The 56,673-nt window shown below is 64.4% G+C and carries 52 protein-coding genes and 3 tRNA genes (1 of these 55 only partly in view); 34 read left to right on the top strand and 21 right to left on the bottom strand.

The window, feature by feature from the left end:
* The first annotated feature begins 73 nt into the window (after positions 1-73).
* From HMPREF2791_RS02515 to msrB, 6 genes are all read left to right on the top strand, one after another.
* Positions 74-147: transfer RNA gene (locus HMPREF2791_RS02515), tRNA-Cys, on the top strand.
* A 15-nt stretch (positions 148-162) separates the two neighbouring features.
* Positions 163-234, top strand: a tRNA-Val gene (locus tag HMPREF2791_RS02520).
* 35 nt (positions 235-269) lie between these two features.
* A tRNA-Gly gene (locus HMPREF2791_RS02525) sits at positions 270-345 on the top strand.
* A gap of 40 nt (positions 346-385) precedes the next feature.
* A complete protein-coding gene (locus HMPREF2791_RS02530) occupies positions 386-1,072 on the top strand; it encodes a dihydrofolate reductase family protein (protein WP_070844225.1) in 687 nt (228 codons plus the stop codon).
* 28 nt (positions 1,073-1,100) lie between these two features.
* Positions 1,101-2,345, top strand: coding sequence for a glycosyltransferase family 87 protein (locus HMPREF2791_RS02535; RefSeq protein ID WP_246825346.1), 1,245 nt, complete (start codon positions 1,101-1,103; stop codon positions 2,343-2,345).
* Positions 2,342-2,743: a peptide-methionine (R)-S-oxide reductase MsrB gene (gene msrB, locus HMPREF2791_RS02540; RefSeq protein WP_070844228.1), complete on the top strand. Its 402-nt coding sequence runs from the start codon at positions 2,342-2,344 to the stop codon at positions 2,741-2,743. Before HMPREF2791_RS02535 ends, msrB begins: the two co-directional genes overlap by 4 nt.
* Before the next feature lie 55 nt (positions 2,744-2,798).
* Here msrB and hemQ read toward each other — a convergent pair whose 3' ends face one another.
* Positions 2,799-3,500 (bottom strand): hydrogen peroxide-dependent heme synthase, encoded by a 702-nt coding sequence (hemQ, locus tag HMPREF2791_RS02545; protein WP_070474326.1) that lies wholly within the window; start codon positions 3,498-3,500, stop codon positions 2,799-2,801.
* 152 nt (positions 3,501-3,652) lie between these two features.
* Between hemQ and HMPREF2791_RS02550 the strand changes: the two genes are divergently transcribed.
* The gene (locus tag HMPREF2791_RS02550) at positions 3,653-4,267 is read left to right on the top strand and encodes a DUF3000 domain-containing protein (RefSeq protein WP_070844343.1); all 615 of its coding nucleotides are present in this window, start codon (positions 3,653-3,655) and stop codon (positions 4,265-4,267) included.
* 11 nt (positions 4,268-4,278) lie between these two features.
* A complete protein-coding gene (locus HMPREF2791_RS02555; RefSeq protein WP_070474323.1) occupies positions 4,279-5,484 on the top strand; it encodes an HRDC domain-containing protein in 1,206 nt (401 codons plus the stop codon).
* Here HMPREF2791_RS02555 and dxs read toward each other — a convergent pair.
* From dxs to dut, 4 genes are all read right to left on the bottom strand, one after another.
* Positions 5,481-7,406, bottom strand: coding sequence for a 1-deoxy-D-xylulose-5-phosphate synthase (dxs, locus tag HMPREF2791_RS02560; protein ID WP_070844230.1), 1,926 nt, complete (start codon positions 7,404-7,406; stop codon positions 5,481-5,483). The two genes, HMPREF2791_RS02555 and dxs, sit on opposite strands and share 4 nt — an antisense overlap.
* A 106-nt stretch (positions 7,407-7,512) precedes the next feature.
* Complete coding sequence (locus tag HMPREF2791_RS02565; RefSeq protein WP_070844346.1) at positions 7,513-8,763, bottom strand: class I SAM-dependent RNA methyltransferase; 1,251 nt, start codon at positions 8,761-8,763, stop codon at positions 7,513-7,515.
* 9 nt (positions 8,764-8,772) lie between these two features.
* A complete protein-coding gene (locus tag HMPREF2791_RS11510) occupies positions 8,773-9,750 on the bottom strand; it encodes a DUF3710 domain-containing protein (protein ID WP_083290205.1) in 978 nt (325 codons plus the stop codon).
* A gap of 84 nt (positions 9,751-9,834) precedes the next feature.
* Positions 9,835-10,317 carry a dUTP diphosphatase gene (dut, locus tag HMPREF2791_RS02575; RefSeq protein WP_256380996.1) on the bottom strand — a complete coding sequence of 161 codons (483 nt, stop codon included), beginning with the start codon at positions 10,315-10,317 and terminating at the stop codon, positions 9,835-9,837.
* Between the two features lie 164 nt (positions 10,318-10,481).
* On the opposite strand from dut, the gene HMPREF2791_RS02580 reads away from it, so the two are divergent.
* A complete protein-coding gene (locus HMPREF2791_RS02580; protein ID WP_070474526.1) occupies positions 10,482-11,024 on the top strand; it encodes a DUF3093 domain-containing protein in 543 nt (180 codons plus the stop codon).
* Between the two features lie 97 nt (positions 11,025-11,121).
* Here HMPREF2791_RS02580 and HMPREF2791_RS02585 read toward each other — a convergent pair whose 3' ends face one another.
* Entirely contained in the window at positions 11,122-11,415 is a 294-nt protein-coding gene (locus HMPREF2791_RS02585) for a DUF4193 domain-containing protein (protein ID WP_063936811.1), read from the bottom strand.
* A 167-nt stretch (positions 11,416-11,582) separates the two neighbouring features.
* Here HMPREF2791_RS02585 and ppgK point away from each other — a divergent pair, with 167 nt between their 5' ends.
* Entirely contained in the window at positions 11,583-12,341 is a 759-nt protein-coding gene (gene ppgK / locus HMPREF2791_RS02590; protein ID WP_070474318.1) for a polyphosphate--glucose phosphotransferase, read from the top strand.
* A 204-nt stretch (positions 12,342-12,545) separates the two neighbouring features.
* Positions 12,546-13,976: an RNA polymerase sigma factor gene (locus tag HMPREF2791_RS02595; protein WP_210400150.1), complete on the top strand. Its 1,431-nt coding sequence runs from the start codon at positions 12,546-12,548 to the stop codon at positions 13,974-13,976.
* Positions 13,977-14,058: 82 nt separating this feature from the next.
* On the opposite strand, the gene HMPREF2791_RS02600 is transcribed toward HMPREF2791_RS02595, so the two are convergent.
* Genes HMPREF2791_RS02600 through HMPREF2791_RS02610 form a run of 3 tightly spaced genes read right to left on the bottom strand, consistent with a single transcriptional unit; the run spans position 14,059 to position 16,736 of the window.
* Positions 14,059-14,673, bottom strand: a complete 615-nt coding sequence (locus HMPREF2791_RS02600) for a DUF4190 domain-containing protein (protein ID WP_070474312.1) — start codon at positions 14,671-14,673, stop codon at positions 14,059-14,061.
* Positions 14,674-14,721: 48 nt separating this feature from the next.
* Positions 14,722-16,485: a DEAD/DEAH box helicase gene (locus tag HMPREF2791_RS02605; RefSeq protein ID WP_070844235.1), complete on the bottom strand. Its 1,764-nt coding sequence runs from the start codon at positions 16,483-16,485 to the stop codon at positions 14,722-14,724.
* A complete protein-coding gene (locus HMPREF2791_RS02610; protein ID WP_070474523.1) occupies positions 16,482-16,736 on the bottom strand; it encodes a DUF3039 domain-containing protein in 255 nt (84 codons plus the stop codon). The genes HMPREF2791_RS02605 and HMPREF2791_RS02610 overlap by 4 nt, the downstream gene beginning before the upstream one ends.
* A gap of 51 nt (positions 16,737-16,787) precedes the next feature.
* On the opposite strand from HMPREF2791_RS02610, the gene HMPREF2791_RS02615 reads away from it, so the two are divergent.
* From HMPREF2791_RS02615 to galE, 6 genes are all read left to right on the top strand, one after another.
* Entirely contained in the window at positions 16,788-17,213 is a 426-nt protein-coding gene (locus HMPREF2791_RS02615) for a DUF3099 domain-containing protein (RefSeq protein ID WP_070474307.1), read from the top strand.
* 25 nt (positions 17,214-17,238) lie between these two features.
* Entirely contained in the window at positions 17,239-18,798 is a 1,560-nt protein-coding gene (locus HMPREF2791_RS02620; protein ID WP_070844237.1) for a DUF7782 domain-containing protein, read from the top strand.
* Positions 18,799-18,814: 16 nt separating this feature from the next.
* Entirely contained in the window at positions 18,815-19,249 is a 435-nt protein-coding gene (gene dtd / locus HMPREF2791_RS02625; protein WP_070844239.1) for a D-aminoacyl-tRNA deacylase, read from the top strand.
* 113 nt (positions 19,250-19,362) lie between these two features.
* Positions 19,363-20,364 (top strand): sigma-70 family RNA polymerase sigma factor, encoded by a 1,002-nt coding sequence (locus HMPREF2791_RS02630; RefSeq protein WP_070844242.1) that lies wholly within the window; start codon positions 19,363-19,365, stop codon positions 20,362-20,364.
* A gap of 137 nt (positions 20,365-20,501) precedes the next feature.
* Positions 20,502-21,179 carry a metal-dependent transcriptional regulator gene (locus tag HMPREF2791_RS02635; protein WP_070474296.1) on the top strand — a complete coding sequence of 226 codons (678 nt, stop codon included), beginning with the start codon at positions 20,502-20,504 and terminating at the stop codon, positions 21,177-21,179.
* A 20-nt stretch (positions 21,180-21,199) separates the two neighbouring features.
* Positions 21,200-22,189 (top strand): UDP-glucose 4-epimerase GalE, encoded by a 990-nt coding sequence (gene galE, locus HMPREF2791_RS02640; protein WP_070844244.1) that lies wholly within the window; start codon positions 21,200-21,202, stop codon positions 22,187-22,189.
* Positions 22,190-22,222: 33 nt separating this feature from the next.
* Here the strand turns inward: galE and HMPREF2791_RS02645 are convergent, their stop codons facing one another.
* Positions 22,223-23,410: a DUF4192 domain-containing protein gene (locus HMPREF2791_RS02645; RefSeq protein WP_083327862.1), complete on the bottom strand. Its 1,188-nt coding sequence runs from the start codon at positions 23,408-23,410 to the stop codon at positions 22,223-22,225.
* Positions 23,411-23,574: 164 nt separating this feature from the next.
* Here HMPREF2791_RS02645 and HMPREF2791_RS02650 point away from each other — a divergent pair, with 164 nt between their 5' ends.
* From HMPREF2791_RS02650 to HMPREF2791_RS02675, 6 genes are all read left to right on the top strand, one after another.
* Positions 23,575-24,660 carry a PAC2 family protein gene (locus HMPREF2791_RS02650; RefSeq protein ID WP_083327863.1) on the top strand — a complete coding sequence of 362 codons (1,086 nt, stop codon included), beginning with the start codon at positions 23,575-23,577 and terminating at the stop codon, positions 24,658-24,660.
* Between the two features lie 33 nt (positions 24,661-24,693).
* Positions 24,694-27,234, top strand: a complete 2,541-nt coding sequence (locus HMPREF2791_RS02655; RefSeq protein ID WP_083327864.1) for a DEAD/DEAH box helicase — start codon at positions 24,694-24,696, stop codon at positions 27,232-27,234.
* A 98-nt stretch (positions 27,235-27,332) separates the two neighbouring features.
* Positions 27,333-28,580, top strand: coding sequence for an NAD(P)/FAD-dependent oxidoreductase (locus HMPREF2791_RS02660; protein WP_070844250.1), 1,248 nt, complete (start codon positions 27,333-27,335; stop codon positions 28,578-28,580).
* A gap of 148 nt (positions 28,581-28,728) precedes the next feature.
* Positions 28,729-32,160, top strand: coding sequence for a bifunctional proline dehydrogenase/L-glutamate gamma-semialdehyde dehydrogenase (locus HMPREF2791_RS02665; protein WP_070844252.1), 3,432 nt, complete (start codon positions 28,729-28,731; stop codon positions 32,158-32,160).
* Between the two features lie 35 nt (positions 32,161-32,195).
* Positions 32,196-33,710, top strand: a complete 1,515-nt coding sequence (locus HMPREF2791_RS02670) for an amino acid permease (protein ID WP_083327865.1) — start codon at positions 32,196-32,198, stop codon at positions 33,708-33,710.
* A gap of 56 nt (positions 33,711-33,766) precedes the next feature.
* The gene (locus tag HMPREF2791_RS02675; RefSeq protein WP_070844254.1) at positions 33,767-34,795 is read left to right on the top strand and encodes an ornithine cyclodeaminase; all 1,029 of its coding nucleotides are present in this window, start codon (positions 33,767-33,769) and stop codon (positions 34,793-34,795) included.
* Between the two features lie 86 nt (positions 34,796-34,881).
* Here the strand turns inward: HMPREF2791_RS02675 and HMPREF2791_RS02680 are convergent, their stop codons facing one another.
* Positions 34,882-35,406, bottom strand: a complete 525-nt coding sequence (locus tag HMPREF2791_RS02680; protein ID WP_070844256.1) for an alkylhydroperoxidase, AhpD family — start codon at positions 35,404-35,406, stop codon at positions 34,882-34,884.
* 43 nt (positions 35,407-35,449) lie between these two features.
* Positions 35,450-36,046, bottom strand: coding sequence for a peroxiredoxin (locus HMPREF2791_RS02685; protein ID WP_070844258.1), 597 nt, complete (start codon positions 36,044-36,046; stop codon positions 35,450-35,452).
* 117 nt (positions 36,047-36,163) lie between these two features.
* On the opposite strand from HMPREF2791_RS02685, the gene HMPREF2791_RS02690 reads away from it, so the two are divergent.
* Entirely contained in the window at positions 36,164-37,120 is a 957-nt protein-coding gene (locus HMPREF2791_RS02690; RefSeq protein WP_070474270.1) for a hydrogen peroxide-inducible genes activator, read from the top strand.
* Positions 37,121-37,135: 15 nt separating this feature from the next.
* Positions 37,136-41,110, top strand: coding sequence for an ATP-dependent RNA helicase HrpA (gene hrpA / locus HMPREF2791_RS02695; RefSeq protein ID WP_070474268.1), 3,975 nt, complete (start codon positions 37,136-37,138; stop codon positions 41,108-41,110).
* A 15-nt stretch (positions 41,111-41,125) separates the two neighbouring features.
* Here hrpA and nrdR read toward each other — a convergent pair whose 3' ends face one another.
* Together nrdR and HMPREF2791_RS12315 are read right to left on the bottom strand one after the other, a co-directional pair.
* Complete coding sequence (gene nrdR / locus HMPREF2791_RS02700) at positions 41,126-41,584, bottom strand: transcriptional regulator NrdR (protein WP_070474265.1); 459 nt, start codon at positions 41,582-41,584, stop codon at positions 41,126-41,128.
* Between the two features lie 56 nt (positions 41,585-41,640).
* Entirely contained in the window at positions 41,641-41,763 is a 123-nt protein-coding gene (locus HMPREF2791_RS12315) for a hypothetical protein (protein WP_256365526.1), read from the bottom strand.
* Between the two features lie 468 nt (positions 41,764-42,231).
* On the opposite strand from HMPREF2791_RS12315, the gene lexA reads away from it, so the two are divergent.
* The 3 genes from lexA (at position 42,232) to HMPREF2791_RS02715 (ending at position 44,168) form a co-directional block, all read left to right on the top strand.
* Entirely contained in the window at positions 42,232-42,912 is a 681-nt protein-coding gene (gene lexA / locus HMPREF2791_RS02705) for a transcriptional repressor LexA (RefSeq protein WP_070474259.1), read from the top strand.
* Between the two features lie 63 nt (positions 42,913-42,975).
* Positions 42,976-43,761, top strand: a complete 786-nt coding sequence (locus tag HMPREF2791_RS02710) for a DeoR/GlpR family DNA-binding transcription regulator (protein WP_070844260.1) — start codon at positions 42,976-42,978, stop codon at positions 43,759-43,761.
* Between the two features lie 137 nt (positions 43,762-43,898).
* Positions 43,899-44,168, top strand: a complete 270-nt coding sequence (locus tag HMPREF2791_RS02715; protein WP_070844261.1) for an HPr family phosphocarrier protein — start codon at positions 43,899-43,901, stop codon at positions 44,166-44,168.
* 78 nt (positions 44,169-44,246) lie between these two features.
* Here the strand turns inward: HMPREF2791_RS02715 and HMPREF2791_RS02720 are convergent, their stop codons facing one another.
* Positions 44,247-45,557 (bottom strand): uracil-xanthine permease family protein, encoded by a 1,311-nt coding sequence (locus HMPREF2791_RS02720; protein ID WP_070844263.1) that lies wholly within the window; start codon positions 45,555-45,557, stop codon positions 44,247-44,249.
* 100 nt (positions 45,558-45,657) lie between these two features.
* Here HMPREF2791_RS02720 and nagB point away from each other — a divergent pair, with 100 nt between their 5' ends.
* Positions 45,658-46,383 carry a glucosamine-6-phosphate deaminase gene (gene nagB / locus HMPREF2791_RS02725; RefSeq protein ID WP_070844349.1) on the top strand — a complete coding sequence of 242 codons (726 nt, stop codon included), beginning with the start codon at positions 45,658-45,660 and terminating at the stop codon, positions 46,381-46,383.
* Here the strand turns inward: nagB and hflX are convergent, their stop codons facing one another.
* Positions 46,384-47,919, bottom strand: a complete 1,536-nt coding sequence (gene hflX / locus HMPREF2791_RS02730) for a GTPase HflX (protein WP_083327866.1) — start codon at positions 47,917-47,919, stop codon at positions 46,384-46,386.
* Positions 47,920-47,989: 70 nt separating this feature from the next.
* Between hflX and HMPREF2791_RS02735 the strand changes: the two genes are divergently transcribed.
* Both HMPREF2791_RS02735 and HMPREF2791_RS02740 read left to right on the top strand, forming a co-directional pair.
* Positions 47,990-48,742, top strand: coding sequence for a hypothetical protein (locus tag HMPREF2791_RS02735; RefSeq protein WP_141764893.1), 753 nt, complete (start codon positions 47,990-47,992; stop codon positions 48,740-48,742).
* A 19-nt stretch (positions 48,743-48,761) separates the two neighbouring features.
* A complete protein-coding gene (locus tag HMPREF2791_RS02740) occupies positions 48,762-49,277 on the top strand; it encodes a hypothetical protein (RefSeq protein WP_070844267.1) in 516 nt (171 codons plus the stop codon).
* A gap of 8 nt (positions 49,278-49,285) precedes the next feature.
* On the opposite strand, the gene dapF is transcribed toward HMPREF2791_RS02740, so the two are convergent.
* The 3 genes from dapF to HMPREF2791_RS02755 are packed head-to-tail and all read right to left on the bottom strand — an operon-like array spanning position 49,286 to position 51,554.
* Entirely contained in the window at positions 49,286-50,095 is an 810-nt protein-coding gene (gene dapF, locus HMPREF2791_RS02745; protein WP_070844268.1) for a diaminopimelate epimerase, read from the bottom strand.
* A complete protein-coding gene (miaA, locus tag HMPREF2791_RS02750; RefSeq protein ID WP_070844270.1) occupies positions 50,092-50,991 on the bottom strand; it encodes a tRNA (adenosine(37)-N6)-dimethylallyltransferase MiaA in 900 nt (299 codons plus the stop codon). Before miaA ends, dapF begins: the two co-directional genes overlap by 4 nt.
* Positions 50,988-51,554, bottom strand: a complete 567-nt coding sequence (locus tag HMPREF2791_RS02755) for a hypothetical protein (protein ID WP_070844272.1) — start codon at positions 51,552-51,554, stop codon at positions 50,988-50,990. The genes miaA and HMPREF2791_RS02755 overlap by 4 nt, the downstream gene beginning before the upstream one ends.
* Positions 51,555-51,681: 127 nt before the next feature.
* On the opposite strand from HMPREF2791_RS02755, the gene HMPREF2791_RS02760 reads away from it, so the two are divergent.
* Both HMPREF2791_RS02760 and HMPREF2791_RS02765 read left to right on the top strand, forming a co-directional pair.
* Complete coding sequence (locus tag HMPREF2791_RS02760; RefSeq protein ID WP_083327867.1) at positions 51,682-53,043, top strand: DUF349 domain-containing protein; 1,362 nt, start codon at positions 51,682-51,684, stop codon at positions 53,041-53,043.
* A gap of 69 nt (positions 53,044-53,112) precedes the next feature.
* Positions 53,113-54,144: a GNAT family N-acetyltransferase gene (locus HMPREF2791_RS02765; protein ID WP_070844276.1), complete on the top strand. Its 1,032-nt coding sequence runs from the start codon at positions 53,113-53,115 to the stop codon at positions 54,142-54,144.
* A gap of 132 nt (positions 54,145-54,276) precedes the next feature.
* On the opposite strand, the gene HMPREF2791_RS02770 is transcribed toward HMPREF2791_RS02765, so the two are convergent.
* Both HMPREF2791_RS02770 and miaB read right to left on the bottom strand, forming a co-directional pair.
* Positions 54,277-54,891, bottom strand: a complete 615-nt coding sequence (locus HMPREF2791_RS02770; RefSeq protein ID WP_070844278.1) for an Rv2732c family membrane protein — start codon at positions 54,889-54,891, stop codon at positions 54,277-54,279.
* A 17-nt stretch (positions 54,892-54,908) separates the two neighbouring features.
* On the bottom strand, positions 54,909-56,435 hold the full coding sequence (gene miaB, locus HMPREF2791_RS02775) for a tRNA (N6-isopentenyl adenosine(37)-C2)-methylthiotransferase MiaB (protein WP_070844280.1): 1,527 nt from the start codon (positions 56,433-56,435) through the stop codon (positions 54,909-54,911).
* Positions 56,436-56,609: 174 nt separating this feature from the next.
* Between miaB and gluA the strand changes: the two genes are divergently transcribed.
* Positions 56,610-56,673: the 5' portion of a glutamate ABC transporter ATP-binding protein GluA gene (gene gluA, locus HMPREF2791_RS02780; RefSeq protein WP_070844282.1), read on the top strand. The gene runs 665 nt beyond the window's last position; only the first 64 of its 729 coding nucleotides appear in the window; it begins with the start codon at positions 56,610-56,612; its stop codon lies beyond the right edge, outside the window.

Raw genomic sequence — 56,673 nt, forward strand, 5'->3', positions numbered from 1 at the left:
TCGCGAGTTCGAGTCTCGTCATCCGCTCCAAGTACTTCGGGGTTGAAGCCGAATACTTCGGAGGTAACTCCACGGTGGATTGGTCGAGTGGTTAGGCAACGGTCTGCAAAACCGTGTACACGGGTTCGATTCCCGTATCCACCTCCAAGCTGCAATAGCCTTGCGCGATTAGCTCAGCGGTAGAGCACTACCTCGACACGGTAGGGGTCACTGGTTCGATCCCAGTATCGCGCACAGAGGGTTTGTCCCCTCGGTAACTGAATAGCAATGCGGATGTAGCGCAGTTGGTAGCGCATCACCTTGCCAAGGTGAGGGTCGCGAGTTCGAGTCTCGTCATCCGCTCCACCTCAACCCCGGCCCGCGCGGCCGGGGTTATTCTTTTGCCATGGTCACTTCCGCGAACGACATCCTCGGACCGGTCCTCTCCCCTGAGAGGCGTGAAACACGTGCGGCAATGGTGATGACTCTCTTCGGCGCCTTCGGTCGCGACGGCGCTTCGGGCGATCTTGGCAACGAGCTCGATTCCGAGTTCCTGCAGGAGCTCCGCGCGTGGGCGGATGTCGTTCTCGTTTCCTCCGGCACAGTCGCTGCGGAGAGGTACGGTCCTTCGGACACCCCGATAGCCGTACTGTCGCGTTCTCTGGACATCGACCCCTCGCTCGGGGTGTTCTCCGGCCGGGACCCCATCATTGTGTGCCCGGAGCGATCGCTTAACGACGACACGCTGGCCCCTCAACGCACCGCCCTGGCAGAAGCAGGCGCGCGCTTCCTTTCCGCCGGCGATGGCTCACCTTCTGAAGTCATCGACGCCCTGCACCGCGATGGGTTCAATCGCATTGCCTGCGAAGGTGGCCCGAGCGTGTACGCCGATATGATCGGCAGCGGCCTACTTGACGTCGTGCACGTCACCTTGGATCCCTCCGTAAGCGCCGCGGACGGACCGTGGGGGTTGCAACGCATCAGCAAACAACGCCCATTCGAACGGCGATATGCGTTGGAAGCCGCCCACACGTCTGTAGACGCGGGCGATTCGATGCTCTTCCTGCGCTACCGGTGCGTGTGCGAAGGGTAGCTGCGCCCCGGCAGGTACGGTTAGGCGCGTGATTGATACTCCGCCGCCACGTAGCGTCCCCGAAGAACCCGCAGCGGGTTCAACCGCAGTGCAGGCCCAGCCGGCTGCCCAGAGCGCCGGTGTCTCGTCTGCGATCGCTGCTGCAGCCTGGCCTGTCGCGGCGCTTCTGGTCTTGCATCGGCTGTGTATTCTCGCGCGCGCGGGGTCGGTGACAGACGATTTCACCACAGTGTGGTCTGCGGCGCGCCGATTCGTGGAACGCGTCCCCGTGTACAACGAGGTCTACAGCCACGTCAATCCGCACTACCTTTACAACCCGGGCGCGACCCTGCTGCTGTCGCCGATGGGGCTGATCTCTGACATAGACCTGGCGCGCCCGCTGTTCATCGCGGTTAACGCCGCGTGCATCATCGCCGCTTTGGCGTGGCTGACCAAACTTTCAGGCCGTCCGCTTTCCGGGCCAACGTTTCCTGTCGCGATAGCACTGGCCTTTTGCACCGAGGCGGTGACAAACACGCTGGTGTTTTCCAACATCAACGGCATACTCCTGCTCGCCTTGGTTGCCTTTATCGCACTGCTTCTTTCCCGCCGGGACACCAGCGCGGGTGTGGTGCTGGGATTGGCCATTTTGGTCAAGCCGATGTTCGCCCCGCTGCTGGTGCTGCCGCTGCTGCAGTTTCGCTGGCGCCCCGCTCTCGGAGCGATTGGTGTTCCTGTGATGATGAACCTCATCGCGTGGCCGCTGACCCCGAGCGCCCGCGACTACCTCGATGTGGTTGTTCCGTATTTGAAGGTCACGCGCGACTACGCCAACTCTTCCCTGCCGGGTTTCGCCGTGTACTTCGGCATGCCCGGCTGGGCGAAAGCCGCACTGTTCGTGGTGCTGGCTGTCGCGGTCGCAGGGGCGGTGCTCGGGCTATTACGCGTGCGCCACAGCCAAGAGCTGCTCTACCTGGCTGTGGGCTCCGGAGTGCTGCTCGCCGGGGTCTGTCTGCTGTCCTCTCTGGGACAGGCCTATTACTCCATGCTGCTGTTTCCCGCGCTGTTTACGGTGTTCTCCCCGGATAGCCCCCTGCGCAGCTGGCCTGCTTGGCTCGGTGCGGCGCTGTGCCTTTCCCCTCTGAGCTGGTCCATCCCGCATCATCCGTTGACCGGCAGTTGGCTCAACACGTTTTTACCCACAGCCGGGTGGGCCGTGTTTATTGTCGCGTGCGCCGCGTGGGTATTGTCTAGGCCAACCTTGCTCGCTCCGAGGGAAAGGATTGGGCGATGACGAATTTCAAGGACTTCACCGACGCGCAGTGGCGTGAGAAGCTCAGCCCGGAGGAGTTCCACGTTCTGCGTGAGGCAGGCACGGAACCCCCAGGTGTCGGCGAATACACCAACACCACCACCGAGGGCGTATACCGCTGCCGTGCGTGCGGTGCCGAGCTGTTCCGTTCCACCGAGAAGTTTGACGCCCACTGCGGCTGGCCCTCGTTCTTCTCCCCGCTGGCGGGCGACGCCATCATCGAGCGCGAGGACACCTCCCTCGGCATGGTGCGCACCGAGGTGTTGTGCGCCAACTGCCACTCCCATCTGGGCCATGTGTTCGCCGGCGAGGGCTTCAACACCCCCACCGATCTGCGCTACTGCATCAACTCTATCTCGCTGACGCTCGACGAAGCGTAGAAAAGACGCCGTCAAGCAATTGCTTTTGACGGCGCCGCCTCCGGTGCGAGGCCGCTTAGGGCAGCACCGAGATTATCTCGCCGATGTCGCCCACGCGGCGGCCCGTCTGGAACGGGATCTCTTCGCGCACGTGCAGGCGGGCCTCGGTGTATCGCATGGTCTTCATCAACGCTTCGATACGCTCCAGCGTCGGCGCCTCGAATGCGAGCATCCACTCGTAGTCGCCGAGTGTGAACGCTTCCACGGTGTTGGCGCGCACATCCGCGAAATCGCGGGCCGCCATGCCGTGCTCCGCAAGGATGCGGCGGCGCTTTTCCGGCTCCATCACGTACCAGTCGTAGGAGCGCACGAACGGGTAGACCGTGATCCAGTCCCCCGGCTCCTCACCCATGATGAAGCTGGGCAGGTGGGACTTGTTGAACTCAGCCGGACGGTGCAGCCCGTTGCCAATCCAGCTCAGTTCCACCTTCTGACCGAAAGCGGTTTCCCGGCGGAAGTCCGCGAGGGCCTTCTGCAGATCCTCGAACTCCTCGGCGTGCCACCAGATCATGAAGTCGGCGTCGGCGCGGATCCCGGTGTTGTCGTAGATGCCGCGAACCGTGACCACGCCCTCCTGCTCAAGGTTGGTGAAGAAGGCGCGAGCTTCGTCGATAAGCTTGCTGCGCTCGGTGCCAAGCACCCCGGGGACTGCGCGGAACACCGCGAACTGCAAGAAGCGCTGCGTGGCGTTGAGTTTGTCAAAGTCGAGCTTGGCCATGGATTTTGCCCCTTTCCTGCCGCACGGCAGATCAAACAAAAGTCGTAGGACATTCTACGCCCTAGGTTGCGACACTCACGGCGCGCCTCCCCCAACGACGCGGGTTGCTGGATACGTTTGACCCTGTGATGAAACCGGACACCACCTCCCCCATGTCCGCCGGAGGCGCGGGCGCCAACAGGGACGACCACGGCAACAGCGATTCCTGGCCCGCAGAATTCAGCGCGGCCGTCGAATCCATGCACGCGGCGCGCCTGCGCCCCGAGATCACCCTGGGCACTATCCGCCCTCCGCAGCGCCCCGCACCGTTTAGTCACGCCGTCGGCCTAGAAGTCGCGCATGCGGACGAAGAGAACGTCCCGGTGAACTCTGAAGGCGATGCGTTCGGCCGCCTAATCTTGTTGCACTCCCCCGCCGCCGAAGAGGCATGGGAGGGCTCCATGCGCCTGGTCGCCTACATCCAGGCGGATATGGACGACGCTGTCGCTTCCGACCCACTGCTGCCGGACGTGGCCTGGCAGTGGCTCAACGAGTCCTTGGCCGAAACTGGCGCGCGCCACACCAACCTCGGCGGCACCGTCACGTCGACTGCCTCGGTGCGGTTCGGCGAGATTGGTGGGCCGCCTCGCGCGTACCAGCTGGAAATGCGCGCTTCCTGGACAGCTGAAGGCACCGACCTTCAGCACCACGTCGAGGCGTTTTCAAAGGTTCTGGCGCACGTCGCAGGTTTGCCTCCGGAAGGTGTGGCCCAGCTCGGTCCGCGCTAAAATCTCACCTGATGAGTGCACGGCTGGACTACCACCTTGTAAACACGCCCGCCGCCTTCCGTGAAGCGGCGGGCGCACTCGCGCACGGCCGCGGTCCGTTTGCTGTTGACACTGAGCGCGCCTCGTCGTTCCGCTACGGGGACCGGGCCTTCCTCGTGCAAGTGCGCCGTCGCGGCGCAGGCACGTTCCTGATCGCGCCCGAAGGTCACCGCGACGAGGTACGGGACATTCTCGGCCCTGTTCTCAACGGCGGAGAATGGATCATCCACGCGGCCAGCGAAGATCTGCGCAGTCTGGCGCTGCTCGGGTTGCACCCGGGCGTCCTTTTCGACACTGAGCTCGCCTCCCGCATTGTCGGCTACGACAGACCAAACCTCGCGGCGATGGTTGAGCGTTTCGTCGGTGTGGAACTGGAGAAGGGACACGGCCACGAAGACTGGTCCCGCACGCCTCTGCCCCGCGCTTGGCAGGACTACGCCGCACTCGACGTGGAATACCTCAACGAGCTGGCCGAAGCGCTCACGGAAGTCCTCGACGCTCAAGGCAAGCTGCGCTGGGCATTCGAAGAGTTCGCGCACCTCATCACCGTCTACTCGTTGGCCCCGCGCCCTGAGAAGTCCTGGCGCGATATCAAGGGACTTTCTACATTGCGGGACCAGTCCGGACTCCAAGTCGCCCGCGAGCTCTGGCACGCCCGCGAGCAATTGAGCGAGCAACGCGACATCGCCCCCGGGCGCCTGCTACCAAACCGGGCACTGGTTGATATTGCGCTCGCGGAGCCTGACTCACCTCGCGGGTTAACTCGTGCGGTTGGCGGTAAGGGATTACCGCCACGGGAGGTCCGGCGCTGGCTCGGCGTGGTCGAGCGCGCTTTGGCTACTGACCCTGGCACGTGGCCTCAGCGCCGAGACGCGCGGGCTAACGGCACCCCGTCAAAGTCCGGGTGGGAACGCCACTACCCGGAATCGTGGCAGATGCTCCAACTGTGCCGCAAAGACATCGCCGCGAGTGCCGAGGATTTGGACATTCGGCCGGACATTCTTCTCACCCCCGCGATCCTGCGGGAGACAGTGTGGCACGCCCCTGGCCGCGGCCCCGCCTGGGACACCCATCAAGCAGCGACGGCCCTGGAAAAAGCGGGTGCGCGGCCGTGGCAAGTGGAAATCACCGCGCCAATTTTGGCTGCGGCGCACGCCGAGATGACGCAAATGACCTAAGCGTCCTGATCCGCGAGGCTCGCCGCCCACTCACGGACCTGCTTGGCAGCCGATGCGGGGTCGAGGCCGTACTCCTCCAAGATCTCACCGCGCGATGCGTGCAGCGGGAAGATGTCCGGGAACGCGAGCTGGCGCACCGGGGTATCCACCTCCGCTGCGGCGAGAGCCTCTGCTACGGCGGAGCCAACGCCACCGCGGACCACGCCGTCTTCGTACACCACCACAAGGTCTGCTTCCGTGGCCAATTCCAGCACGTCGGAGGAGACGGGGACGACCCAGCGCGGGTCCACCACGGTTGCACGGATGCCGTCGGCTCGCACCGCTCCTGCGACTTCGAGGCCGTACTTCGCAAATGCGCCGACGGCAACGATCAGCACATCGATCTCGTCCCCGGCGCCCTCGCCTTCCGGACGTGCCAGCACGTCAGTGCCGCCGGCGAGTCGCTCCAAGGCATCAATATCGGAGCCGACCGCCCCCTTCGGGAAGCGGACGACAGTCGGCCCATCGTCCACCGCGATAGCCTCGGAGAACTCTTCGCGCAGACGCGCTGCATCGCGCGGCGCTGCGATCCGGATCCCCGGAACGATGGAAGCGATAGCCATGTCCCAGACACCGTTGTGGCTGGCACCATCCGACCCGGTCACGCCCGCCCGGTCCAGCACCAGGGTCACAGGTTGATCAATGAGCCCCACGTCCATGAGCAGCTGGTCGAAGGCGCGATTCAGGAACGTCGAGTAGACCGCAACAACCGGGTGCAAGCCGCCCAGCGCCATGCCCGACGCGGATGCGACAGCGTGCTGTTCTGCAATGCCTACATCGAAGAACCGGTCCGGGAACTGCTCCGAAAAAGGCTGCAGGCCGGTTGGTCCCGCCATCGCGGCGGTAATGGCCACGATGTCATCGCGCTCGTGGCCGACCCGCAACAGCTCCTCAGTAAACACAGAAGTCCAGCCCGGCTCAGATGTGGCTAGCGACTGTCCAGTCACCGGATCAATCACGCCCGTGGAGTGCATCTGATCAGCCACGTTGTTCACAGCCGGGGCGAACCCGTGGCCCTTCTCAGTGACCACGTGCACTATCAGCGGGCCTTCGTAGCGCTTCGCGTACTTGAAGGCGTTGAGCAGGCTCTTGATGTCGTGCCCTTCAACAGGGCCGACGTATTTCATGCCCAGCTCCGGGAACATTTCGGTGGGCAGCACCTGGTACTTCACGCCCTCTTTGAGCGCATGCAGCGCGTCGAAGGTGCGCTCGCCCACCCAGCCCATGGACTTCAGCGTCTTTTTGCCGGACTCCATCACTTCGTCGTACGCCGGCTGCATGCGAAGCGCCGCAAGCTGGTCGCGCAGCTTTGTCAGGTTGTTGGCAAACCCGCCGATGGTCGGTGAATAGGAACGGCCGTTGTCATTGACAACGATCACCACATTGCGGTTGGCCGCCGCGATGTTGTTCAGCGCCTCCCAGCACATGCCGCCGGTCAACGCCCCGTCACCGACGACGGCGACGACGTTGTCGCCGTCCCGGCCTTTCAGCGCCTTCGCCTTGGCAAGGCCGTCCGCATAGGACAGCGACGCGCTGGCGTGCGAGGACTCGGTCCAATCGTGCTCCGACTCCGCGCGCGCGGTGTAGCCCGAAAGACCACCCTTCTTACGCAGCGTGTCGAACTGCCCACCGCGCCCGGTGAGGATCTTGTGCACGTACGACTGGTGGGACGTGTCCCAAATAATCGGGTCGTTCGGCGAGTCGAAGATGTAGTGCAGCGCGATGGTCATCTCCACCACACCCAAGTTCGGGCCGAGGTGGCCGCCAGTTGCAGAGACCTTCTGGATCAACATCTCTCGGATCTCGCCGGCCAGATCGTCGAGCTGCGCAGGAGAGAGCTTGCGGACATCCGCTGGCGTCGCAATATGCTCAAGCAGTGCCACAGTCCCGTCGTACTCCTTCGCATTGTCAGGCGCGCCCGGATTGGGCGCAGCTGCCGTTTCGTTCACGCTAGTTTACACGCTGGCGCTCAGAGGAAGATTCGTCCCGCTACACCGGCTCAAGCACCGCGATTGCTTCGAAGTGGTGGGTGTTCGGAAACGCGTCGATAAGCTTCATCTGCTTAACGCAATAGCCGTGTTCGCCAAAACCCGCCAGGTCGCGCGCGAATGTTGCCGGGTCGCAGCCGACGTGGATGATGCGCTCCGGTGCTGCCTGAGCGATCGCACGAACCACGTCCGCACCCGCGCCCGCGCGCGGCGGGTCCAGCACAACCAGCCCCGGGCGCTCCAACTCGCCCACGACCGCCGCCGCATCGCCGTGGTGCACGCGCACATCACACGAAGCTGTGACCTGCTGGCGGCGGGAGGTTGCGGCGCTGGAGTAGTCCACAGACTCAATCCGGCCACCACCGAGCGCCTCGTTCATCGCTGGAACGAACGCCCCGACGCCACCGTAAAGGTCCCAACCCACGCGGCGCGTGTACTCACCCGCGCCCCACTGGGCAATCACGTCGGAATACGCCTCGGGTGCTTTCTGGTGCGCCTGCCAGAACGCAGTTGGCGGGAAGACGAAGTCGAACCCGCGCACCCGCTCTACCAGCTCACCTGGACCTTCAAGAACGCGCTCGACGCGCTCCACGCGGCGTCCGCGTTGCGCAGCCTGAGTCTCCACCACGTGCCGGCTACCGTCTGAATCGACTGCGGCAACGAGCTCTGCGCCGGGAGTGAAGCTGTCGGCTGCTTCCCCGACGATCCCGTCGAGTAAGCCCAGCACTGGCTGGGTGCACTGCACACCTGCCACGACCTCGGTGGAACGCGCCCGCCGCATTCCGGCGTTGCCCTGGCGGTCCACGCCCAGCCTGGCGCGGGTGCGCCACCCGGTCGCCGGCTGGAGCTGGACCGCCTCCACTGAGCCGAGATCGACGCTGTCAAGTACTCCGGAACGGGATGACAGCGCGCCCAGCTGACCAAGCAGCACCTCGCGCTTGAGCCGGAGTTGCGCGTCTGCGTCAATATGGGAAAAGTCGCAGCACCCCGCGCCCGCGGCAGCCGCGGGGCAAGTGGGATCGACGCGGTGCGGCGAAGGCTCGAGCACAGCGGTCGTCTCTGCGCGGGCCCAACGCTTCTTCACCTTCGTCAGCGTCGCCGCCACCGTGTCCCCGGGGATTGCGTCACGGACAAACACCACACGCCCGTCTGGCGCGTCGGCGATGCCTTCGCCGCCGTGCGCCATAGCCCGGACACGCAAGCGCACCGGCTCGCCGGCCTTGACAGCGGGCGCACCGGTGCTATGAGCCATCTCCGCCACTTACTCGGCAGCAGACGGGGCGTCGCCGCCTGCCTTCGTGCTGCCGCCTGCGGCGCGACGCTCGCGCAACTCCTGCAGCTGCTTCTGATTCTCAACGTTCTGGGCGATTATCTGCTTCAGCGCATCGCTCAGTGCGTTCGGGTTGCCCTCCGCCGGTGCCTGCGCGGACGCTTGGCCCTGACGCGCCTTCGCCTCAGCCGCAGCCTGCACCTGCTGCGCCAGCTGCGCGGGCAAAACAACCTGCAGGGAGTTGCCGGCCAGAATCGGGTCATCACCGCGGTAAACAAAGGAGCGGGCGACAGTTTCGCGGCCGATCTCGGCGAGTTGGTCTTCCGAGCCGGTCGGAGCTGCCAGGGTGACACGGTAGAGCCAGCGCGGGCCCTCCACGCCGATGATACGGATGACACCGTTCGTTCCGGTGCCCACGATCTCCTGGCCCCACGGGCCCTGCTGGATCTCCACCGGCATGCCTTCGGAGCGCATGCCCGCGATGATCTCCTCCGAAGACTCCTCCCAGAGGCCGCCGGTGCGCGGCGCGGCGAATGCGACCGGGGTGATACGGCCGTAGCGGGTAACCACGTGAACCATCTTCGGGCCTTGCTCGCCCATCTCCACCTGCACCTGGGATTCCTTCGGCAGCGGGACGCGGATCGAGCCAAGGTTCAAGGTGACGTTGGAAAAGTCGGAGAAGTCGAAGTCCTCGATGTCCACGTTGTCGCCGTCGAACGGGCCGGTGGAGCCTCCCACCGGGTCGTAGTCCGTCAGCGCTTCCACACCAGCCGCGGCCGAGGCGACAGGCGCGGCCGCGGGGGCAGCTTCCTGCGTTTCGACGGGCGAAGCCTCCTCAGCCGCCTCAACTGCAGACGCTGCCTCGGACTCAGCCGCGGGCTGGTCCTGCTTCGGTTCGAGCGGCGAGGACTCTACAGGATTCTCCTGCTTCTGCTTCTTCTTTTTCTTGCCAAACGGCCAAAATGCCATCGGTGGTCACTCCCTAAATCGGTGGTCGCAGATGAGTGTAATTCTTGTGTTTGCCGCTATTGACTGTAGTCGGGGCACGCGGCGCTAGTGCGTACCGGTCGAGCCGTACCCGCCGTCGCCGCGCTGTGTCTCGTCCAGCGCCTCAACCTCAGTGAACCCCACCAACTCGACGCGCTGGATCACGAGCTGTGCGATCCGCATCCCGCGGGTGATTTCGATCGGCTCGAAACGGTCGGTGTTGAGCAGGCAGACCTTCAGCTCTCCGCGGTAGCCCGCGTCGATGGTCCCGGGCGTGTTGACGATGCTCAACCCGTGCTTGGCAGCCATGCCGGAGCGTGGATGGATGAGGCCGACCGTGCCCACTGGTAGCGCGACGGCCACTCCGGTAGACACCAGCGCGCGCTCCCCCGGCTGCAAAACCAAGTTTTCTGCGGAATAGAGATCCGCGCCAGCATCTTCCGGGTGTGCCCGCATTGGCATGGGAAGCTCCGGATCAAGGCGCTTGACTGGGATCGGCGGCAGCGAATCGCCACCGTAGGTGCTGTACGTGCTGTTTTGGTTCTCCACCCGCCCCACACTACGTCAGTGCCGCTACCGCGGCGCCACTCCGCCAGAGGCGCCAAGCCACTCCGCCCGGGGCACCAGTGCACTGTGCCAGGGCATTGGGCCGCCCTCCCCCGCAGTTGGCGCGCAAGTATGCCCCTGCACAGGGCCCGCCTATTGTGGAGTACGTGAGTGAGACCGCATCGACCCCTTCAAACCCCCGCTCCGAGGATGCAGCACCAGCTGCGACGGCACCCAAGGCAAAGGTGTTGTACACGGAGCGCCAGTGGGTGCCTTGGTATTGGTGGGCTGCCCTCGCCGGGCTCGCCCTGTTGCTCGCCGGGCAGTTCGGCCTCAACCGCAACGTGTGGTGGTTCGCGGTTCCGCTAGTGCTATTCACGGCACTTTTCGCGTGGTTTTTGTTCTGGCTGTCGCGCACCACAGTAAGCGTCGAGCAAGACCCTGACGGGACGCGCTGGCTACTCGTGGAGGACGCGAATCTGCCAAACACAGTGGTGTCGCGCTCGATGGTGGTGCCGGGTTCCGCCCGCCAGAATGCGCTGGGACGCCAGTTGGACCCGGCGGCGTTTTTGGTCTCGCGCCCATGGGTCAGTGAGCATGTCCTCATCGTTCTGGACGACCCAGAGGACCCAACGCCGTACTGGCTGATCTCTTCGAAGAACCCCGAGGAGGTGTTGGCGGCTTTCGCACCCGGCACTGCTGCCGGGTAGCCGGACGATCCGGACAACCCGGACAACACCGCGAATGACGAAGGGCGGCCCCTCCTGACAAGGTGGGGCCGCCCTTTAGCCGTCGATAAGCGATTGCTTACTCGCAGTCGAGGCAGATCTTCGAGCCGTCGTCCTCGGTGTAGGCGAGGCGCTTGTTCTTCTGCACCAGGAAACAGGATGCGCAGGTGAACTCGTCGTCCTGTCGCGGCTTGACCTCGACGTTGAGCTCCTCGCCGGACAGGTCCTGGGTCGGAGGCTCCACCGGTTCCACGATCTCGCCGTCGTCATCCATGCTGCTGCCAGCTACTTCAGCAGCCTTGAGGCCTTCCAAGGAGTCGGTCTCAATTTCATCGTCCATGCGGCGGCGCGGCGCATCGTAATCGGTGGCCATGGTGGTGTGTCCTCCAGCTCAGCGTGGTCGCCCCTGGAAGGGGCCTGAATGTCGTTATTTGAGCGGAATACTAGGTCAAACACATAGCCCTGTCATCTTTCCTGCTCAGGCGTCGAAAACTTCGCTTGCAAGGCGGGGGTTGCTTTGCGTTTGTACACTTCCACTCCATGACGCAAAAGGCTCTGGGTTTCGGTGTTGATATCGGCGGTTCCGGCGTGAAGGGCGCCGTGGTGGATCTGCAAACCGGCGATTTTGTGGGCGAGCGGGTAAAGATTGCCACCCCTAAGCCCGCGACCCCGGAGGCGGTTGCCGAGGTTGTCAGGCAGATCGTCGGCGAATGCGAGTGGGAGGGCCCGGTCGGCATCACTCTCCCGTCAGTGGTGACCCAGCAGGTCGCGCGCACCGCAGCCAACATCGATGCGTCGTGGGTGGGCGCCAACGTGCACGGTCTCTTCACCGAAGCGCTGGGCCGCGAGGCCGTCTCTGTACTCAATGATGCGGACGCGGCGGGCATTGCCGAGGTCGCCTTCGGCGACGATGCCGCCCGCAGTGGCGCGGTTATCTTCCTCACCTTCGGCACCGGCATTGGTTCCGCGTTTCTGGTTGACGGCACCTTGTTCCCCAACACGGAACTCGGGCACATGCTTATCGACGGCACCGAGGCCGAGCATTTCGCCTCTTCCGCCGCGAAAGACCGGGATGAGCTCAGCTACAAAAAGTGGGCCAAGCGCGTAGATACAATCCTTCACGAATACGACCGGCTGTTTAACCCGACGGCGTTCGTTGTCGGTGGCGGCATTTCCCGGCACGCGGACAAGTGGGTGCCGCTTTTGACCGTGGACACCCCGGTGGTTCCGGCAGCGCTGCGCAACCGGGCCGGCATCGTGGGAGCCGCGATGGCCGCCCAGGACCATGTCGCACCGTAACCCCACCCGGGGGTTGATGTACGGTGGTTGCCGTTCAACGGTCGGTCCGCGGGGCACGGAATACTCCGCGTGGACGGCTGTTAATATTGGCGTTCTGAAAATTTTTGGACGCATACGTACCCTGGATTGCCAGTGGTAAGGTCCGATTGACTCGAAAGGGCGTACGTGGTAGCCAGCGAAGCTTCAAGCAACAATGCCGACGACGTGACTGCAGTTTCGTCCGACGGTGGCGCAGGCAGCGTTGCCAAGTCCAGCGCGAAGAAGACAGCCAAGAAGGCTGCGAAGAAAACCGCGAAGAAGACCGCCAAAAAGACGGTGAAGAAGGCAGCAAAGAAGACGGCGAAAAAGACTGCGAAGAAGGCCGTTAAGAAAACCGCAAAGAAGACGACTGCGAAGAAGGCCACAGCGAAGAAGGCAACTAAGGCGGTCAAGGACGCCGCGGATGCCGACGAGCTGGAGGACGAGGTCCAAAACGTTGACGGCGATGCGGATTACGACCCGGAGATCGGCGACGAGGACGAGGCCTTCGATGAGGACATCGACGACGCACTCGGCGACGACGGTGAGGATGAGGAAGGCCTGGGCGAAGATGACGCCGAGGACGACGAAGACGACGAGGAAGACAGCAGTTCTTCTGTCTGGGACATCGAGGAGTCCGCTGCCCTGCGCCAGGCACGCAAGGACGCGCAGCTGACGGCCTCCGCTGACTCGGTGCGCGCCTACCTCAAGCAGATCGGCAAGGTGGCCCTGCTCGACGCAGAGCAGGAGGTGTCGCTCGCAAAACGCATCGAGGCCGGACTGTACGCGCAGTACCGCCTCGACGAGATGGCGCGTGCGGCCGCCGAAGGTGACAAGGACGCGAAACTCACCCCAGCGGTGAAGCGCGACCTGCGTTCCGTTGCGCGCGATGGGCGGAAGGCGAAAAACCACCTGTTGGAGGCGAACCTTCGTCTGGTGGTCTCCCTGGCGAAGCGCTACACCGGCCGCGGCATGGCGTTTCTGGACCTGATCCAGGAGGGCAACCTCGGTCTCATCCGCGCGGTAGAGAAGTTCGACTACTCCAAGGGGTACAAGTTCTCCACCTACGCCACCTGGTGGATCCGCCAGGCCATTACCCGCGCGATGGCGGATCAAGCCCGCACCATCCGTATCCCGGTGCACATGGTCGAGGTCATTAATAAGCTCGGCCGCATCCAGCGCGAGCTGCTGCAGGATCTTGGCCGCGAGCCGACCCCGCTGGAGCTGGCGAAGGAAATGGACATCACTGAAGAAAAGGTGATGGAGATCCAGCAGTACGCCCGTGAGCCGATCTCGCTTGATCAGACCATCGGCGACGAGGGCGACAGCCAGCTCGGCGACTTCATCGAGGACTCCGAGGCTGTCGTGGCTGTGGACGCGGTGTCGTTCACGCTGCTGCAGGACCAGCTGCAGGACGTGCTGCACACGCTGTCCGAGCGCGAAGCTGGCGTTGTGCGCCTGCGCTTCGGGCTTACCGACGGCATGCCGCGCACCCTCGACGAGATCGGGCAGGTCTACGGCGTGACGCGCGAGCGCATCCGCCAGATCGAGTCCAAGACCATGTCGAAGCTGCGCCACCCGTCGCGCTCCCAGGTACTGCGCGACTACCTGGATTAACCCGCAGCGCGGGTTTGCCCTGCAACGCATAAACGCCCCGACCGATCGTGGTCGGGGCGTTAGCCGTCGAAAAGCAAAGCGCTTAGTTGTTCAGGCTCTTATCAACCTCGTCCTCGATGCAGGACTGGTACTTGGCGCTATCGCCCTGGAACTGCTCGCACGCCTCGAAGACGCCGTCGTCCAAGAGCTGCTTCGCCACAGAGAAACCGAAGATCAGCATCAGGGCGGACAGGATGGTGGCGATGGCACCCATGACGATGCCGGAGATCGCCATGCCCTTGCGGGAACCCGGGCCGACGATGGAGTTCGCCTTCTTCACACCGACGATGCCCAGGATCAGCGCAATCACGCCGAGAATAAGACCCGGGAAGAGAAACAGCAGCCCCAGCAGGGACAAAATGCCCAGGATCATCGCGGCAAGAGCCACACCGTTGTTCTGCTGCGGCGCGGCTGCCTCGTAGCCGTACGAGGTTGGTGCCTGGTTGTAGTTGTTCCCCGCCATGCCATAGCCGGCGTGGCCCGGCTCGCCACGGGTGTAGTCGGGTTGCAGCTGCTCGTGGCCGGTGTAGTCGCCGTAGTTGGAAACGCCCTCCGGGTGGCCGGCTGCCGGGTTGGTGCCGTACTGGTCGCCACCGTAGGGGTTTTCGCCGTTCGGATTCTGGCCGTTCGGGTTCTGGCCGTTGTAAGGGGTGCTCATCACAAATCCTTTCGTTTCATTGCGGTGCACGCCACCCTACCGCCGGGACTACCAGTCTCGCAGGAAGGCTATGCGCTCGCGCAGCTGTTCGGCGTTGCACAGTGCGGTCGGCGGTCCACCGCAGGCTTTGCGCACCTCGGTGTGGATCGCGCCGTGGGGCCGGCCGGTTTTGCCGGCGGCGATAGCCACGCGCGTGTTCAGCTCTTTGCGCAGCGCGGGGATTTCGTCCGCGGCGGTTGTGGCGCTGGGGGCGGCTGAATCTTGGACCGCATCGGGCTTCTTCACCGGCTCGCCGAGCACCTCCGCCCGTTCCCGCGCCTTGCGTTCTTCTGCCTTGCGCGCCCGCTCCTCTGCGTCGCGGGCATCCAATTGGTCGCTTTGCCGCTTGGCAAGAAGCGTGCGCACCTGCTCCGCGTCGAGCAGCCCTGGCAGGCCGAGGAAGTCCTGCTCTTCGGCGGATCCGGCTTGGGTGGGCGTGCCGTAGGTGGAGCCGTCGAAGATCAGCGAGTCCAGCTCGGCGGACGCGCCGATGGATTCGTAGGACGGCATGTCGTCCGGTTCTGTCTGCGTACGGTTGGCTTGGTCCAGCAGCTCGTCCGACCAGCCTGATTCCCTATGGGGTTTGCCCAGGACGTGGTCGCGCGAGACCTCCATCTCCTCCGCCAGGCGCAGCAGCACCGGCACGGAGGGCAGAAACACCGACGCGGACTCGCCCGGCATACGGGAGCGAACAAAGCGTCCGATCGCCTGCGCGAAAAACAGCGGGGTGGACGCTGATGTGGCGTAGACTCCCACGGACAGGCGCGGCACGTCCACCCCCTCGGAGACCATGCGCACCGCCACCATCCACTCGTCGCGCGAAGCGGAGAACTCGTCGATGCGGTCGGAGGCGCCGGGCTCGTCGGAAAGCACCACAGTCACCGGGGTGTTGGACAACTTCTCCAAGATCTTTGCGTAGGCGCGGGCGGTGGTCTTGTTCGTGGCGATGACCAATCCGCCTGCGTCCGGCATGTTGGCGCGGATCTTCATCAACCTGGTGTGCGCGGCGGTGAGCACCGCGGCGATCCAGTCGCCCTTCGGGTCGAGCGCGGTGCGCCAGGCGCGGGTGGTTTGCTCGGCGTTCAGCGGTTCACCAAGGCGCGCGGAGTACTCCTCACCCGCCGAGTCCTTCCACTGTGCCTCGCCGGAGTACGCGAGAAACACCACCGGGCGCACCACGCCGTCGGCGAGCGCATGCGAGTAGCCGTAGGTGTAGTCGGCTTCCGAAACCAGGTGGCCTTCGCCGTCCTCGACATAGCGCACGAACGGGATCTGCGAGTCGTCGGAGCGGAACGGCGTACCGGTCAGTGCCAGGCGGTGCTCGACGTCGTTGTAGGCCTCGTAAACGCCGTCGCCCCAGCTCTTAGAGTCGCCCGCGTGGTGGATCTCGTCCAGAATCACCAGCGTGCGGCGCGCCGACGCCACAGCGTGGTGCTTGAACGGGTGCATACCCACCTGCGCATACGTGACCACAATGCCGTCGTAGGAGGCGTTGACGGCTGAAGAGTTAGTGAAATTTGGGTCCAGGGATAGACCAAAACGCTTCGCGGCATCGGACCACTGGTGCTTCAGGTGCTCCGTGGGCACGACGACGATGATGCGCTGGACAGTCTTGTCCTCTTTCAGGCGCGATGCCAAGGTCAGCGCGAAGGTTGTTTTGCCCGCGCCCGGGGTTGCCACGGCCATGAAGTCGCGCGGCTTGTCACGGAGAAACGAATCAAGGGCCTCCTGCTGCCATTTGCGCAGCTGGGGCCCAGAAGTCGCGGCGGTCACTTGCGGCGCAGCCCCTTGTAGATCCGCTCGCAGTCGGGGCAGACCGGCGAGCCGGGCTTGGCCTGCTTTTTCACCGGGAAGGTCTCGCCGCACAGCGCCACCACCATTTTGCCGGAGATGGCGGAATCGACGATCTGGTCCTTCTTCACGTAGTGGAAGAACTTGGGGGTCCCGTCGTCCGTGGTCGACGAGGTGTCTTCCTTGAGATCCGGGCGCTCGAGCGTCTTCGTCGTCGTATTCACGGCAACCATCATGCCCCAATTTGGGCGAGAGGTTAAGCCGGAGGGCTAACCTCAGAGTTCATGAGCGCCAACGACCATGCATCCACTGGGCGCGCCTCCCGCCGCTTACGCCGGAGCAGGAAGTCCCGCGCGCTGATCACGGATGCTTCTTTCACTCCGGAGCAGAACCGGCAGTCGCGAGAGAAGCAGTACGCCGTCTTGCAAGGGTTGCGTCTGCCCTTCATCGTCGCGGCAGTGGCTGCGGCGTGGGCGAATTGGTGGGTGCTCGCCGGCATTTTGTTTGTGGTGTCTGTCCCGTTGCCGTGGATCGCCGTGGTGCGCGGGAACGCGCAGGGAGAGGTGCGGGATTCCCGCCAGAAGAACGTGTATAAGCCCGCCGTGGCCCGCCAGGAGCAGCAGATGCTGGCGCAGCAGCAGCGAGCGGCGCTGGATTCGGCGGAGAAAGACCGGGGCAGCTCCCCCGCTATCATCGAGCACGACGAATAACCCTCTCGTACTGCAGGAGCTATACGTGACTGACCCTGGACACCTCTCCCCTCATCTTCCCGCAGTTGCCCAGGTGCTCGCCGACGAGCTCAGCGCGGCTGGTTTCAGTGCGGACGGCATCGCGGCGCACCTGGGTCCGGAGGCCACCGAGGCGCTGTACCGCCGTGAGCCGGGAGTGGTTCTGGCCGCATGTTCCGACGACGCGCGCCTGTCGCGCCTGATCAGGTTCTTCTTGCTGCGCCGTCCGGCCACAGCGGAGGCGCTCGGCGACATGCTCACCCCGAAGCTCGCGCTATCGCTTATCGACGACCATTTGGTCCTGCCCGTCGCCGACTCGTCCACGTACCGCATCGCCGTTGACGTGCGTCCCCACGTGGTCGCCGGCAAGCCGAGGTTGATGCTGTCCGACCTCGACGCGTCCATGACCGATCACGTACCGGGCCGCGACCACGTCCTCGGCGTCGGGTCGGCGTCACTGTCGCTGCTGTCCGCCACGCCGTGCACCCCGGTGGATTCAGTGCTGGATTTGGGCACCGGCTCGGGCATCCAGGCGCTTGCGCAGGCAGACGCCGCCACGCGGGTGGTGGCAACCGACGTCCACGCCCGCGCACTGGAATTCGCCGAGGCCACCATGCGGGCGAACGGCGTGGATAACGTGGAGTTGCGAGAGGGTGAATGGTTCGAGCCGGTGCAAGGCGAGACATTCGACCGTATTGTGGCCAACCCGCCGTTTGTTGTGGGCTTGCCGGAGGTGGGCCATGTCTACCGCGACTCTGGTTTGGACCTCGACGGAGCGACTGAGCTGGTGCTCAACCAGGCACCGGACCACCTCGCCGAGGGCGGACGGGCGTTCATTCTCGGTTCGTGGGTGCATGTGCTGGATGAGTCCTGGCAGGCCCGCGTCGCATCCTGGTTGCCCTCCCACGGCGTGAGCGCCTGGGTGTTGCAGCGCGACGTGGTCGATCCCGGCATGTACGTCTCCACGTGGCTGCGCGACGAGTCCATCGATCCCCGCTCAGACGACGGTGTCGCGCGCACCGTGCAGTGGCTCGACCACTTTTCGGACAACGATGTCCATGCGGTGGGCTTTGGCTGGATCCTCCTGGAGGACATTGGCGATGCTCCCAGCGAGATCACCTGCGAGGAGCTTTCCCAGCCGTTTACAGACCCGCTCGGCCCGGAGGCGGAAGAGTATTTCACCCGCACCGCGTGGCTGCGCGACAAGGACCGCGACGGCGTCCTCGATGCGAACTACGTGGTCCGGCCCACCGTGGCACTGGAAGACATCAAGCTCGCGGACACCGACCTCGGCATGGGGTTCGCGGACGAAACGCTGCGCATCACCCGTACCGACGGGCCACGGTTCTCCCACACCATCGATGCGGGCATCCTCTCGCTGATCTCGGGGCTGCACCCGAACGGTCTGCCGTTGCGGGACGTAGTCGGCCTGTATGCGGCGTCGCGCGGGTTGGGGCAACCGGAGGACGTCGACAAGCTTGAAGCGGATGCGGCAGGCGCTGTGGTCGACCTCGTGCGCCACGGGCTGATCCTGCCCGCTGAAATCGCGCAACTGACTCACCTATAGACAGATCGGAGCATCAATGAAGGCTGTACTTACGCGTGTGACAAGTGCGTCGGTGACCGTGGACGGCGAAACCGTCGGAGCGATCGACTGCCCCGATACCGGCGGAATCCTCGCTCTCGTTGGCGTGGGGCGCAACGATGCGGATGATGCGTGGGAGACGGTGGCCCGCAAGATCGCGGAGCTTCGCATTCTCGAGGGCGAACGCTCGGTGGAAGACGCTGGCGCTCCGGTGTTGCTGGTCAGCCAGTTCACGCTGATGGGCCGCACGGCGAAAGGACGGCGCCCGTCTTGGAGTGACGCGGCACCGGGCGACGCCGCGGAACCGGTGATCGGCAAAATCGCCGAGACACTGCGCTCGCGCGGCATCCATGTCGAAGAGGGCCGCTTTGGCGCGCAGATGCAGGTGGCAAGCGTCAACGACGGCCCCTTTACCGTCATCGTGGAAGCGTGATCTGAATATATTTCTCACGGGTGGGAACACCAGGCGACAGCCGAGCGTTGCCCATCTAGACTGCCCAGCTGTCCCATCCAGCTTTTCCACCTAGTCCGAGGAGGCGTTGCCACATGACCCAACCGGATCACGCTGCACAGGGAACCCAAGAATCCGGGGAGACCGTCGACCGCGGTAGCCGGCGGAATCAGACCAACGACAACCCTTCTGCGGACCTCGTCCGCGTCTACCTCAACGGCATCGGCAAGACAGCCCTGCTCAACGCTGAGGAGGAGGTCGAGCTCGCCCAGCAGATTGAAGTTGGCCTGTACGCGCAGCGTCTATTGGACGACCCTGAGGTGAAGTTGACCCGCGCAAAGAAGCGCGACTTGAAGATTCTGGCGAAGGAAGGCCGTAAGGCCCGCGCCCACCTGCTTGAGGCCAACCTGCGTCTCGTGGTGTCCCTGGCGAAGCGTTACACCGGCCGCGGCATGCCGCTTTTGGATCTGATCCAGGAAGGCAACTTGGGCCTGATCCGCGCGATGGAGAAGTTCGACTACTCCAAGGGTTTCAAGTTCTCCACCTATGCCACTTGGTGGATCCGCCAGGCGATCACGCGCGGTATGGCGGATCAGTCGCGCACGATCCGTCTCCCAGTCCATCTGGTGGAGCAGGTGAACAAGCTCTCCCGCATCCGCCGCGAGATGTACCAGTCCTTGGGCCGCGAGCCCACGAACGAGGAGCTGGCGGAGGAATCCGGCATCGAGGAATCCAAGATTGAGATGCTGCTGCGCCAGTCGCGCGACCCGGTGAGCTTGGACATGCCGGTCGGCGCGGACGAGGAAGCGCCGTTGGGCGATTTCATTGAAGACGCCGAAGCCATCGACGCCGAAGACGCAGTAGTAACCACCCTGCGGCACGACGATATCGAGGACATTATCAACGGGCTCGAGCAGCGCGAGCAGGATGTCATCCGCATGCGCTACGGCCTGACCGACGGTGTGCCGCGCACGTTGGACCAGATCGGCCGCCGGTTCGGTCTCTCGCGCGAGCGCGTCCGCCAGATCGAGCGCGAGGTGATGGCGAAGCTGCGCGCCGGCGAACGCGCGGACCGTCTGCGCGACTACGCGCTGTAAGTGATACGGCCACCCGAATAGTCCAGCCCAGCAGCCCGTTCCAGGTTCACCGATACCGCCACGGGGGCTGGGCTAAAGTATTGCCCACATGGTTTTCGGACCTCTAACCAGCACCGCGATTGGAAGGGAGCATCACAGTGCGTGACCTTGTTGACACCACAGAGATGTATCTGCGCACCGTCTACGAACTGGAGGAGGAAGGTATTACGCCTCTGCGTGCGCGAATCGCGGAACGCCTCGAACAGTCCGGCCCCACCGTCTCGCAGACGGTCGCGCGCATGGAGCGCGACGGCCTGATCGTGGTCGAGCACGACCGTTCCCTGTCGTTGACCGAGGAAGGGCGTCGACGTGCCACCGCCGTCATGCGCAAACACCGTCTTGCGGAGCGGCTGCTTACCGACGTACTGAAGCTTGACCTCGCCCAGGTCCACGAAGAGGCGTGCCGGTGGGAGCACGTGATGAGCGAAGAGGTGGAGCGCCGAGTTGTCGCGGTGCTGGACAACGCCGACCGCTCCCCCTTCGGCAACCCGATCCCGGCGCTCGACGAGTTGGGCGCAACTGCTAGCACCGCCGATCAAGCGGGCACCCGTGCCAGCGATCTCCGCCTCAAAGAACCGGTGCGCGCAACGGTGGTGCAGATCAGCGAGATTCTGCAGGACGGCGCATTGCCTAAGGCCGCGGGGCAGCTTGTGGGCCAGACCGTCGATCTGCATCCTTTGGAGGGTGGCGCTTTAGAAGTCTCCACCGATGAGGGCGAGACGTTCGTGCTCACCGCGGATGTCTCGCACGCCCTGCGCGTGGAGCGTCAGGACTAGAAGGCACAGAAAGGATCTCCATGAAGCTTGTCGTCACCGGCGGTGCTGGCTACGTGGGTAGCGTGTGCGCTGCCACGCTGCTCGAGGCGGGCCACGAAGTGATCGTCGTGGACGATCTATCCACCGGCAACCGGTACGCCGTGCCGGAAGGCGCCACGTTTGTCGAGGGGGAGATACGCGACGTCATTGACGATGTGCTTGCTGCGGACGGCAGCGGGCCGGTGGACGGCGTGCTGCACTTCGCCGCGAAGTCGCTCGTCGGCGAGTCCATGGAGGATCCTGCCAAGTACTGGCACGGCAACCTCGATGTGTCCTTGGCGCTGCTTGATTCAATGCGTCGGCACGACGTGAATTCGCTGGTCTTTTCCTCCACCGCAGCCACGTACGGCGAGCCCGAAGTTGTGCCTATCACCGAGGATGCCCCCACCCGGCCGACCAACCCGTACGGTGCGACGAAGTTGTCCATTGATCACGCGATCACGTCGTACTGCAATGCCTACGGTCTGGGCGCGACCAGTCTGCGCTATTTCAACGTCGCCGGCGCATACAACGGTATCGGGGAGAATCACATAACGGAGACGCACCTGATCCCCATCGTGCTGCAGGTGGCGATGGGTTACCGCGACAAGATCATGATGTACGGCGACGACTGGCCGACGAAGGACGGCACGTGCGTGCGCGATTACATCCATATCCGGGATCTCGCAGATGCGCACGTGCTCGCGCTCGAGGCCAACTCCCCCGGCACGCACCAGATTTACAATCTGGGCTCCGGTGACGGATATTCAGTGCGCGAGGTTGTCGAGGTGTGCCGCGAGGTCACCGGCCACGCAATTCCGGCGGAGGTTGCTCCACGCCGAGCGGGGGATCCGGCGACGCTGATCGCGTCTTCGGAGAAGATCCGCGATGCCCTCGGTTGGAACCCGACACGAACGCAGCTGCGAACGATTGTCGAGGACGCCTGGGAGTTCACCCGGCAGCTCGGTGACCAGTCGCATGCAGCACGCTAGCGCAACAGCTGGCTGAACCTCGTGGAGTCGACATCACCCTTCGAGTTCACTCCAAGTGTCTAGACATCCTTGACGGCACAACTCGAGCAGCGATTGGCCTTGCCCAATGTCCATCACGCTGCTCAATAGTCCGGATAGCTTGTGTCCTGGCACTTCGTTTTCTGCGCACGCCAGCGCTGTAGTGGCCCAGCCGATGAGCCCTTGCGACAGGGCGATCATGCCCCATAGGCACAGTGCGTTCGCCCTGATTACACCACTAAAGTTTCGGGCGATAGTTAATAGCACTGCCCCTGCCGCCCGCGGCCGCTCGAGCGCATCGACGATGAGAAAATCGCGCAATCTGCTGCCAGAAAGCATGGCGGCAACTAACTCGACATCGTCCACGCTGGTGAACACGTCGTCGATAATGAGGCTGCCTTCGGTGTCGATGAGCCGGGCGTTTGGCGCGGCTATATAGGTATCGCATGCCTGTCTGATCTGCGCTCGGGCGGCCTGTGGAGCCGTTGTGAGAAGACCGAACAGCTGGGTGCCGCGCTCACAGGCGCTGGGAGCCAGCGTCTCCCCCATCTCCACATCAGGTTCGCATACTGGATCGAAGTGAGAAAACACTTCGCTTTTATGCAGCTCGGGCAGGACCCCGTGGTCGATTAGCGGGCGCATCGGTTCTGCCGCCGCGACCGATGTCACCGTGCCCTGTTCGTACTCTTCGCTCCATTCCCAGACTGCCTGGGCTGTGTCCGGGTCTGGGCCGAATACGAGTTGGTAATGCGTGCCGTCTGCGATTTCGGAGACAATCCAGCAGGCTTCGACGATCTCCCCGAAAGCGTCCGCCGCCATTCGCAATCCTTCCGCAGCGGCCGCAACCATCTGCGATTCCGGAACACGAGTCACGATCACTGCGAAGGTGGCCACATGTCGGATAAGCGGGATGCGCTGGAGCGCGCGTTGAATACTTTCGGTGTTTCCCACATCGGCATCGACGTAGGCTCCAATTTCCAACGCCGGAGAGGCTCCCGGCGGGCTGTATGCGTTGATGAGCACTACTGCCTCGTTTGGAAAGTAGCCCAGCGCTGCTGGGATCGACGCGATGAGTTGCGCAGGCGAGCGCAGAAGCTGCGCACTCGGGTATGGCGTGATCGGACTGGTCGGTCGGTTTGTTTCATGCGGTTGTGGCTGAATATCCATAACTGTTAGACGCTGACAACGGCGCGCCGGTTCCATGCGGCCGCGAAGTTTCCTCAACGCCTTTCCATACGGGACGCTCAGGCCGCGGTGCCGGTGTCCGGCCGCCCGTCGGGCACAATGGAATGATCCAGCGCCGCCAACCGTTGTGTGGGAGGAGCACTACAGCCGGTAAGGCGATTAAAACCAGGAGGCCGAAGACCATGACGCAGGAACGTCGCATGTACGAACTTGAGTACCCAGCTCCGCAGGTGAGCGGGGAGGCGCAAAACGGCCCTGCCCTTGTCGTCGCGATGCACGGTTACGCCGATGCGGGCCACGCCATTGAGTCTGCAGCAGACCACCTGAAGGCTGCATTGGAGTCGCGGACGGTGGCTACCTTCAGCAACGACGAGCTGATTGATTACCGTTCCCGCCGCCCAACGGTGACACTGGCGCATGCCGAGATCACTGATGTCGCGGACCTGCAGCTGGATATGCGCGTTGTCCGCGATGAGAAGGGTCAGTCCTTCCTATTGCTCTCCGGTCCGGAGCCGGATCTGCGTTGGGAGGCGTTCAGTAATGCTGTAGCGGATCTCGCAGAACGCTTTGGCGTGAGTAAGACCATCTGCCTCTACGCCGCACCGATGGGAGCACCCCACACCCGCCCGCTGGTGGTTTCCGCTCACGGCAACGACCGCGAATTGGTCGGCTCAATGTTCACTTTCGACGGCATGGTCAGCGTGCCGGGGTCTGCATCGGTCTTTCTCGAGCGGGAGCTGCACAAGCGCGGCCGCCCGGTCGCTGGCTACACCGCGCACGTGCCGCATTACGTGGCCGCATCGCCGTACCCGCACGCGACGTTCCAGCTGTTGCAGTCCGTCGAGGATTCCACGAAGCTGCAGTTCCCGCTGCGCTCTTTGGAAGCGGACATGCGCCGGGTGTCGCAGCAGCTCGCGGAGCAGACGCATAATTCGGATGAGATCACGAACGTCGTGCAGGCTCTCGAAGAACATTACGACCGTGAAATGCAGGAGTACCGGGACCGTCACCCGCAGGCGATGATGCCGGGTGAGGCGCAGATGCCCAGCGGCGAGGAGATCAGCGAGGCATTTGAGAACTACCTCACCGCCATCGAGGACCGGGACCGCGACGAGCAGCGCAGCCTCCCTCACAGCGAGGAGGCCGATCAGCGCCTGCGCGACCACTTCTTCATCGATCCATCTGCCCCCGAGCGCTCGCTTGACGACGACCAAGGGGGTTCCACCGGAGACGACAACCGCGGCGGGGACGGCGACGACCCCCGTTAGCGTGTCGGCCGGTCGGCTACGGTGAATGCTGTGATGCTGACCGATTTGCTTGAAGACATTGCGCAGGCCCCTGAATCGCTGTTCGAGGATGCTGTATGGGACTCGTTCAACTCGTGGACGACATCCCGCGGCATCTCGTTGTATCCAGCGCAGGAAGAGGCGTCGCTAGCACTGCTGGCGGGCGATAACGTCATCTTGGCCACCCCCACCGGCTCGGGGAAGTCGATGGTGGCCAACGCCGCGCACTTCATCGCGATGTCGCGCGGCCAGCGCTCGTTCTACACCGCGCCGATCAAGGCCCTGGTGAGCGAGAAGTTCTTCGCTCTGTGCGAGATTTTCGGCGCGGAGAATGTCGGCATGATGACGGGTGATGCGACCGTGAACTCCAATGCCCCGATCATCGCTGCAACAGCAGAGATCGTGGCCAACATCGCATTGCGCGAAGGCAAGGACGCCCGGATCGACCAAGTGGTGATGGACGAGTTCCATTACTACTCCGAGCCGGAGCGTGGTTGGGCGTGGCAGGTGCCCCTGCTCGAGCTGCCGAAGGCACAGTTTCTGCTCATGTCAGCCACGCTCGGCGACACCGCCTGGTTAGAGAAGGATCTCACTGAGCGCACGGGCCGCGAGACCACGTACGTCGGCGGCGCGGAGCGTCCGGTGCCGCTTGATTTCCACTACGTGTTTTCCCCGGTGCACGAGACCATCGAGGAGTTGCTGGAGGACAACAAGGCACCCATTTATGTGGTGCACTTTTCCCAGCGTGAGGCCACGGAACGTGCCCAGGCGTTGACGAGCATGAACATCATCACTCCCGAGGAAAAGCAGCGCATCGCGGAGGAAATCGGGGACTTCCGCTTTACGACGACCTTCGGTAAAACCCTGTCCAAACTGGTCCGCCGCGGCATCGGTGTCCACCACGCGGGCATGCTGCCGAAATACCGCCGATTAGTAGAGCGGCTCTCCCAGACCGGGTTGCTCAAAGTCATCTGTGGAACCGACACGTTGGGCGTGGGCATCAACGTGCCGATCCGCACGGTGCTGATCACGGGCTTGGCCAAGTTCGACGGCACCCGCCAGCGCATCCTGAAGTCCCGCGAGTTCCATCAAATCGCCGGGCGTGCCGGACGTGCGGGCTACGACACCGAGGGCACCGTCGTGGTCGAGGCGCCCGAGCACGAGATCGAGAACGTGAAGCTGCGCCGGAAGGCGGGCGACGACCCGAAGAAGCTGAAGAAGATCCGCAAAAAATCCGCCCGCGACGGCGAGGTCAGTTGGTCCGAGAACACCTTCGAACGCCTCAAGGTTGCCGAGCCGGAGGAGTTGACCAGCCAGTTCAAGGTGTCCAACTCCATGCTGCTCAACGTTGTGGCGCGGCCCGGTAACGGCTACGAGCACATGCGCCATCTGTTGCGTACGAACCACGACCCACGCGCGAAACAAAACCGCGACATCATCCAGGCCGTTAACCTGTTCCGCGGCCTGATCAATGCCGGAGTGGTCGAACGCACGCCGGACTCTCCCGCATTCCGCCCGTACACGCTCACCCAGGAGCTGGACCGCGACTTCGCGCTGAACCAGCCGCTCTCCCCTTTCGCGCTGGCATTTCTCACTTTGCTGGACCCGGAGTCGGAGACTTACGCGCTGGACGTGATCTCCGCGTTCGAGGCCATTCTGGACGATCCGCGCCAGCTGCTGCAGGCCCAGCAAACTGCGGCCCGCGGCGAAGAGATCGCTGCGCTGAAGGCCGAAGGGGTGGACTACACAGAACGCATGGCCATCATCGAGGACGTGACCTACCCCAAACCGCTCGCCGACGAGCTGGACGAGGCGTTCGACACGTTCACCCAGGGCAACCCCTGGGCTAAGGAATTCGAGTTGTCGCCGAAGTCCGTGGTGCGCGACATGATCGAGCACGCAATGACGTTTTCGGATCTCATCGCCACCTACGGCTTGGCCCGCTCCGAGGGCGTGGTGCTGCGCTACCTCACTGACGCGTGGCGCACGCTGTCGTACTCCATCCCGGACGCGTACATGAACGAGGAGCTGGAAGACATTGTTGTCTGGCTTGGCGAGTTGATCAGGCAGGTGGATTCCTCGCTCATCGACGAATGGGCGCACATGACTGGGGACGACCAGCCGGTCAGCCAGGACACCATCGACCGCGAGCTCGCGTTCGGAGTGGAAGATCCCACTGCGCTCACAGCGAACCGACGCGCCTTCACCATCATGGTGCGCAACTACTTCTTCCGCCTGGTGGAACTGTTCGCCTATGAAAAGGAGGACCAGCTGGCGGAGATGCTGGAGTATCTGGAGCCGGATGCCCGGGTGGACTGGCCGGGAGCGATGGACGACTACTTCGACGAATACGACGACGTCGACCTGGGCCCCGACGCGCGGGGGCCGGAATTTTTCCATCTGGCGGACACCACGGGTAGGTCCTGGAGAGTCACGCAGATCATCAAAGACCCGGAGGGCGACAATGCTTTCCAATTGCACGGGACTGTCGACCTGGATGCCTCCGATGCGGCCGGCGAAGTACGGCTCTCGGAGTTGGTGATCAAAGGGGGGTAACCGAAGGAACGTCGATAGGCGAAATGCGGGGCGGCGAGCGGTGCGCTGCGGTACATTGCCCTCAGCACAATCGAAATTCTTTGTGAGGAGGACCATAAATGACCCGCACGATCGTCGTGGGAGCCGGCATGACCGGCCTCTCCACCGCTTGGCATCTACAGGAGTACGGCCATGAGGTGGAGGTGCTTGAACGCATCGACGTCGCAGCTGGATCGTCCTGGGGCAACGCCGGCTGGCTGGCACCGGGTAAGACCATTCCCCTGTCAAACTCAAGCCTGTGGGCGTACGGTCCGACCGCACTGTTTGATAAGCACGCCGCGCTCGATGTGCCGGTGCGCATCGACCCGAAGCTGTGGCGGTTCTGCGCGAACTTCATGGCGCACGCAACCGGCCGCGCCTGGGACAAGACGATGGCGGGTCTGACAAAGGCGGACCTCGCAGCGCTAGCCGCGTTCGACGAGCTCGAGGCCGGCGGCGTCAAGGCCACCACCCACGAAGGCCCTTTCATCATCGGCTTCGAAAACGAGAAGAAGGCTGGCGGCTTTCTCAAAGAGGTCGAAGGCGCGCAGCGCCACGGCCAGGACATCCCGTTCGAGCAGATCACGCTGGACGACGCCCGCACGGACGCCCCGATGCTCACCGACAAGGTGGGCGCGACCTACCGCATGGGCGGCCAACGCTTCATCGAGCCGGGGCCGTACTGCCAGGCGATTGCGGACTCCATCGTGGAGCGCGGCGGCAAAGTCACCACAGGCGTGGAAGTTGTCGAGGTCAGCTCCACCCGCAAGCCTGCCGTGAAGCTCGCCACCGGCGACTGGCTCCACGCCGACAACGTCGTGCTGGCAACCGGCGCTTGGCTGCCGAAGCTGGCCAAGGACCTCGGCGTGACCACCCTGGTCCAGGCAGGTCGCGGCTACTCCTTTTCCGTGGAGACCGCAGAGCCGGCGACCTGCCCGGTGTACCTGCCGGACCCGAAGATCGCCTGCACCCCGTACCAGGGCCGGTTCCGCATCGCGGGCACGATGGAGTTCCGTGGCCCCGACGAGCCGTTCCAGCCAGGGCGCATCGCGTCCATGATCCACACCACCAAGCCCTTCTTCCGCGGCATCGACTGGGAGGACCGGCAGGACGAGTGGGTCGGCTCCCGCCCGGTGACCCCGGACGGCCTGCCGCTTGTGGGCGCAACCAAGGTGCCGAACGTGTACACCAATGGCGGGCACGGTATGTGGGGCATCATCCTCGGACCGCTGTCCGGCAAGATGCTGGCGAAGCAGATTGAGACCGGTGAGGTGGACGAGACCATCGCGCCGTTCAACCCGCTGCGCGGCCCCTTCGGCGGACTCTAACCCCCTCCCCCCTTAGCCCCGGAAACCTACGTTTTCCGGGGCTTTTGTGCGTCTGCAGCGAATCTTTTGCAAAACAGTGGTCTATCGCGGAGTTTTGCATTAGTTTGTGGGCTGTCACATAGGACTGTTTTAGTGGTAAGGAACACATATGCCGAACTTGCTCACCAACCAGCTCCCGCCGGAGAACACCGCTGACCTCGACCATGTTGTCGATGCCGCGGTGGCCCGCGCACATCACTGGATGGAAGCGACCGCTGACGCTGATGCGGACGATGCCCAGACACAGCAACTCGCTGAGATGCTGCGCGACGACAACGGTGTCCGCTTCACTATGGACTTCGTCGACCGCGTGATGCGCCCCGAAGACAACCGCGTGGCAGCGAACGCGCTACGCGCGATCACCAAGGGCGTCGACGCCTCCTTCCTCGGCCGCATCAACGCCCTACTCGTCGGTGCCGGTGCCTTCGTCGGCCCGTTCCTGCCCTTCGTCGTTGTCCCGGCGGCGCGCATGCGCTTGCGGCAGTTGGTGGGCCACCTCGTGCTCGACGCGGAGTCCGACGCGTTGAACAACCTGCTCGACAACGCCGAGAAGCGCGGCGAGCAGCTCAACCTCAACCTGCTGGGTGAGGCCGTGCTCGGCGAGAAGGAAGCGACGGACCGCGCCGAGCGCACCCTGAACCTGATCAAGAACCCGCGGGTGACCTACGTGTCCGTCAAGGCGTCTTCCATGGTCTCCCAGCTCAATCACTGGGACTACGACGAGTGCGTGCGCCTGGTCAAAGACCGCATCCGCCCGCTGTACCGCGCCGCGCGCGACCGCAGCCCCCAGGTGTTCATCAACATGGACATGGAGGAGTACCACGACCTCCACCTCACGCTCGACGTGTTCACCCAGCTGCTCAGCGAGGACGAGTTCAAGGACTATCAGGGCGGTATCGTGCTGCAGGCCTATCTGCCAGACACGCTCGGAGCACTGGAGTATCTCGCCGACTTTGCGAGGCAGCGCGTGGCAGGCGGCGGCTCCAAGATCAAGATCCGTCTGGTCAAGGGCGCGAACCTGTCCATGGAGCGCCACCACGCAGAGGTTAAAGGCTGGGCGCAGGCGCCCTACCTGACCAAGGACGAGGTGGATGCGAACTACTACCGCCTGCTCGACTTCATCGTCCGCCCCGAGTACGCCGACAGCGTGGCCATCGGTATCGCCTCCCACAACCTGTTCACCTCCGCACTGGCCTACGAGCTGGCGCAGCGCCGCGGTGTCACCAGCATGCTCGACTCGGAGATGCTGCAGGGCATGTCGCCGGCGCAGCAGCAGATCGTGCGCGAGGCCTACGGCCGCCAGATTCTGTACACCCCCGTCGTGCGCAAGGAAGACTTCGATGTGGCGGTGAGCTACCTCGTGCGCCGTCTCGAAGAAAACGCCGCGCCGCAGAACTTCCTGCATGCCCTGTTCGCCCCAAAGACCGCCAAGCGTGACCCTATTAAGGAGCAGGAGGACGTCTTCCGCTGGGCGGTGGACAATCGCTGGGGCGTGCACAACGGCCCGAACCGTGTGCAGGACCGCACCAACGAGACCGGGCGCCAAGTCGCCGCAGAGGCCGGCACTACCGGCCGCTTCTTCAACGAGCCAGACACGGACCCCGCGCTTGAAGCCAACCGCGCGTGGGCAATCGAGCACCTGACAAACCCGCCAGTCGTGGATACCGGTGAGGAGATCACGGATCCCTCCGTGATTGCCGACCACATCTCGCGCGCCCAGGAAGCGCAGAAGGCCTGGGGCGCGCTTTCCACGCACGAGCGCGCGGACGTCCTCGACGCAATCGGCGACGAGATTGCGCGCCGCCGCGGCGACTTCGTCGCGGTCGCCGCGCACGAGGCCGGCAAGACGGTGGACCAGTCTGACCCGGAGATCTCCGAAGCGATCGATTTCTGCACCTACTACGCCGACAGCGCCCGCCATCTGGACGAGATCGCCGCGGACTTCGAGCCGAACAAGCTCACCGTGGTCGTCCCGCCGTGGAACTTCCCGGTGGCCATCCCAACCGGCGGCGTGGTGGCAGCGCTGGCCGCCGGCTCCGCCGTCATCCTCAAGCCGGCGCCGCAGGTGACGCAGTGCGCGAAGCTCATCGCGGACTGCATCCAGGCGGTCTTCGCTGACAAGGGCATCAACGCCGACACCGTGCAGTATGTGCGCGCGGACGAAGGCGAAGCGGGCAAGGCACTGCTTACCGACGACGCCGTGGACGCCATCATCCTCACCGGCGCCTCCGAAACCGCTCAGCTGTTCAAGTCCTGGAACCCGAAGCTCAACGTCATGGCGGAGACCTCCGGAAAGAACGCGATCATCATCACCCCATCCGCGGACCCGGACCTCGCGGTCAACGACCTGTACCTGTCGGCTTTCGGCCACTCGGGCCAGAAATGTTCCGCAGCCTCGCTGGCCATCCTCGTCGGCTCCGCCGGCGAATCCGACCGCTTGATACACCAGCTGCTTGACGCCGCCTCCACCCTGGTGGTGGGCCCAGGCACAGACTTGTCCACCACGATGAACGGCCTGATCGAGGCCCCGGGCGAGAAGCTCGAGCGCGGCCTGACCACGCTGGAGCCGGGCGAGACGTGGTTGCTCAAGCCGCGCAAGCTCGACGATGAGGGCAAGTTCTGGTCCCCCGGCATCCGCGACGGCGTCACGCCCGGCTCCTGGTACCACCAGAACGAGTGCTTCGGCCCGGTGCTGGGCATCATGCACGCCAAGGATTTGGACGAGGCGATTGAGTGGCAGAATTCCACCGGCTTCGGCCTCACCGCCGGCATCCACACTCTCGACGGCGAGGAAATCACCACGTGGTTCGACCGCGTCGAGGCCGGCAATGTCTACGTCAACCGCGGCATCACGGGCGCGATCGTGCAGCGCCAGCCGTTCGGTGGCTGGAAGAAGTCCTCTGTGGGGCCCGGCGCGAAGGCTGGTGGGCCGAACTACGTCGCGCAGATGGGCACCTGGCGGGAGCGGGCGGAGCTGGCGCCGTCGTTAGGCGTGAGCATCTCAGCGAAGGTGCAGGAGCTTCTCGACGCGTTTCGCGCCAACGTAAGCGACGAGGACTTCGGCTGGCTTTCCCGCGCCGCCGAGTACGACCAGCGCGCGTGGGATAGCGAGTTCGGCCGCGGCCACGACCACTCCGGTCTGCGCTCGGAGGCCAACATCTTCCGCTACCGCAGCACCCTCGAGCCGGTAGTGGTGTACGTGGGCGAGGGCTACCAGCTGCGAGAGGTGTACCGCCAGCTGCTCGCCGCCGCGATCACCGGCACCGAGGTGCGTGTGGTTGCCCCGGATGCGATTGCCCGTGAGCTCGAGGCGGCGGATGTCGCCGTCGACGCACACGCCGTCACCGGCACGCCTGAGCGCATCCGCGTCGTGGGCGTGGCACCCGAGGCGCTCTACGGCGACATCGCCACCGCGGTCATCGACGGGCCCGTGCTCATCGACGGGCGCCGCGAGCTCCTTCCCTACCTGCTGGAGCAGGCCGTCTCAGCGACGCTGCACCGCTTCGGCGTAATCCACGATCCGGCCAACATCCGGAACTAAGACCCCGTCCACCTAGACACACAGGGAGCACCCTGATGACTACTGCCCCTCCACCACAATCGGAAGCGTCGTCACGGCCGAAAGCCGGCGTTGTCCCCGACGAAGACGCGGGTCTGCAGAAAGGCCTGTCAACGCGCCAGATCAACATGATCGCCATCGGCTCGGCGATCGGCACCGGTCTGTTCCTCGGCGCGGGTTCGCGCCTGCAGGCGGCCGGCCCGGCGCTGGCGCTCATGTACCTGCTGTGCGGGTTCATCGGCTATCTCATCCTGCGCAGCTTGGGCGAGCTGATCGCCCACCGCCCAACCTCCGGATCGTTCGTGTCATACACCCGCGAGTTCTACGGCGAGAAGGCAGCGTACGTCTCCGGTTGGCTGTACTGGTTCAACTGGGCCGCCACCGCGGTAGCGGACGCGACCGCGCTTGCCATCTACATCCGCTGGTTCGGCCAGTACTACGGCTGGATCAACGATGTGCCGCAGTGGGTCTACGCCCTGATCATTATCGCGCTGGTCACCGGCATGAATCTTGTGTCGGTGAAGTTCTTCGGCGAGATGGAGTTCTGGTTCTCGCTGATCAAGGTGCTATTCCTGCTCACCTTCCTCGCCGTGGGCACCTTCATGGTGATCTTCGGCAATCCGAGCGGCGACATGACCGGACTGACGCTTATCACGGACAACGGCGGCTGGTTCCCCAACGGCGTGCTGCCCGCGCTGATTGTGATCCAGGGTGTCGTCTTCGCCTTCGCCGGCATTGAGCTGCTCGGCACCACCTCTGGCGAAGCGAAGAACCCGAAGAAGGACATTCCGCGCGCGATCAACGCCGTCGTGTTCCGCTTGCTGCTGTTCTACTTCGGCTCGGTCCTGCTGCTGTGCATGCTCTTGCCCTACACCGAATACTCGGGCGATGAGTCACCGTTTGTGACCTTCTTCGATTCCATCGGCGTGCCGTACGCAGGTGCCATCACGCAGCTGGTGGTCATCACCGCTGCGCTGTCCTCGCTCAACGCGGGCCTGTACTCCACCGGCCGCATCATGTACTCGCTGTCCAAGGCGGGCTCCGCCCCGCAGTGGGCGGGCAAGGTAACCAAGGGCGGCGTGCCCTACGGCGGCATCTTGCTCACCACCGGTGTCGCGCTGTTCGGCGTGGTGCTGAACTACTTCGTGCCGGAAGCCGCATTCGAGGTGGTGCTCAACATCGCGGCGCTGGGCACGATGGCCTCGTGGGCAGCGATCTCGCTGTCCCACATGCGTTTTGTCCGGCTGGCGCGCCAGGGCAAGTACACCCGCCCCGACTACCGCGCACGGTTCTCCCCGTTCACGGACATAGTCTCCCTGCTGTTCTTGGTGCTGGTCGTCGTCCTCATGGCCTTCGACTACCCCATCGGCACGTGGACGCTGGTGGTGTCGCTGCTGATGTGGCCGGCGCTCGCCTGGGGCTGGTTCAAGGTGCGCGACCGGGTGGAGTTCATCTCCCGGTCCCACGTGAACTACGAGAAGATTACCGGCGAGCAAGCCCCCGACATCGACCCGCCGCGGCGCAGCCCGTAGCGCCGCTGCACAGGTATCCAACAACTAAGACAATCCAAACCCCGAAAGGATAATCAATGCCTCAGCTCGTAAACGTGAAGAACATGTGCCGTTGGATCAACCACCACGGCGTGGAGAAACTCATCGCCGGTATCCAGAGCTACATCGAAGAGGACTTCGTGCGCTGGGAAAGCTTTGACAAGATCCCGCGCGTGGCCAGCCACACCCCCATCGGCGTGATTGAGCTCATGCCCACTTCGGATTCCAACGAGTACGCGTTCAAGTACGTCAATGGCCACCCGTCCAACCCGGCCCGCGGCTACCAGACCGTCACCGCGTTCGGCGTGCTGGCGGATGTGGACAACGGCTACCCCACCTTCGAGGCTGAGATGACGCTGCTGACCGCGCTGCGCACCGCCGCCACCTCCGCAATGGCAGCGAAGTACCTCGCACGTAAGGATTCCGAGGTCATGGCGATGATTGGCGCAGGCTCACAATCCGAATTCCAGGCGCTGGGCTTCCGTGCGGCGCTGGGCATCGAGCGTGTGCGCATCTTCGATATCGATCCGGATGCGATGGAGAAATTCCGCCGGAACATCGAGCCGCTCGGCATCGAGGTCTACATGGCCGCCAGCGTCGAGGACGCGGTCGAAGGCGCTGACATCATCACCACCTGCACTGCGGATAAGGCCCAGAACACGATCCTGGACTATTCGCTTGTCCGCCCCGGCGTGCACCTCAACGGCGTCGGGGGCGACTGCCCCGGCAAGACTGAGCTGGATGCGCGAATCCTCGACGACGCCACCGTGTTCGTCGAGTTCCCGCCGCAGACTCGCATCGAGGGCGAGATCCAGAACAAGGATGACAACTTCGAGGTCGTGGAGCTGTGGAAGGTCATTGCCGGCAAGCACGAGGGCCGCACTAGCGACGAGGAGATCACCCTGTTCGACTCCGTCGGCTTCGCCATCGAGGATTTCTCCGCGCTGCGCTACCTGCGCGATTCTGTGGCGGGCACCGAGTTCCAGGAGTTCATCGACCTGGTCGCGGATCCGGAAGATCCAAAGGATTTGTTCTCCTTGACCACGAACGTGCTGAGCCCGCTGTAAAAGGCCCGCTTCACGGCGAAACCTCCGGCAGTTCCCCGCAGATTGCGGGATCCTGCCGGAGGTTTTGCCGTCGTCAAGCTCGATGCTTAGCGGGCGTCCTCGATGGTCAGCGCCTGAGCCACTGCCTGGACGACGCCTGCGACCTTGACGGCCTCCCAGACCTGCTCCTTGGTCACGCCCTCCTCGCGGACGATGTTGGCGTGTGCCACGGCGCAGTGCTCGCAGCCGTTGATGGCGGAAACTGCGAGCGACCACAGCTCGAAGTCGGCCTTTTCCACGCCCGGCTTCGAGATGATGTTCATGCGCAGGCCAAACTTCACGTTGGCGTAGTCGTCGCCGAGCCAGCCCTTGGCGCGGTAGGCGACGTTGTTCATCGCCATAACGGTGGCGGCGCCGTATGCGGCCTCCACCGCCTCGTCGGTGACGTGCTCCTTGGCTTCCTCAGCGATCTCTGCGATGACCTTCGCGTTGCGGGTCGCTGCCGCGGATGCGAGCAAGGTACCCCAAAGCTGCTGCTCGCTGAGCTCGGTGGAGCGGGTCAGCGAACCGAGGTTGAGCTTCTGGTCCTTCGCGTACTCGGGCAGTGCGCCGCGCAGGTTCTCAATGGACATCGTGTTCTCCTTTGCCGGACGGGGTTGACTAAAACAGGGGGTTTTACTTCAGGGACTCCTGGACCACGGCCATCTTGTCGATGTTCTTGGTCGGGTCGTTCTTCTGCCAGTCGCAGGCGCAGACTTCCTCGGACTGCAGTGCGTCGAGCACACGCAGAACCTCGTCGACGTTGCGGCCGACGGCGTCCGGGGTGACCGAGACGAACTGGATAACACCGTCCGGATCAATGATGAAGGTTGCGCGGTCTGCAACGCCGTCAGCGTTCTCGACGCCGAGTGCGCGAATCAGGTCGTGGCGCACATCAGCGAACATCGGGAACGGGACATCCAGCAGGTCCTCGTGGGTCGCGCGCCAGTTGAAGTGGGAGTACTCGTTGTCGGTGGAGCCACCGAGCACCTGGGTGTCGCGGTCCTCGAACTCCTCGTTGAGCTTGCCGAATGCGGCGATCTCGGTCGGGCAGACGAAGGTGAAGTCCTTCGGGTAGAAGAAGACGATCTTCCACTTGCCCTCGTACTTGTCCAGCGACACGTTCTCGAAGTAGTCGTCCGGGGAAGACGCGTTAGCTTCCTTCAGGTTGCCGCCCTTCAGCGCGACGAGGTCGAACTCCGGGAAACGCTCTCCAACAGTCATGATCGGCATAGAAATTCCTCCAAAGAAACTGGTCAAAGGGATTTTTCAACGGACAGCAACCAGTATGACATAGATCGCCCCGGCTTTCAACGTAAAAACTTATGAACTTCGTGTAGGTTCATAGGCATGACCAATAGAGAGTATAAACCGACGCTCGCTCAGCTCCGGACGTTTGTCACCGTCGCCGAGCAAAAGCACTTCGTCTCCGCGGCGAACAAGCTCGGCATCTCGCAGCCGTCCCTGTCACAAGCCCTCGCCGCCTTGGAAGCCGGACTGGGCATCCAGCTGATCGAACGCTCCACCCGGCGCGTCATCGTCACCCCCACCGGCGAGGAGCTCCTCCCCTTTGCCAAAGCAACGCTAGAAGCGGCGGACGCGTTCGTGGCGCAATCCCGCGGCGCTCTGGGGGTACTGTCCGGGCCGCTGAACATCGGCGTGATCCCCACCATCGCGCCATATATCCTGCCGACGCTGCTGAAGCTTTTGGAAGATGAGTACCCGGACTTGGAGCCGCGCATCGTGGAGAACCAGACCGAGGAGCTGCTGCAGCGGCTTCGCGACGGCCAAATCGACGTCGCAGTGCTCGCCACCCCGACCGGCGCCACCGGGGTTTCGGAAATCCCGCTGTACGACGAAACCTTCGCCGTTGTCACCTCCCCCGACAACCCAATGGCCGGACGCAAAGATCTCGACCTCAATGCGCTGCACGACCTCGAACTGCTGTTGCTGGACGACGGGCATTGCCTCCGCGACCAGATTGTGGAGCTGTGCAAGATAGCCGAGGTTAACCGCTCCCCCGGCGCACAGTCGGTTACCCGCGCCGCATCGCTGACCACGGTCGTGCAGCTGGTCGTAGCCGGGCTCGGCTCCACGCTGGTGCCCGTCTCGGCACTGTCCGCAGAGTGCGAGCGCCCCGGCATCGCTGTTGCCACGTTCGGCCCCGGCGTGGACGCGAAGCGTACCGTGGGGCTAGCCATGCGGGCCTCATCGCGGCGTCGTCCGGAGTTCGAGCAGCTCGGCGAGTTGATCACCCGCGCCTTCGAGGAAGCGACGGAATCGAACCGCAAGCTGCTGCCGCGCTAGACTCGCGGTCTGGTTATGAATGAGCACGCATCCCCCGAATCCCCAACGTCGCCTCCCACGAAGCCGCAGCTGTACGAAGCGCTCGACGGCGTCCCGATCGCGGACGTGCGCAGGTTCCGCCGGCGGCTGAAGAAGGCCAATTCCCCAGGGGCCTTGAAGGCGATTGGCGCGGACGTGGACAAGGCGAAAGCTGCCGTCGCTAAGCGCGCTGCCCTCATCCCCGAGATCGCGTACCCGGACCAGCTTCCCGTCTCTGCACGGCGCGAGGACATCATGGAGCTGGTGCGCGACAACCAGGTCGTGGTCATCGCGGGCGAGACCGGTTCCGGCAAGACAACCCAGATTCCGAAGATGCTGCTGGAGTTGGGGCGGGGCCGCCGCGGCCTGATCGGGCACACCCAGCCGCGCAGGCTGGCCGCACGCACGGTGGCGGAGCGCATCGCCGACGAGTTGGGGCAGGACATCGGCGAATCCGTCGGCTACGCCATCCGCTTCGACGACCGTGTCTCCGACTCCACCGCAGTGAAGCTGATGACGGACGGCATCCTGCTCGCTGAGATGCAGCGCGACAGGTTCTTAAACGCCTACGACACGATCATCATCGATGAGGCGCACGAGCGTTCGCTGAACATCGATTTTCTGCTCGGGTACTTGAAGCGGCTGCTGCCGAAGCGCCCGGATCTGAAGGTGATTGTCACCTCCGCAACCATTGACCCGGAGGCGTTCGCGGAGCACTTCGCCGACGCCGAGGGCAACCCCGCCCCCATCATCGAGGTCTCCGGCCGCACCTACCCGGTGGAGATCCGCTACCGCCCGCTGGTGGAGCAGGTGCAGGGCAAAGACGGCTCGATCAAGGAGATCGACACCGACATGATCGACGGTGTGGTCGACGCCTGCAAGGAACTCATGCGCGAGGGCGACGGCGACATCTTGTGCTTCTTCGCCTCCGAGCGTGACATCCGCGACTGCATGGAAGCCATTGAAAAACAGCACTGGCGCGGCGTGGAAGTCGTGCCTCTGTTCGGCCGCCTGTCCAACGCGGAGCAGCACCGAGTCTTTGCCCCGCACTCCGGCCGGCGCATCGTGCTGTCCACCAACATCGCGGAAACGTCGCTGACCGTGCCGGGAATCCACTACGTGGTGGACACCGGTTTGGCGCGCATCTCGCGCTACTCCACCCGTACCAAGGTGCAGCGTCTGCCCATCGAGGAAATTTCACAGGCCTCCGCCAACCAGCGCTCCGGCCGCTCCGGCCGCATCGCAGACGGCGTGGCCATCCGTCTGTACTCCGAGGACAACTTCGAGGCGCGCCCCGAGTTCACCGACCCGGAAATCCTGCGCACCAACCTGGCCTCCGTTGTGCTGCAAATGATCTCCCTGCGCTTGGGCGACATCAACGACTTCCCTTTCATTCAGCCGCCGGATAGAAAGGCCGTGCGCGACGGGTTGCTGCTCCTGCACGAACTCGGCGCAATCTCGGACAAGGAGCGCGACGGTGCACCCGTGCTCACCGCGGTTGGACGCGACATCGCTCGCATCCCGGTGGATCCAAAGATGGCGCGCATGCTGGTGGAGGCCAACCGGCTCGGCGTGCTCGACGACGTCACCGTGATCGTGGCCAGCATGACCATCCAGGACGTGCGCGAGCGCCCCTTGGAGTACCAGGCCCAAGCCGACCAAGCTCACGCCCGGTTCAAGGACACCACCTCAGACTTCCTGTCCTCGCTGAAGTTGTGGGACTACATCGGCGACTCGCGCGACGAGCTGTCCGGCAACGCCTTCCGCAAACGCATGAAGCGCGAGTTCTTGCACTACATGCGTATCCGCGAATGGTTCGACCTCGTGCGGCAGCTGCGCGATGTGGAGCGCCAGCTGGGCTGGTCGCGCGCCGAAAACGTCGCTGGTGAGCGCGACGCCGACGCAATCCACAAGTCGCTTTTGACCGGACTGTTGTCCAACATCGGTGCCCGTGACGGCAATTCGAAGGAATTCCAGGGGGCACGCGGAACGCGGTTTTTGGTGTTCCCGGGGTCGTCGCTCAGCAAAAAGCCCCCAGAGTTCCTCATGGCCGCCGAGCTGGTGGAGACCTCACGCCTGTGGGCGCGCGACGTAGCGAAAATCGAGCCCGCCTGGGTGGAAACGACAGCGGGCGAACTGATGAAGCACAGCTATTCCGAGCCAGTATGGTCGCGGAAGCGTTCGGCCGCCATGGTGCACCAAAAGTCGATGCTCTACGGCGTGACCATCGTGCGCGACCGTCTTGTGCCGTACCACCGTGTGGACGCAGAAGGCGCGCGCAACATGTTTATCCGCCACGCCCTGCTCGAGGGCGATTGGAACCGCCACCACCACTTCATCGACCACAACGAAGCGCTGCTCGCCGAAGCTGCTGAGGTAGAGGAAAAGGTGCGCCGGCGCGGCCTGGTGGTAGACGAGGACACCCTGTTTGAGTTCTACGACTCGCGCCTGCCCAAGAGCGTGACCACCGCCCGCCATTTCGACTCCTGGTGGAAGAAGAAGCGGGCAGAGGACAAGCATTACCTGGACTTCGATCCCGCCGCACTCGTCGACGACGAGGGCGTGGATTCATCCGCCACCGCCTTCCCCGAGGTGTGGCGTCAAGGCTCTATCGACTACGCGCTGCGCTACAAGTTCGAACCGGGCGATCCTTTCGACGGCGTCACCGTAGACGTTCCCGTGCCCCTTTTGGCCAATCTGCGGCCGGAGGGTTTTGACTGGCTGGTGCCGGGTCTGCGCTCGGAGCTTGCCGCGGAATACATCCGCACGCTACCGAAGGCCCTGCGCAAGACCGTGGTGCCGGCGCCTGACTTCGCTGAGCGAGCCCTCGACGCAATCCAGGCGCAGCAGGACGCCGACGGTGCCGACGAGAACGAGCTGTGCGAAACCCCGTTTGCAGATGCGCTCGCGGATGCGCTGCGCAGCGTCGGTGGGCGCGGCATCAACGGCACCGATTTCAACCCGTCTGCGCTTCCAAAGCATCTGAGGGTGACGTTTGCTGCGATTGACCGCCGCGGGAAGATTGTCGACCACGACACGGATCTCGGCGCGCTAAAGCGCCGCCAGGCTGGCAAGATCAAGTCATCGGTGTCCAAAGCCGGACGCACCTCCGAGTCGGACGCCGTGGCGAAGTGGACCACCGATTCACTCGGTGCGGTGCCGGAGACAGTAAGCACGACTATCGACGGTAACGAGGTTGACGCCTACCCGGCACTCGAGGCCACCAAGGACGGCGTGAAGGTCACCGTGCACCCGACGAAGGCCGCCGCGGACGCCTCCATGGTTACGGCAACACTGACGTTGCTGTTGCGCGAGATCACGGTCAACGCCGGGCAGATGACGAAGGGGCTGCCGCTGCGCCAGAAGGTCGCGGTGGACCGTTACCCGCACGGCGGCGCCGCAGGGCTTGTGGAGGATGCCCGCGTCGCGGTGATCCGCGACCTGATGTTCTCCTCCGGCGGGCCGGTGCGCTCCCCCGAAGAGTTCGGCGCGCTCGTAGACGAAATCAAACCCCAGGTCGCTGGTGGGGTGCGCCGCGTGGTGGTGACGCTGGCGCCCGCGCTCGCGGAGTACGCGAACATCGCCGCGGAACTCCAGCAATGGGAGGGCCCGGCTATCGACGACATGCGGTCGCAGCTGCAGTTCTTCCTGCCGAAGCATGCGGTGACTGTCCACGGCATCGGGCACTTGCAGCATCTGCCCCGCTACATCGACGCAATGCGGATCCGGTTGGAGGACATGCGCCTGGATCCAGACCGCGACGCCGACAGGCAGTCGGTGGTTGACTCGGTGAAGGCCTATTTGGCCCAACGCATGAAGGCGTTGCCCGCTGGCCGCACGAAGACGAAGGCGTACAAGGACATTTTGTGGCTGATTGAGGAGCTGCGTGTGAGCTTGTTTGCGCAGCGGCTGGGAACGCCGAAGCCGGTGAGCCAGCGCCGCATTGAGAAGAAGATTGACGCGCTGCGTTAGCTGCGAAAGCGTGGGTTAGAAGTCTTCGCGGTCGCGGCGGCGCATGAGCCGGATTTCGGACTCGAAGTCGTCCGCGCTTTCGAAAGACTTGTACACGGACGCGAAACGCAAGTACGCCACCTCGTCGAGGGCGCGAAGTGGCTCAAGGACGGCCAAACCGATCTCGTGGGCGGGCACTTGCGAGCTTCCTTGCGCGCGCACGGTTTCTTCGACTTCTTGGGCAAGGCGTTTCAATGCGTCGTCGGTGACATCTCGGCCCTGGCATGCTCGACGCACGCCGACGATAAGCTTGTCGCGATCGAACGGTTCACTCACGCCGTTGCGTTTCACAACGGTCAGCACGGCCTTTTCTATCGTGGTGAAACGCCCCCCGCACTCAGTGCACTCTCTGCGCCGCCGAATGGCGGAGCCGGCTTCGACCAGCCGCGAGTCAGTCACACGAGATTGTTCGTTGTGGCAAAAGGGACAAAACACGGATCTCCACCCCTAGAGTATTCAAGGCTTGGCGTAGCCGTGAGTCTACGCCTTGTCTAGCGCGCAGTTGCCACTGCGGCGGCGTCGGCCGCCTGGCCATGGGTCATCGAGGACGGATCCTCGTCCTGCGCAGAAAAGACACCGCCGAACGCGGAACCGATAAGCAACGCTGCAGTCATGCACACGCCAAGCAGGACCGTATCGCGCGTCTCGTGCCGTGTTTCGAACGGATTCGCATCAGAGGGACCGTCCAAAACTTCACTACGGATCGGGCGCGCATCCGTTCGATGGGAAGTAGAAATCGCTCGAACACCGGCGCCGCCCGACCGACGCTTTGACACAGAATCAACGTCCCACACCTCTGCCGGGGGAACTACAGATGCGGCGCCGGAGCGCGATACGAATGTGTTGTGTACTGGATTGATTGCAACGGACATAGTGCGTCTCCCTTCTTTCTGCGGCACACTTTACGTACGGTGCCGACACGTTCGAATGCCATAACGTTCATATGTTCGAATACGCTTACGTGTTCGATTTATAGCATTGCGCCCGACCCGTGTCCACCCAATGTTTGCAACCATCGAACATAAGTGCCCTATCTGGTAGGTTCGTAGGCGCATCACACCGCCGAGTCCAAGGAGAACGTCATGGCACGAAAGAAGTCCGATCCAGGCAACCCGGATTACAACGCGCTGTCTGACCGTCAGCGCCGCATCCTCCAGGTGATCCAAGACGCTGTAGTCCTGCGCGGCTACCCGCCAAGCATCCGCGAGATCGGTGACGCGGCGGGTTTGCAGTCCACATCCTCTGTCGCGTACCAGCTCAAGGAATTGGAGAAGAAGGGGTTCCTTCGCCGCGATCCGAACAAGCCGCGTGCCGTGGATCTGCGTCAAATGCCAGAGACCGGGCGCAAGAAGCGCAAACCGCAGGAGGCGAAGCCGGAGGATTCCGGCAATGCCCGCTACGTGCCGGTGGTTGGTCAGATCGCGGCAGGTGCACCGATCCTCGCTGAGGAGAATGTGGACACCTACTACCCGCTGCCCGAGGAGTTGCTCGGCGACGGCGATGTGTTCATGCTCAAAGTCGTCGGCGAGTCCATGCGCGAGGCGGGAATCCTCGACGGCGACTGGGTGGTTGTCCGCTCCCAGCCGAATGCGGAGGAAGGCGAGTTCGTCGCAGCACTTCTGGACGGTGAGGCGACGGTCAAGGAGTTCCACCGCGATTCCACCGGCGTGTGGCTCTTGCCCCACAACGATGCCTTCGAGCCGATCAAGGGCGATGAGGCGGAGATCATGGGGCGAGTTATTTCGGTGTTCCGTACTCTGTAATCGGTGCGTTTGCACCGTTTACACACAAACCGGATACAGCACAGCCAGAATCGCAGGAGATCGATGTACGCCGAGGAGCGTAGACGCCAGATTGCGTCTTTGACCGCAGTTGAAGGCCGCGTCATTGTCACTGAGTTGGCGCAGCGCTTCAACGTCACCGCGGAGACGATCCGGCGTGACCTTTCGGCGTTGCACGACGAGGGCGTGGTGCACCGCGTCCACGGCGGCGCGGTTGCGAGTCAGTCCTACCGTTCTACTGAAATCCCGCTGGATGCCCGGCAACGCGCCTCCCTTGCGGCCAAAGCCGCGATTGCAGAGACTGCGCTGAAGTTCGTGCCCGATACGCAAAGCTGCACTATCTTCTTGGACTCGGGCACAACGATCAGCAGCTTGGGCAAGCGTCTGGCGGAGACCCGCGGGAATCGGGAGTACTCGGTAGTGACCAATTCCATCCCGACCGCCTTGGAGCTGAGCGATTCCGGGTTGCACGACGTGCAGCTGCTCGGTGGCAGTGTCCGGCCGATCAGCCAGGCAGTCGTCGGCAGTACCGCGCTTCGCACCCTCGCGCTTTTGCGCGCCGACGTGGCGTTCGTGGGCACTAACGCGTTGTCCATCGGCCACGGCCTATCCACCGTGGACGCCCAAGAGGCTGCGGTGAAAGCTGCAATGGTGACCAACGCCCGCAGGGTTGTCGTGTTGTGCGATTCCACGAAACTGGGCAACGACTACGTGGTGAGCTTCGCGCCGCTGACGGATATTGATGTGGTGATCACGGACGCCGAAGCGCCCTCTGCCTTCGTGGATGAGCTACGTTCGCACGGTATTGAGGTCGTGCTCGCGCAGCCCTAGCAGCCTAGTAGTGTCTCGCCCCGCGCGTTCCGCTGGGGCGCTCTGTGACTTTCTGCGCGAATATGGTGGCATCTTCGCCAGTTTGCGACCTACACTCGTTGCAGACCTGAATGAAAAACAAAGGAAAGGACACCCGAATGGCTTCCAAGACTGTGAAGGTCGGTTCCACCGTCGGGCTGCACGCACGCCCGGCCACGGTGATCGCGGACGCTGCCGGCGAGTACGACGATGAGATTCTGCTGACCTTTGTCGGCGGCGATGATGACGACGAGACGGACGCCGCTTCCTCGCTGATGATTATGGCGATGGGTGCGGAGCACGGCGACGAGGTCACCGTCACTTCCGACAACGCCGACGCCGTCGAGAAGATTGCGGCCCTGATCGAGCAGAACCTCGACGAGGAGTAAGCACTCTTCGCTTTACGACGAGCTCACGCCCGGGCATACGTCGCCCGGGCGTTTTCATGTGCAGTGATGCACCGCCCGCTAGAAGGTGGACGGCTTCGGCACCTCGAAGTCCTTGCGGTACTGCCCCTCCCCTAACGTGTCGTACGCCCAGCGCATCAGCGGGTAGATCACGATGATGCCAACCGAGCCCAGCGCGATGCCTTCTAACGTCACAGCGCCCACATCCAGGGTGAGGTTGCCGATGCCCACAATCAGCGCAACCGCGGCCGCCGTCAGGTTCGCGGGATCGGTGAAGTCCACCTTGTTGTCCTGCCAGATGCGCACGCCCAGCATGCCGATGAGCCCGTAGAGGACCAGGCACGCGCCGCCGAGCACACCAGCTGGGATGGTGAAGATCACGGCGCCGAACTTCGGGATGAACGCCAGCACGATCGCAAACGCGGCGGCGACCCAGTACGCGGCTGTGGAGTACACCTTCGTCGCCGCCATTACTCCGATGTTTTCTGCGTACGTGGTGGTGCCGGAGCCGCCGAAACCGCCGGCGAGCGTGGTGGCAATGCCGTCGCCGATCAGCGCGCGGCCCTGCATGTCGTCGAGGTTGCGCCCGGTCATCTCGGACACAGCCTTGACGTGGCCGACGTTCTCCGCGATCAGCACGACCAACACGGGCAGAGTCACCAGCACCGCGGAAACGTGGAACTCCGGGCTGTGGAACTGTGGCAGTCCGATCCACGGCGCGTCGCCGATGGTTTGCAGCGCGTCGTCGCCCAAGCCACCCGTCAAAGCGGCGAACAGCCATCCGGCAAGCACACCGGCGAGGATGGACAAGCGAGAGAGCAGTCCGCGGGTGGCCACGGTGACCACCACAACCGTCAGCAGTGTCACCGCCGCCACCCAGGGTTGGGTTTGCACGTTTGAGACCGCAGTTGGCGCGAGGTTGAAGCCGATGAGCGCGACGATGGCGCCAGTCACCACAGGCGGCATAACCGCGTCGATGACGCGCTTGCCCGCCCATTCGACGACGATGCCGACGAGGATGAGCGCCACACCGGTCAGCAGCACTCCGCCCAGCTGCGCGCCGACGCCGTACTGCTGCGAGGCCGTCAGTGGTGCGATAAACGCGAAGGACGAGCCCAGGTAGCTGGGGACTTTGTTGCGGGTGATCAGCAAAAAGATGATGGTGCCCAGGCCGGAGAACAGCAGTGTGGTGTTCACCGGGAATCCTGTCAGGGTGGGCACCAGTAGTGTGGCGCCGAACATGGCTACCACGTGCTGCATGCCGATGCCGATGGTGCGCGGCCAGCTCAGCCGCTCGTCCGGGGCGACAACAGCCCCGGGGCGCACAGTGCGCCCGTCTCCGTGGAGGGTCCAACCGAAAGTGTGAGTCACGAAATGCCATTATCACCCCGCCAGCTGAAATTTCCTGCTCCGGGGGTAGCCGGCGGGCAAAGTACACAGCTCTCAGGGTGCCCTTGCTATTTTGAGCATCATGGAAATCATTGTGCGCCCCACCGCCGATGAAGTCGGCGTGTCCGCAGCTGACATCATCGAACCGTTCGTGCGCGATGGCGCGACGCTCGGCCTGGCCACGGGTTCGACCCCGAACCCCACGTACATGGAGCTGGCCCGCCGCCACCGCGAGGAGAATCTGAGCTTCGCGCAGTGCGACGCGTTCCTCCTGGACGAGTACGTCGGGCTGGAACGCTCCGACGAGCAGTCCTACTACGCAACCATCCGCCGCGAGTTCACCGACCACATCGACATCGACGATGCGAAGGTGCAGTCTCTCGACGGCCGCTCGGCCGACCCCGAGGCAGAGGCCCGCAGCTACGAGGAGCGCATCACCGCCGCCGGCGGCGTGGACGTGCAGATCCTCGGCGTAGGCGCCAACGGCCACATCGCGTTCAACGAGCCGCCCAGCGCGCTGGATTCGCGCACCCGCGAGATCGACCTGCACCCCACCACCGTGGCGGACAACGCCCGCTTCTTCGACAACGAGGACCAGGTGCCGCGCAAGGCACTGACCCAGGGCGTGGGCACCATCATGGAGGCGCACACCATCGTGCTCATCGCCACCGGCCCGAACAAGGCTGACGCGGTCAAGGCCCTCGTTGAAGGCCCGGTGACCCCGGGCTGCCCGGCGTCGGTCCTGCAAAACCACCCCCGCACCACGGTCATCCTCGATGAGGATGCCGCGGCCAAGCTTGAGCGCTAGCTAGCTGACCACGAACTCCGCGTACTGCTCGGCCAGGACGCGGGGCAGGCGGACGTCGATACGCGTTCCTGCCTCTTCGTATTCCTCCGAGCGCACCGTGCCCTCGTCGTGGACGCGACTGACCACGTCGCCGCGGGTATACGGCACCACCATGGTCACGTGCGCGTCGATGGAGTTGAGGTGCTGCTCGATGCGCGCTTCCAACTCCTCGATGCCTTCGCCGGTCAGCGCGGAGACGAACACGGCCGTGCGCCCGGTCTTCTCAAACGCGTGGCGCAGCTCGGCCAGCACGAGCGGGTCGGCCTCGTCGATTTTGTTCACCACCACGATTTCAGGCGGCATTTCTTCGCCGGAATCGCGGGTGACCTCCGCAAGGACCTCGTTGACGGCCTCGATCTGCTTCAGCGGGAACGCGTCCGAGCCGTCCACAACGTGCAGCACAAGGTCTGCGCCCGCAACCTCTTCAAGCGTGGACTTGAACGCCTCGACCAGTTGGGTGGGCAGGTGGCGCACGAACCCGACGGTGTCGGTGAGCACCACGTTGCGCCCGTCCGCGAGTTTCGCCTTGCGTGTGGACGGATCCAGGGTGGCAAACAGCGCGTCTTCCACCAGCACACCTGCGCCAGTCATCGCGTTGATCAGCGAGGACTTACCCGCGTTGGTGTAGCCGGCAATCGCGATCTTCGGGATCGTGGAGCGCTGGCGCTGCGCGCGCTTGACCTCGCGTGCCGTAGTCATGTCGCGCAGCTGGTGGCGCAGCTTGGCCATCTCGGTGCGCAGGCGGCGACGGTCCGCCTCGATACGCGTCTCACCGGGACCACGCAGGCCCACACCGCCGTTGGAGCCGGCGCGGCCGCCGGCCTGGCGCGACAGGTTGCCGCCCCAACCACGGGTGCGGCTGTAGAGGTACTCCATCTGTGCAAGGCTCACCTGGGCTTTGCCCTCCTTGCTCTTCGCGTGCTGGGCGAAGATGTCCAGGATGAGCATGGTGCGGTCGATCACTTTGATCTTCAGCGCTTCCTCGAGCGCAATCATCTGCGACGGCGACAGCTCGCCGTCGAAAATCACCGTGTCCGCACCGGTGGCCTGCACGATCTCGCGCAGCTCCGCCACCTTGCCCGAGCCGATGTAAGTGCCCGGGTCCGGCTTGTCGCGCTTCTGGTACAGCATGTCCAGCACCTCGGCTCCGGCGGTTTTCGCCAGCGCCGCCAGCTCCCACATGCTCGCCTCAATCTCCTTTACTGTGCCTTCGGTCCAGGCGCCGACGAGAAGGACTTGTTCGATGCGGAGCTTGCGGTACTCCACCTCGTAGATGTCGACGTGGTCTTCGGAGCGCAGCTCCGTGGCTCCGGCAACGGAGCGGAACGAGTTGCGGTCCGCCAGGTCAAGGGCGCCGACGGTGGGTTCCGCGCCGGGCTGTGGCTCGTTGTGGCGAAACGCCTGTCGCAGCAGCTCTTCGTGGGTGCGTTGCTCGGGCGTCAGTTCGTCTTCAAGCAAAAAGCGATCTTTCCTGTGTGTTGAATCTGTCACTGTCATATCTACCCGATAGAACGCGGAAAGGCCCAGGATTCTTCCCGGTCGGGGCGATTGACTAGAATCTACGGCCATGAGCACAGCAGTGAGCACCGATCTTTCCGCACTCGGCTTGAGCTTCAACAAGTGGCAGGACGCGGTCGAAGCCGCGATTGCCACCGACCGCCTCGCTGTCGTCGGCGAGGTCCGCGGCGGCCAGCTGATCCAGTACACCGACCCGTCGGGCGCGCAGCTGAACATCCTGGCTGTGGAGCCGTTTGCCACCTTCGCGGGATTCGAGTCGGTCACCCGCACCTACGCGCACATCACGCCGCTTAACGACGTCGTCGCGCTGGCCGATGTGGTCGATCCCCGCGGCAACGCCATGGCATCGCTGACGGTGAACCTCGCGCAGGAGCCGTTGCTTGTGGACGATCCCGCGCTCGAGTGGCAGGAGCTCTCCGTCACGGCGCTGGGCCTTGCTGTTGACCACTACGAATCCACCGAGGCCTACCTGGCGAAGCACCCGGGCGCCGTCGTCGGCACCGTGGCCTCCCCCGGCGCCGAGGCCGTGGCAAACGGCAGCGCCACCACCCCGGACGCGAGCGCTGAGTTTTCGGCGCGCGTGCTGGAGGCGGAGTACCGCACCTCCGCGCTGACAGGTCAGCGCTTCATCCACGTCTCCGTCGACGCGGCGTTCCCGTTCGACGTGTGCCTGCCCGACGGCGAGTTGCCCGCGCGCGATTCCGTAATCGCCGGCACCGCCGTCATGGCCGGTTCCATCCCGACGCCTTCCGGCGGCGGCTGCGGAGGCTGCGGCGGATCCTGCGGGTGCGGCGGCCACTAGCCGTTACAAGGGCCTGCCGATGAGTTCACCGAACAGGGATCTCTCACGCGCGTTAATCGGCGCACTCGTGCTCGCTGCCGTTGTGCTGCTGGTGTTCACGCTCAAACTGCCGGGGCTTTTGCTGTCGGCACTGCTGATCATCAGTGCGATCTTGCTCGTGCGACGCGTACAGATTGACCCGGAGGTGCTGGCCATCCGGTCGTCGCTGCAGTACGCGCGCGACGATATCGCTGAAGTGCTCGACGCCTACGAGCAACTGCAGCACGGAGCGAGCGCATCCGACATCGCGGACCGCACCTTGCACTACCCTGCCCTGGCAAACCCGGATAGTTCAGTGCCGCAGGTCAACGAATTCCTCCTGCGGGCATCTTCCGCGCGGCGTTTCATGGAGCGCATCGACGGCTACCTGGATTCCACCTCCACCGACAAAGCGCAGCTGGAGCGCCTCCTCACCGTCGCCGACGAGCGCGCCTTTGAGCTGCAGGAGGCGTGGGACGACGCACGCCGGGCCGCGAAAGAAATCGGCCCGGCGTAGGTCCGAACCTACAACTCGTCCGCCAGCTCCCCGCGGAACACGATCGTCGATGGGCCAGTCATCGTGGCCTCCCCGCCGTCAAGCACGACCTCGACGGCCCCACCCGGGACGTTCACGATCACAGACCCGTTTTCGATGCCCGCGTCCGCGAGCGCCGCCTGCGCCGCGGCGACGGTGCCGGTGCCGCAGGAGCGGGTCTCGCCCACGCCGCGCTCCCACACGCGCATGTGCACGCCTCCCTGATCCAGCTCCGTGAGCACCTCCACGTTCACACCCTTGGGGAAGAACTCCGGGTCGAACTCGGGGGCAACGAACTGCATGTCCGCGAGATCCGATGAGCTCATCCCCGGGATCACACAGGCCAAGTGCGGGTTGCCCACGTCCACGCCGATGCCGGCGAACTGGGCCTCCCCCATGGACGCGGTGGACACGCCAGTGACCTCAACGCGGCCCATGCCCACAGACACAATCGCGTCGGCGCAGTCGGCGGAGATCACCCGGATGTGCTTGACCCCGGCGCGCGTGTCCACGTCGAACTCTGTTGCGTCTTCGAGCCCCTCGGCCACCAGCACGTGCGCGAATGCGCGAATGCCGTTGCCGCACATCTCCGCGATGGTGCCGTCGGCGTTGCGGTAGTCCATGAACCACCTGCCGTCTGCTCCCCTGCGGCGCACCACCCGCAGCAGCCCGTCGCCGCCGACGCCGGCGCGGCGGTCGCAGAGGAAGGCAACCTGCTCCGGGGTCACATCGAGGGTGTCCTCAACGTCGATGAGGACGACGAAGTCGTTTTCGGTGGCGTGCGCTTTAATAAATTTCACGCCACCGAGTCTAACGCGGCGCCCATAACGTCCGCGCCGGCAGCGTCCAGCCACACGGTCCGCGGGTCGCGGTTGAACCAGGAGCGTTGGCGGCGCACGTACCGGCGCGTGCCGGTAATCGTCTGCTCCACCGCCTCGTCCTCGGTGAGCTCGCCATCGAGCATCGCCAGCACTTGGGCGTAGCCAATGGCGCGTCCGGCGGTGGAATCGCGCACGAGGCCGGCGTCCACCAGGCCACGTGTTTCGTCGATAAGCCCCTGCTCAAACATCATGCGCGTGCGCAGCTCGATGCGCGGGTTCAGCCACTCGGCGTTCGTGCGCAGCCCCAGGATGCGCGTGCCCCAACGGGGTGCTGCGTTCTTCGGCGGCTGCGACGCCTGGAACGGTTTGCCGGTCAGCTCGATCACCTCGAGCGCGCGCACGGTGCGGCGCGGGTCCTTGTCCTCGATGATGCGGGCGGCTTGCGGATCCACCTCGGCCAGCTCCGCGTGCAGCGCCTCCACGCCTTTCTCGGCCAGGCGCTCCTCGTACTTCGCGCGCACGGTGGGGTCGGTGGGCGGGAACGACCAGGCGTCGATGAGCGATTGCACGTACAGCATCGACCCGCCAACCAGCACCGGCACCCTGCCGCGCGCCATGATCTCTTCCACCGTCGCCACCGCGAGCGACTGGTACTCGGCCACCGAGGCTGTGCGGGTGACCTCCCAGATGTCCAGCAGGTGGTGCGGGATGCCCTCGCGCTCCTCCACGGGCAACTTCGCGGTGCCGATGTCCATGCCCTTGTACAGCTGCATGGAGTCCACGTTGACCACTTCGCCGCCGAACTCGTGCGCCAGCGCGATGCCGAGCGCGGACTTGCCGCTGGCGGTCGGCCCCACTACTGCAATCGGTTTCATACGCTCCACTCCGCTACGTAGCGTCCTACTCCTAATGTGTCGTCGTGGTCCAGCAATGTCGCCTTGTGCGGCCGCAGCGTCGCCAGTTCGTGCCACAACGCGGGTTCGAGCAATTGCCTATCAGCGACCTCCGGTTGCCCACCGTGCAGCCACCTGCACAGACGCTGGTGGTACTCCGGCGCGCCGTCGACCAGCGCGAGCGGGGCGCGCTGGGTCAGCCCGGCTGGGCCGTCGAGCACCACCACGGTCACCGCGTCCGGGTCGGGGGTGCCGATCTCGCCGCGGACCTCGCGCACCTCCGGGTCCCCCAGGGCGAAACGTGCGACCAGCTCGCCGAGGTGGTTGCCTGCACGCACGGTGATCTCCGGCCCGCCCCAGGCTTTGAGAGACCCGGTGTGGGCTGTATACCAGCGCTCATCCAGCGAGCAGACGATGTCGATCGCCCTGCCGTCGAGCCCGCCTGCGAGCGCACGGACGGCCTGTACGAGGCGTTGCGAAGCGGCGTCGCTAGGCGAAAGCGCGAGTGCTGGCGATCCCGGCACGATCCAGAGGTTTGATCTCACGCGCACAACCCTACCCAGCGCCCGGTTTGATCCCCGCGGGGCGTGAAGTGCCGGTAATATCGCACGCATTGCGCAAGGCAGCCGCGACGCGCGGCACAGTGCGGCCACATCTCCGGCCGCGGAAAGGATGTCCACTATGACCGATTCGAACTCCACTCCGACCCCGGGCACCAAGGCACCGTCGCCGGCAGCGATGGCGAAGAAGCCTGGGCCACGTCCCGGAGCAGCGGCGAAGACCGTCACCCCGGCTCCCCTGCCGGCACGTGAGCCGTCGGACCCGTCCAAGTTCGGCCGCGTGGACGATGAGGGCAACGTCTTCCTCACCCGCGGCGGCGAGGAGCGCCAGATCGGTTCCTGGCAGGCGGGCACGCCCGCAGAGGGCCTGGCGCACTACGGCCAGCGCTACGACGACTTGGTCACCGAGGTGGAGCTCATCGAGACGCGTCTGCGCGCCCACCCGGAGGACGCGGATGCGCTGCGCAAGTCCGCGGAGGCGCTCAAGGCATCGCTTGCGGACGCGGCCGTGATCGGCGACATCGACGCTGTTGAGGCACGCCTAGACAAGGCGATTGACGCCTCCGACACCGCGCGCGAGAAGGCGAAGGAGCAGAAGGCGCAGCGCCGCGAGCAGGCAATCGCCCGCAAAGAAGCGCTCGCCGCAGAGGCCGAGGACCTGGCGGAGAACTCCACGGAGTGGAAGGCCGCGGGCGACCGCATCCGCGCGATCCTAGAGGAGTGGCGCGGCATCCGCGGCATCGACCGCGCAACCGACGACGAGCTGTGGAAGCGCTACTCCCGCGCCCGCGACAGCTTCAACCGCCGCCGCGGCTCCCACTTCGCCGAGCTGGACCGCAACCGTGCGCAGGCCAGGAAGACCAAGGAGGAGCTGGTCGAGCGTGCCGAGGCGCTGAAGGACTCCACCGACTGGGGCCACACCGCCCGCGCCTACCGCGACCTGATGACGGAGTGGAAGGCCGCCGGCCGCGCCCCGCGCGAGGTGGACGACAAGCTGTGGGAGCGCTTCCGCGCCGCCCAGGACCACTTCTTCGAGGCCCGCAACGCCGTCAACGCCGAGCGCGACCGCGAGTTCGAGGCCAACGCCGAGGCGAAGGACGCGCTGATTTCCGAGTACGACTCGCTGATCGACCCCGCGAAGGGGCTCGGCACCGCGAAGGCGAAGCTGCGCGAGCTGCAGGACAAGTGGGACGAGATCGGCTTTGTCCCGCGCGGACGTGTGCGCGAGTTCGAGGACAAGATCGGCCGCATCGAGCAGCGCGTGTCCGAGGCGGAGGATTCCCGCTGGCGCAAGACTGACCCGGCGCAGCAGGACAAGGTCAACCAGTTCCAGGTCAAGGCCGACGACTTCACCAAACAGGCCGAGGCCGCCGAGGCCAAGGGCGACGCCGCCAAGGCCGCGTCCCTTCGCGAGCAGGCGAAGCAGTGGCAGGAGTTCGCCGACGTCGCCGCCAAGGCCGTCAACGAGGGCTAGTAAGTTAGCGCGAGTGCTCCACCCCCACCTTTTCTCCCCCGACCAGACCACGGCGATGATGCCGAGGCCGTGGTCGGGGGCTACGCCTTTTCCGCCACGCTGGCCATCCAGGACATCACGGGTCTTGCTACCTCCGGTGTGTCCGCCGCCCACATCGCCAAGCGCCTCGAGCCCTCCGCCGAGTCCGAGGCCATGCTGTTCGGCTTAGTTTCAACGCAGCACCTGCGTCCGGTCACCGACTTGGGCTACCCGGAGCTGTTCGCCGAAGACCTCGACTTCCTCGACGCCTGGCTGTTCGTCTCCCTCCCCCTGCTGGAGGACCGCGGCGTGATCGAAGCGAACTTCACGTTCGATTCCGAGCTCGCTCCCCTTCCGGGCGAGCCCATCCCCGACGCGCCGTGGGAAAGCGCGCTAAAGCTTCTCGACGACCTGTCGGCCCGCCTGTCCCGCCCCACCCGCCAGCTGTGGGTCACCCACGCCCTTGACGCCGATGAGCCGCCGAACGTGCGGGGCTACGGCTACACGCCGGCGTTCCGGGAGGACCAGGGCACGTTTTCCATCTCCGCGATTGAGGGGCTGCCTGACGCTGTGGCCACGGTGGATGCAGAGTTTGCGGTGATCGAGGGACCCGGTTTCTTCTCTCGGAGAAAGGCCGGCGCGGACGAGGTGCAGCAGTTCTCCCGTCTGCTCACGGCGGCGTCGCGCGACTACCCGCGCGGCGATCTGGTCATGGACACCATCGAGTGGGACCTCGAGCGCATCCGCGACGCCGGGGCGAGGTTGCAAGACCGCGGCGGCGCGCAGCTGACGGGCCTCGCCTACGTCGACGGCGTGATCGTCGGATTGTGCGAGGTAGTGCGCTTCCTCGCCGACGACGCGAAAGTCTGCGAGCTGGGCCTGGTCTACGTGCTGCCCGAGCACCGCGGCCGCGGCATCGGCTCGGCACTGCTGCGCTCGTCGCTCACGCGCGCGAAGGGAGTCTGGGAGGACCTGGAGACGGTCTACTGCTCCTACCCCGCCGACTCCCCTGCGGCAAACGCCATCATGCGCGGGCTTGACGCGGAGGTGGTTTCTTCCACCACCGCGTGGCAGAAGAAGTAGGCAGCTCGCCAAATGGCGATATCGGCGTTTACAAGGTGACCCGCCGGAAAAGCCCAGGTCGCGGATCGGCGGTCACGCTAAACGCCGATATCGTCTTTTGCGGGCTGGGGACCCGCCCCAGTTTTGTATCCGTTAGTCCGACGATTTGCGGTGTCGCTCTGCTGCGCGGGCACGGCGGTCGTCGATAAGCAAAGGGTTCTCCTGCTCCCTCGTCGCGGCGCGCTGCGCGAGCGCCACCTCATCCTTGCCTTGCGCCTCGGCACGCTGCTTAGCGACGGCCGCCTGCTCCTCGTTGCGCGACAGGATCAACGGGAACACCGTGAAAACCACGATCACCACCGCGAGCACGACCAGGTAATAGCCGGGGCCACGGCTGATGCCGGAGGCGTTGGAGTTGCGCAGCCAGATGCCCAGCACGGAGTAGACCAGCGAGACGGTGGTGACCATCCACGCGGGAACCGCGAGTGCGAAGCGCTGCGTGGCAACGGCAAGGGTGGTCAAGACGCCGACGCCGATAAGTGAGATCCACGCGAAGACGTACTCCGTGATCGCGGTCTGGGCGTCCTTCGCCGCGTCGGTGGCGGCGAGCACCTGCCACAACGACGCCCCGCCGACGAACGGCAGGAACAGCGCCACCACGTAGATGGCCACCGCGGCGGCGAGCACCCAGCGTTTTACGCCCATGTCCACGGTGGATGCGGCTTTCTTCTCCGCGCGGGCAAGGGATTCGGTGTTGGGCTGCGTCATGTCGCCCAACTGTAGCCCTAGCCGCCGCAGCAGGCGGAATCTGCTGGAGCGGCGGCGGGCCGGCCGATCGTCGGCAGGCCAAGGCCCACCCCGATCGGCGCGGTGGTGGGCACCTCTCCCCTAGCGGAGTTGTCGCCGGCCTTGGTGCGGCGGTGCTCGTGGATGCCGGAATCCGCGATCAGGTAGTGCGGCTTCGCCGCGGTGATGGTGACGGTGACGATATCGCCCGGGCGGACATCGCCGTCGATGTTGCCTTCAACCGCGAAGTGCACCAGACGCCCGTCGCGGGCACGGCCGGACATGCGCTGGGTGCGGTCGTTCTTGCGGCCGTCCTCCTGCACCAACAGCTCCTGGCGCGTATCCACGAGCTTCGCGTTTTCCTCCGCGCTGATCCGCTCCTGCAGCGCGTGGAGGCGCTCGAAACGCTCCTGGACCACAGCCTTGGGGATCTGATCTTCCATCTCCGCCGCCGGGGTGCCGGGGCGCGGCGAGTACTGGAAGGTAAACGCCGAGGTGAAGCGCGCCTTCTCAACCACGTCGAGGGTGGCCTGGAAATCCTCTTCGGTCTCGCCCGGGAAGCCGACAATGATGTCAGTGGTGATCGCCGCGTGCGGCAACTTCTCGCGCACCTCGTCCAAAATGGCCAGGAACTTCTTGGAGCGGTAGGACCGGCGCATGTCCTTGAGCACCTTGTCCGAGCCGGACTGCAGCGGCATGTGCAGCTGCGGGCACACGTTCGGGGTCTCCGCCATCGCGTCGATGACATCGGAGGTGAACTCCGCCGGGTGCGGGGAGGTGAAACGCACGCGCTCCAAGCCCTCGATGTCGCCGCAGGCGCGCAGCAGCTTGGAAAACGCGGAGCGGTCGCGCTCCATGTCCTCGTCGACGAAGTTCACGCCGTACGAGTTCACGTTCTGCCCCAGCAGGGTCACCTCGGAGACGCCCTGGTCCACAAGTGCTTTGACCTCGGCGAGGATCTCGCCCGGGCGGCGGTCCACTTCCTTACCGCGCAGGCTGGGCACGATGCAGAACGTGCAGGTGTTGTTGCAGCCCACGGAGATGGACACCCAGCCGGCGTAGGCGGATTCGCGCTTGGCGGGCAGCACGGACGGGAATACCTCGAGGGCTTCGACAATCTCCACCTGGGCCTCATCCTCTACACGGGCCCGGTCGAGCAACGCCGGCAGCGCAGAGATGTTGTGGGTGCCAAAGACAGCGTCGACCCACGGCGCCTTTGCAATGACGGTGTCGCGGTCCTTCTGCGCCAGGCACCCGCCGACGGCGATCTGCATGCCCGGGTGGTCGGCCTTGACGTTTTTCAGCTGGCCCAGCGAGCCGTAGAGGCGCTTGTCGGCGTTCTCGCGCACCGCGCAGGTGTTGAAGACCACCAGGTCGGGCTCCTCGCCCGCATCGGCCGCGACGTAGCCCGCGTCTTCGAGCATGCCGGAAAGACGCTCGGAGTCGTGCACGTTCATCTGGCAGCCGAACGTGCGCACCTCGTAGGTGCGGGGATTGCTGTTTTGGGTGGTGCTCGCCGTAGTCACGGCGAGACAGTCTAACCAGGTGAGCTGTCTGCGCCTAACCGCAGCCTTACCGTCGCCGACCCGCGTTCTGTATGCGGTTTTCCAGGTGATCCACAAAATTATTTTCCATTTGTGTCATCTGACTCACAGCTATGGCTTAAGGTGCGGTACATGACACAGGAAATTGCCGAACCCATGATTCGCATGGTGGGTGTGGAGAAGTACTTCGACGACTTCCACGCGCTGAAAAACATCAACC

It is taken from the genome of Corynebacterium sp. HMSC034A01 (assembly GCF_001838175.1).
Taxonomy (GTDB): domain Bacteria; phylum Actinomycetota; class Actinomycetes; order Mycobacteriales; family Mycobacteriaceae; genus Corynebacterium.

Coding starts and splice junctions, on each gene's coding strand:
- HMPREF2791_RS02685 (WP_070844258.1), bottom strand. CDS start 36,046: ATGCCGATCATGACTGTTGGAGAGCGTTTCCCGGAGTTCGACCTCGTC.
- HMPREF2791_RS02715 (WP_070844261.1), top strand. CDS start 43,899: ATGGCTTCCAAGACTGTGAAGGTCGGTTCCACCGTCGGGCTGCACGCA.
- HMPREF2791_RS02650 (WP_083327863.1), top strand. CDS start 23,575: ATGACGCAGGAACGTCGCATGTACGAACTTGAGTACCCAGCTCCGCAG.
- hrpA (WP_070474268.1), top strand. CDS start 37,136: ATGAATGAGCACGCATCCCCCGAATCCCCAACGTCGCCTCCCACGAAG.
- nagB (WP_070844349.1), top strand. CDS start 45,658: ATGGAAATCATTGTGCGCCCCACCGCCGATGAAGTCGGCGTGTCCGCA.
- hemQ (WP_070474326.1), bottom strand. CDS start 3,500: ATGGCCAAGCTCGACTTTGACAAACTCAACGCCACGCAGCGCTTCTTG.
- HMPREF2791_RS02600 (WP_070474312.1), bottom strand. CDS start 14,673: ATGAGCACCCCTTACAACGGCCAGAACCCGAACGGCCAGAATCCGAAC.
- HMPREF2791_RS02675 (WP_070844254.1), top strand. CDS start 33,767: ATGCCTCAGCTCGTAAACGTGAAGAACATGTGCCGTTGGATCAACCAC.
- HMPREF2791_RS02645 (WP_083327862.1), bottom strand. CDS start 23,410: ATGGAACCGGCGCGCCGTTGTCAGCGTCTAACAGTTATGGATATTCAG.
- HMPREF2791_RS02565 (WP_070844346.1), bottom strand. CDS start 8,763: ATGGCTCATAGCACCGGTGCGCCCGCTGTCAAGGCCGGCGAGCCGGTG.
- ppgK (WP_070474318.1), top strand. CDS start 11,583: ATGACGCAAAAGGCTCTGGGTTTCGGTGTTGATATCGGCGGTTCCGGC.
- galE (WP_070844244.1), top strand. CDS start 21,200: ATGAAGCTTGTCGTCACCGGCGGTGCTGGCTACGTGGGTAGCGTGTGC.
- HMPREF2791_RS02530 (WP_070844225.1), top strand. CDS start 386: ATGGTCACTTCCGCGAACGACATCCTCGGACCGGTCCTCTCCCCTGAG.
- msrB (WP_070844228.1), top strand. CDS start 2,342: ATGACGAATTTCAAGGACTTCACCGACGCGCAGTGGCGTGAGAAGCTC.
- HMPREF2791_RS02655 (WP_083327864.1), top strand. CDS start 24,694: ATGCTGACCGATTTGCTTGAAGACATTGCGCAGGCCCCTGAATCGCTG.
- HMPREF2791_RS02550 (WP_070844343.1), top strand. CDS start 3,653: ATGTCCGCCGGAGGCGCGGGCGCCAACAGGGACGACCACGGCAACAGC.
- HMPREF2791_RS02735 (WP_141764893.1), top strand. CDS start 47,990: ATGAGCACAGCAGTGAGCACCGATCTTTCCGCACTCGGCTTGAGCTTC.
- HMPREF2791_RS02630 (WP_070844242.1), top strand. CDS start 19,363: ATGACCCAACCGGATCACGCTGCACAGGGAACCCAAGAATCCGGGGAG.
- HMPREF2791_RS02660 (WP_070844250.1), top strand. CDS start 27,333: ATGACCCGCACGATCGTCGTGGGAGCCGGCATGACCGGCCTCTCCACC.
- dtd (WP_070844239.1), top strand. CDS start 18,815: ATGAAGGCTGTACTTACGCGTGTGACAAGTGCGTCGGTGACCGTGGAC.
- HMPREF2791_RS02665 (WP_070844252.1), top strand. CDS start 28,729: ATGCCGAACTTGCTCACCAACCAGCTCCCGCCGGAGAACACCGCTGAC.
- HMPREF2791_RS02585 (WP_063936811.1), bottom strand. CDS start 11,415: ATGGCCACCGATTACGATGCGCCGCGCCGCCGCATGGACGATGAAATT.
- miaA (WP_070844270.1), bottom strand. CDS start 50,991: ATGAAACCGATTGCAGTAGTGGGGCCGACCGCCAGCGGCAAGTCCGCG.
- HMPREF2791_RS02760 (WP_083327867.1), top strand. CDS start 51,682: ATGTCCACTATGACCGATTCGAACTCCACTCCGACCCCGGGCACCAAG.
- HMPREF2791_RS02710 (WP_070844260.1), top strand. CDS start 42,976: ATGTACGCCGAGGAGCGTAGACGCCAGATTGCGTCTTTGACCGCAGTT.
- HMPREF2791_RS02770 (WP_070844278.1), bottom strand. CDS start 54,891: ATGACGCAGCCCAACACCGAATCCCTTGCCCGCGCGGAGAAGAAAGCC.
- HMPREF2791_RS11510 (WP_083290205.1), bottom strand. CDS start 9,750: ATGGCATTTTGGCCGTTTGGCAAGAAAAAGAAGAAGCAGAAGCAGGAG.
- HMPREF2791_RS02740 (WP_070844267.1), top strand. CDS start 48,762: ATGAGTTCACCGAACAGGGATCTCTCACGCGCGTTAATCGGCGCACTC.
- hflX (WP_083327866.1), bottom strand. CDS start 47,919: ATGACAGTGACAGATTCAACACACAGGAAAGATCGCTTTTTGCTTGAA.
- HMPREF2791_RS12315 (WP_256365526.1), bottom strand. CDS start 41,763: ATGACTGCAGCGTTGCTTATCGGTTCCGCGTTCGGCGGTGTCTTTTCT.
- HMPREF2791_RS02690 (WP_070474270.1), top strand. CDS start 36,164: ATGACCAATAGAGAGTATAAACCGACGCTCGCTCAGCTCCGGACGTTT.
- HMPREF2791_RS02670 (WP_083327865.1), top strand. CDS start 32,196: ATGACTACTGCCCCTCCACCACAATCGGAAGCGTCGTCACGGCCGAAA.
- HMPREF2791_RS02615 (WP_070474307.1), top strand. CDS start 16,788: ATGAGCGCCAACGACCATGCATCCACTGGGCGCGCCTCCCGCCGCTTA.
- HMPREF2791_RS02555 (WP_070474323.1), top strand. CDS start 4,279: ATGAGTGCACGGCTGGACTACCACCTTGTAAACACGCCCGCCGCCTTC.
- HMPREF2791_RS02680 (WP_070844256.1), bottom strand. CDS start 35,406: ATGTCCATTGAGAACCTGCGCGGCGCACTGCCCGAGTACGCGAAGGAC.
- lexA (WP_070474259.1), top strand. CDS start 42,232: ATGGCACGAAAGAAGTCCGATCCAGGCAACCCGGATTACAACGCGCTG.
- HMPREF2791_RS02610 (WP_070474523.1), bottom strand. CDS start 16,736: ATGGTTGCCGTGAATACGACGACGAAGACGCTCGAGCGCCCGGATCTC.